Source organism: Streptomyces sp. NPDC059785, assembly GCF_042732375.1.
Classification (GTDB): domain Bacteria; phylum Actinomycetota; class Actinomycetes; order Streptomycetales; family Streptomycetaceae; genus Streptomyces.
The window spans coordinates 65,017-122,687 of the sequence record NZ_JBHWHV010000013.1 but is presented as its reverse complement, the minus strand read 5'-3'; the positions used below and the strand labels follow the sequence as shown (position 1 = coordinate 122,687).

44 protein-coding genes and 1 pseudogene (1 of these 45 running past the window's edge) are annotated in these 57,671 nt (G+C 72.4%); 20 read left to right on the top strand and 25 right to left on the bottom strand.

Translation table 11 applies throughout. The features are described from left to right. The 3 genes in view from ACFV6E_RS13015 to ACFV6E_RS13005 are tightly spaced (at most 38 nt apart) and all read left to right on the top strand, a layout consistent with a single transcriptional unit that may run on beyond the window. Positions 1 to 1,107, top strand: partial view of a Gfo/Idh/MocA family protein gene (locus ACFV6E_RS13015; protein WP_385168532.1) — the 3' portion only. Its footprint begins 45 nt before the window's first position; 1,107 of the gene's 1,152 nt are visible here — the last part of the coding sequence; its start codon lies off the left edge, out of view; its stop codon occupies positions 1,105 to 1,107. After that, the gene (locus ACFV6E_RS13010; RefSeq protein WP_385168535.1) at positions 1,104 to 2,255 is read left to right on the top strand and encodes a dihydrodipicolinate synthase family protein; all 1,152 of its coding nucleotides are present in this window, start codon (positions 1,104 to 1,106) and stop codon (positions 2,253 to 2,255) included. The genes ACFV6E_RS13015 and ACFV6E_RS13010 overlap by 4 nt, the downstream gene beginning before the upstream one ends. A 38-nt stretch (positions 2,256 to 2,293) precedes the next feature. After that, positions 2,294 to 3,091, top strand: coding sequence for a sugar phosphate isomerase/epimerase family protein (locus ACFV6E_RS13005; protein WP_385461168.1), 798 nt, complete (start codon positions 2,294 to 2,296; stop codon positions 3,089 to 3,091). A 70-nt stretch (positions 3,092 to 3,161) separates the two neighbouring features. On the opposite strand, the gene ACFV6E_RS13000 is transcribed toward ACFV6E_RS13005, so the two are convergent. The 18 genes from ACFV6E_RS13000 to ACFV6E_RS12915 all read right to left on the bottom strand — a co-directional run bounded on the left by ACFV6E_RS13000 (position 3,162) and on the right by ACFV6E_RS12915 (position 23,634). Beyond that, positions 3,162 to 3,845: a contact-dependent growth inhibition system immunity protein gene (locus ACFV6E_RS13000; protein WP_385461165.1), complete on the bottom strand. Its 684-nt coding sequence runs from the start codon at positions 3,843 to 3,845 to the stop codon at positions 3,162 to 3,164. Between the two features lie 41 nt (positions 3,846 to 3,886). Further along, positions 3,887 to 4,186, bottom strand: coding sequence for an RNase A-like domain-containing protein (locus tag ACFV6E_RS12995; RefSeq protein WP_385168542.1), 300 nt, complete (start codon positions 4,184 to 4,186; stop codon positions 3,887 to 3,889). 12 nt (positions 4,187 to 4,198) lie between these two features. After that, positions 4,199 to 4,774, bottom strand: a complete 576-nt coding sequence (locus tag ACFV6E_RS12990; protein WP_385461162.1) for a hypothetical protein — start codon at positions 4,772 to 4,774, stop codon at positions 4,199 to 4,201. Positions 4,775 to 4,815: 41 nt separating this feature from the next. Further along, on the bottom strand, positions 4,816 to 6,495 hold the full coding sequence (locus ACFV6E_RS12985; RefSeq protein WP_385168547.1) for an RNase A-like domain-containing protein: 1,680 nt from the start codon (positions 6,493 to 6,495) through the stop codon (positions 4,816 to 4,818). Further along, complete coding sequence (locus ACFV6E_RS12980; protein ID WP_385168550.1) at positions 6,495 to 6,806, bottom strand: WXG100 family type VII secretion target; 312 nt, start codon at positions 6,804 to 6,806, stop codon at positions 6,495 to 6,497. Before ACFV6E_RS12980 ends, ACFV6E_RS12985 begins: the two co-directional genes overlap by 1 nt. 29 nt (positions 6,807 to 6,835) lie before the next feature. Beyond that, entirely contained in the window at positions 6,836 to 7,264 is a 429-nt protein-coding gene (locus ACFV6E_RS12975) for a WXG100 family type VII secretion target (protein ID WP_385168552.1), read from the bottom strand. A 79-nt stretch (positions 7,265 to 7,343) separates the two neighbouring features. Further along, on the bottom strand, positions 7,344 to 9,221 hold the full coding sequence (locus ACFV6E_RS12970) for a DUF6177 family protein (protein WP_385461159.1): 1,878 nt from the start codon (positions 9,219 to 9,221) through the stop codon (positions 7,344 to 7,346). Next, positions 9,218 to 13,264 carry a type VII secretion protein EccCa gene (gene eccCa, locus ACFV6E_RS12965; RefSeq protein WP_385461156.1) on the bottom strand — a complete coding sequence of 1,349 codons (4,047 nt, stop codon included), beginning with the start codon at positions 13,262 to 13,264 and terminating at the stop codon, positions 9,218 to 9,220. The genes ACFV6E_RS12970 and eccCa overlap by 4 nt, the downstream gene beginning before the upstream one ends. A 49-nt stretch (positions 13,265 to 13,313) precedes the next feature. Next, on the bottom strand, positions 13,314 to 14,693 hold the full coding sequence (locus ACFV6E_RS12960; protein ID WP_385461153.1) for a hypothetical protein: 1,380 nt from the start codon (positions 14,691 to 14,693) through the stop codon (positions 13,314 to 13,316). Between the two features lie 8 nt (positions 14,694 to 14,701). Further along, entirely contained in the window at positions 14,702 to 16,087 is a 1,386-nt protein-coding gene (gene eccD, locus ACFV6E_RS12955; RefSeq protein ID WP_385461150.1) for a type VII secretion integral membrane protein EccD, read from the bottom strand. 27 nt (positions 16,088 to 16,114) lie between these two features. After that, positions 16,115 to 16,408 carry a hypothetical protein gene (locus ACFV6E_RS12950; RefSeq protein WP_385160683.1) on the bottom strand — a complete coding sequence of 98 codons (294 nt, stop codon included), beginning with the start codon at positions 16,406 to 16,408 and terminating at the stop codon, positions 16,115 to 16,117. Positions 16,409 to 16,556: 148 nt separating this feature from the next. Then, positions 16,557 to 16,865, bottom strand: coding sequence for a pore-forming ESAT-6 family protein (locus tag ACFV6E_RS12945; RefSeq protein ID WP_385160681.1), 309 nt, complete (start codon positions 16,863 to 16,865; stop codon positions 16,557 to 16,559). A gap of 19 nt (positions 16,866 to 16,884) precedes the next feature. Then, entirely contained in the window at positions 16,885 to 17,217 is a 333-nt protein-coding gene (locus tag ACFV6E_RS12940; protein ID WP_385160679.1) for a hypothetical protein, read from the bottom strand. Positions 17,218 to 17,571: 354 nt separating this feature from the next. Beyond that, on the bottom strand, positions 17,572 to 17,961 hold the full coding sequence (gene rbsD, locus ACFV6E_RS12935; protein ID WP_385160677.1) for a D-ribose pyranase: 390 nt from the start codon (positions 17,959 to 17,961) through the stop codon (positions 17,572 to 17,574). Further along, on the bottom strand, positions 17,958 to 18,857 hold the full coding sequence (locus ACFV6E_RS12930; RefSeq protein ID WP_385461304.1) for a ribokinase: 900 nt from the start codon (positions 18,855 to 18,857) through the stop codon (positions 17,958 to 17,960). Before ACFV6E_RS12930 ends, rbsD begins: the two co-directional genes overlap by 4 nt. 103 nt (positions 18,858 to 18,960) lie before the next feature. Continuing rightward, positions 18,961 to 20,913, bottom strand: a complete 1,953-nt coding sequence (locus ACFV6E_RS12925; RefSeq protein ID WP_385160675.1) for a substrate-binding domain-containing protein — start codon at positions 20,911 to 20,913, stop codon at positions 18,961 to 18,963. Beyond that, positions 20,903 to 22,549 (bottom strand): sugar ABC transporter ATP-binding protein, encoded by a 1,647-nt coding sequence (locus tag ACFV6E_RS12920; protein WP_385461147.1) that lies wholly within the window; start codon positions 22,547 to 22,549, stop codon positions 20,903 to 20,905. The genes ACFV6E_RS12925 and ACFV6E_RS12920 overlap by 11 nt, the downstream gene beginning before the upstream one ends. Then, positions 22,546 to 23,634, bottom strand: coding sequence for a LacI family DNA-binding transcriptional regulator (locus ACFV6E_RS12915; protein WP_385461144.1), 1,089 nt, complete (start codon positions 23,632 to 23,634; stop codon positions 22,546 to 22,548). Before ACFV6E_RS12915 ends, ACFV6E_RS12920 begins: the two co-directional genes overlap by 4 nt. A 586-nt stretch (positions 23,635 to 24,220) precedes the next feature. Between ACFV6E_RS12915 and ACFV6E_RS12910 the strand changes: the two genes are divergently transcribed. Both ACFV6E_RS12910 and ACFV6E_RS12905 read left to right on the top strand, forming a co-directional pair. Beyond that, positions 24,221 to 26,455: an ATP-dependent RecD-like DNA helicase gene (locus tag ACFV6E_RS12910; protein ID WP_385461141.1), complete on the top strand. Its 2,235-nt coding sequence runs from the start codon at positions 24,221 to 24,223 to the stop codon at positions 26,453 to 26,455. Between the two features lie 216 nt (positions 26,456 to 26,671). After that, positions 26,672 to 27,961 (top strand): citrate synthase, encoded by a 1,290-nt coding sequence (locus ACFV6E_RS12905; RefSeq protein ID WP_385461138.1) that lies wholly within the window; start codon positions 26,672 to 26,674, stop codon positions 27,959 to 27,961. Positions 27,962 to 28,529: 568 nt separating this feature from the next. Here the strand turns inward: ACFV6E_RS12905 and ACFV6E_RS12900 are convergent. From ACFV6E_RS12900 to ACFV6E_RS12890, 3 genes are all read right to left on the bottom strand, one after another. Next, complete coding sequence (locus ACFV6E_RS12900) at positions 28,530 to 30,875, bottom strand: heavy metal translocating P-type ATPase (protein ID WP_385461134.1); 2,346 nt, start codon at positions 30,873 to 30,875, stop codon at positions 28,530 to 28,532. A gap of 138 nt (positions 30,876 to 31,013) precedes the next feature. Beyond that, positions 31,014 to 31,253, bottom strand: coding sequence for a heavy-metal-associated domain-containing protein (locus ACFV6E_RS12895; protein WP_385160664.1), 240 nt, complete (start codon positions 31,251 to 31,253; stop codon positions 31,014 to 31,016). A 148-nt stretch (positions 31,254 to 31,401) separates the two neighbouring features. Continuing rightward, positions 31,402 to 32,151, bottom strand: a complete 750-nt coding sequence (locus ACFV6E_RS12890; protein WP_385160662.1) for a TetR family transcriptional regulator — start codon at positions 32,149 to 32,151, stop codon at positions 31,402 to 31,404. 158 nt (positions 32,152 to 32,309) lie between these two features. Between ACFV6E_RS12890 and ACFV6E_RS12885 the strand changes: the two genes are divergently transcribed. Then, positions 32,310 to 34,583, top strand: coding sequence for an MMPL family transporter (locus tag ACFV6E_RS12885; RefSeq protein WP_385461131.1), 2,274 nt, complete (start codon positions 32,310 to 32,312; stop codon positions 34,581 to 34,583). Positions 34,584 to 34,652: 69 nt separating this feature from the next. Further along, complete coding sequence (locus ACFV6E_RS12880) at positions 34,653 to 35,696, top strand: zinc-dependent alcohol dehydrogenase family protein (protein WP_385461128.1); 1,044 nt, start codon at positions 34,653 to 34,655, stop codon at positions 35,694 to 35,696. A 187-nt stretch (positions 35,697 to 35,883) separates the two neighbouring features. On the opposite strand, the gene ACFV6E_RS12875 is transcribed toward ACFV6E_RS12880, so the two are convergent. The 3 genes and pseudogenes from ACFV6E_RS12875 to ACFV6E_RS12865 form a co-directional block, all read right to left on the bottom strand. After that, positions 35,884 to 36,084, bottom strand: a complete 201-nt coding sequence (locus ACFV6E_RS12875; protein ID WP_385461125.1) for a helix-turn-helix transcriptional regulator — start codon at positions 36,082 to 36,084, stop codon at positions 35,884 to 35,886. A gap of 685 nt (positions 36,085 to 36,769) precedes the next feature. Beyond that, positions 36,770 to 37,645 (bottom strand): annotated as a pseudogene (locus ACFV6E_RS12870) (helix-turn-helix domain-containing protein); the annotation flags it as partial. Between the two features lie 111 nt (positions 37,646 to 37,756). Next, positions 37,757 to 38,758: a sugar phosphate isomerase/epimerase family protein gene (locus tag ACFV6E_RS12865; RefSeq protein WP_385461122.1), complete on the bottom strand. Its 1,002-nt coding sequence runs from the start codon at positions 38,756 to 38,758 to the stop codon at positions 37,757 to 37,759. Between the two features lie 176 nt (positions 38,759 to 38,934). Between ACFV6E_RS12865 and iolC the strand changes: the two genes are divergently transcribed. The 10 genes from iolC (at position 38,935) to ACFV6E_RS12815 (ending at position 54,252) form a co-directional block, all read left to right on the top strand. Beyond that, on the top strand, positions 38,935 to 39,885 hold the full coding sequence (gene iolC / locus ACFV6E_RS12860; protein ID WP_385461301.1) for a 5-dehydro-2-deoxygluconokinase: 951 nt from the start codon (positions 38,935 to 38,937) through the stop codon (positions 39,883 to 39,885). Continuing rightward, positions 39,882 to 40,793 (top strand): deoxyribose-phosphate aldolase, encoded by a 912-nt coding sequence (locus ACFV6E_RS12855; RefSeq protein WP_385461119.1) that lies wholly within the window; start codon positions 39,882 to 39,884, stop codon positions 40,791 to 40,793. The genes iolC and ACFV6E_RS12855 overlap by 4 nt, the downstream gene beginning before the upstream one ends. Positions 40,794 to 40,803: 10 nt before the next feature. After that, positions 40,804 to 41,628 carry a 5-deoxy-glucuronate isomerase gene (gene iolB / locus ACFV6E_RS12850; protein WP_385160650.1) on the top strand — a complete coding sequence of 275 codons (825 nt, stop codon included), beginning with the start codon at positions 40,804 to 40,806 and terminating at the stop codon, positions 41,626 to 41,628. After that, positions 41,625 to 43,556, top strand: coding sequence for a 3D-(3,5/4)-trihydroxycyclohexane-1,2-dione acylhydrolase (decyclizing) (iolD, locus tag ACFV6E_RS12845; RefSeq protein WP_385461116.1), 1,932 nt, complete (start codon positions 41,625 to 41,627; stop codon positions 43,554 to 43,556). Before iolB ends, iolD begins: the two co-directional genes overlap by 4 nt. 13 nt (positions 43,557 to 43,569) lie before the next feature. Beyond that, positions 43,570 to 45,093 carry a CoA-acylating methylmalonate-semialdehyde dehydrogenase gene (gene mmsA, locus ACFV6E_RS12840; RefSeq protein WP_385461113.1) on the top strand — a complete coding sequence of 508 codons (1,524 nt, stop codon included), beginning with the start codon at positions 43,570 to 43,572 and terminating at the stop codon, positions 45,091 to 45,093. 324 nt (positions 45,094 to 45,417) lie between these two features. Next, on the top strand, positions 45,418 to 46,866 hold the full coding sequence (locus tag ACFV6E_RS12835; protein ID WP_385461110.1) for an APC family permease: 1,449 nt from the start codon (positions 45,418 to 45,420) through the stop codon (positions 46,864 to 46,866). Between the two features lie 107 nt (positions 46,867 to 46,973). Next, the gene (locus ACFV6E_RS12830) at positions 46,974 to 49,625 is read left to right on the top strand and encodes an alpha/beta fold hydrolase (RefSeq protein WP_385461107.1); all 2,652 of its coding nucleotides are present in this window, start codon (positions 46,974 to 46,976) and stop codon (positions 49,623 to 49,625) included. Further along, positions 49,622 to 50,521 (top strand): ABC transporter permease, encoded by a 900-nt coding sequence (locus ACFV6E_RS12825; RefSeq protein WP_385461105.1) that lies wholly within the window; start codon positions 49,622 to 49,624, stop codon positions 50,519 to 50,521. The genes ACFV6E_RS12830 and ACFV6E_RS12825 overlap by 4 nt, the downstream gene beginning before the upstream one ends. 151 nt (positions 50,522 to 50,672) lie before the next feature. Further along, positions 50,673 to 52,262: a von Willebrand factor type A domain-containing protein gene (locus ACFV6E_RS12820; protein WP_385461102.1), complete on the top strand. Its 1,590-nt coding sequence runs from the start codon at positions 50,673 to 50,675 to the stop codon at positions 52,260 to 52,262. Positions 52,263 to 52,332: 70 nt separating this feature from the next. Beyond that, entirely contained in the window at positions 52,333 to 54,252 is a 1,920-nt protein-coding gene (locus ACFV6E_RS12815) for an AMP-dependent synthetase/ligase (RefSeq protein WP_385461099.1), read from the top strand. 98 nt (positions 54,253 to 54,350) lie between these two features. On the opposite strand, the gene ACFV6E_RS12810 is transcribed toward ACFV6E_RS12815, so the two are convergent. Next, positions 54,351 to 54,752: a rodlin gene (locus ACFV6E_RS12810; RefSeq protein WP_385160634.1), complete on the bottom strand. Its 402-nt coding sequence runs from the start codon at positions 54,750 to 54,752 to the stop codon at positions 54,351 to 54,353. A gap of 293 nt (positions 54,753 to 55,045) precedes the next feature. Between ACFV6E_RS12810 and ACFV6E_RS12805 the strand changes: the two genes are divergently transcribed. The 3 genes from ACFV6E_RS12805 (at position 55,046) to ACFV6E_RS12795 (ending at position 57,549) form a co-directional block, all read left to right on the top strand. Further along, complete coding sequence (locus ACFV6E_RS12805; RefSeq protein WP_385160632.1) at positions 55,046 to 55,447, top strand: rodlin; 402 nt, start codon at positions 55,046 to 55,048, stop codon at positions 55,445 to 55,447. A 295-nt stretch (positions 55,448 to 55,742) separates the two neighbouring features. Continuing rightward, a complete protein-coding gene (locus ACFV6E_RS12800) occupies positions 55,743 to 56,000 on the top strand; it encodes a chaplin (protein ID WP_385160630.1) in 258 nt (85 codons plus the stop codon). Positions 56,001 to 56,127: 127 nt separating this feature from the next. Further along, positions 56,128 to 57,549, top strand: coding sequence for a chaplin (locus ACFV6E_RS12795; protein WP_385461298.1), 1,422 nt, complete (start codon positions 56,128 to 56,130; stop codon positions 57,547 to 57,549). The last annotated feature ends 122 nt before the right edge of the window (positions 57,550 to 57,671 follow it).

The window sequence follows — 57,671 nt, the reverse complement described above, 5'->3', positions numbered from 1 at the left end:
CGCATGGGCTACCGCCAGCACCTCGTCCGGTCGATACTCGCGCTGCGGGAGCAGGGCGGGCTCGACCTCGGCGACGGGACCGTGCTGTGGCCCGAGCCGGTGCTCGTCGGGCGGCGCGAGCACGCCCTGCGGGCGCTCGCCGAGCGGCACGGGCTGGAGCACTGGTCGACGGATGTGGACGCGGTGCTCGGCGATGGGGACATCGACATCTACTTCGACGCTCAGGTCACCTCGGCCCGGGAAGAGGCCATCAAGGCGGCGATCGCCGCCGGGAAGCACATCTACACCGAGAAGCCCACCGCCACGGGGCTCGACGGGGCTCTTGAGCTCGCCCGGCTGGCGGACAGAAAAGGGGTCAAGCACGGGGTGGTGCAGGACAAGTTGTTCCTGCCTGGGTTGCGCAAGCTCAAGCGGCTGCTCGACGGGGGGTTCTTCGGGCGGGTTCTTTCCGTGCGGGGGGAGTTCGGGTACTGGGTCTTCGAGGGGGACTGGCAGGACGCCCAGCGGCCGTCGTGGAACTACCGTGCCGAGGACGGCGGCGGCATCGTCGTCGACATGTTCCCGCACTGGGAGTACGTGCTCCACGAGCTGTTCGGGCGGGTCACCTCCGTGCAGGCGCTCGCCGCCACCCACATCGAGCAGCGCTGGGACGAGCAGGGCAAGCCCTACAGCGCCACCGCCGACGACGCCGCGTACGGGGTCTTCGAGCTGGAGGGCGGTGCCGTCGCGCAGATCAACTCCTCCTGGGCCGTGCGCGTCAACCGGGACGAGCTGGTCGAGTTCCAGGTCGACGGCACCGAGGGGTCGGCCGTCGCGGGGCTGCGGAACTGCCGGGTGCAGCATCGGAGCGCTACGCCGAAGCCTGTGTGGAACCCCGATATTCCGGCTTCCTATTCGTTCCGGGAGCAGTGGCAGGAAGTACCGGACAACGACGAGTTCGACAACGGGTTCAAGGCCCAGTGGGAGCTTTTCCTGCGGCACGTCTACGCCGATGCTCCCTATCGCTGGGATCTGCTGGCCGGGGCCCGTGGGGTGCAACTTGCCGAGCTGGGGCTGAAGTCCTCGGCGGAAGGCCGTCGGCTCGACGTACCGGAGATCTCGCTGTGACGCTGCTGCTGCCGGGTGCGGGGGGTGAGCTGCGGTCCTACGTGCCGCGTGCCGAACCGCTGCGGCTCTCCGCCGGGGCGCCGTTCCGCTCCCGTACCGTCTTCTCCGCCGCGCACGTCGTCGCCGATCCGTACGCGGACACCACGCCCGACTCGCCCGCCGCCGTCGACTGGGACGCCACCCTCGCCTTCCGCCGCCATCTGTGGGCGCACGGGCTCGGGGTCGCCGAGGCGATGGACACCGCTCAGCGGGGGATGGGGCTCGACTGGGGTGGTGCGGCCGAGCTCATTCGCCGGTCCGCGGCCGAAGCCCGGTCCGTGGGCGGGCTCATTGCTTGTGGGGTCGGGGCCGATCAGCTTGCCGCGGGGGCGGTGGCCGAGGTCCGGGGCGCCTACGAGGAGCAGCTCGCGCTCGTGGAGGGGACGGGCGCGCGGGCCATCGTCATGGCGTCCCGGGCGCTGTGCGCCGCCGCCACCAGTGCCGAGGACTACCTCGACGTGTACGGGCATCTGCTGCGGCAGGCCGCCGAGCCGGTCATCCTGCACTGGCTCGGCCCGATGTTCGACCCGGCCCTGGAGGGCTACTGGGGGTCCGCCGACCTCGACGTCGCCACGGAGACGTTCCTCGAAGTCATCGCGGCGCACCCCGACAAGGTCGACGGGATCAAGGTCTCGCTGCTCGACGCCCGGCGCGAGGTCGAGCTGCGGCGCCGGCTGCCGCGCGGCGTGCGCTGCTACACGGGCGACGACTTCAACTATCCCGAGCTGATCGCCGGGGACGAGCGGGGGTTCAGCCACGCCCTGCTCGGCATCTTCGACCCCCTGGGACCGCTGGCCGCGGAGGCGGTACGGGTGCTCGACACGGGCGATGTGAAGGGGTTCCGGGAACTGCTCGACCCGACGGTGGAGCTGTCCCGGCACCTCTTCCAGGCGCCGACCCGGTTCTACAAGACCGGTGTCGTGTTCCTGGCCTGGCTCGCGGGGCACCAGGCCCACTTCACGATGGTGGGCGGCCTGCAATCGGCGCGCTCGCTGCCCCATCTGGCACGGGCCTACGAACTCGCGGACGGGCTGGGTCTCTTCCCGGACCCGGCACTCGCGGAGGAGCGCATGAAGAATCTGCTGTCCCTGTACGGAGTGGTTCAGTGAGTCAGACGGTAGGTCTTTCGCGGTTTTCTATCAATCAGATGACCGTCAAGCAGCTTTCGCTGCCCGAACTCGTGCGAGGGTGCCTTGAGTTGGGGATCTCCGGTGTCGGGCTGTGGCGCGAACCCGTTCAGGGCTACGGGGTCGAGGCGGCGGCCAAGCTGGTGAGCGGTGCCGGGCTCACGGTCACCACGCTGTGCCGGGGCGGGTTCCTCACGGCCGTCGATTCCGGCGAGCGCAGGCGGGCGCTGGACGACAACCGGCAGGCGGTCGACGAGGCCGCGGTGCTCGGGACGGACACTCTGGTGCTGGTCTCCGGGGGGCTGCCGGAGGGGTCCAAGGATCTTTACGGGGCGCGGGAGCGGATCGCGGACGCGCTGGCCGAGCTGGGGCCCTACGCGGCCTCGCACGGGGTGCGCCTGGCGATCGAGCCGCTGCACCCGATGTTCGCCTCCGACCGCTGCGTGGTGTCCACCCTCGCCCAGGCCCTGGACATCGCGGAGCGCTTCCCGGCGGAGCAGGTGGGCGTGACCGTGGACACGTACCACATCTGGTGGGACGACCACGCGCCCGCGGGGATCGCCCGCGCGGGCGCCTCGGGGCGCATCCACACCTTCCAGCTCGCCGACTGGATCACCCCGCTGCCCGCGGGCGTCCTCAACGGGCGCGGGCAGATCGGTGACGGCGCGGTGGACATGCGCGAGTGGAAGTCGTACGTGGAGGCGGCGGGCTACACCGGCTTCATCGAGGTCGAGCTCTTCAACGACGACCTGTGGGCCCGGGACGGGCTGGAGCTGCTGAGGCAGACGGCGGAGCGGTTCGCGGAGCACGCGGGGTAGAGCGACGGCGGGCGGCCCGCCGCGCGGCCACGGGGCGCGCGGCCGACCGCCCGCCGTGCGACACCGACGGTCACGTCGGGTCCGGGCCGTACTGGGCGCGGGGGACGGTGAGGCGGTCGGCGAGGTGGGTGAGCCAGCCGGTCGGGGCGTAGGGGGCCGGCGGGTCGACCTCCATGCCCAGTTCGGCCAGGGCCAGGGCGGTGCCGGGCTCGTCCAGGCCGAGGGCGAGCAGCTCGTGCAGTTCGCCGGTGAGGCGGGCGACGAGGTGGGGGTCCGTGCCCGAGACGTAGTCGGCCACGGCGGCGTCGTGGTCCTCGAACTCGTCCGGCATGTCCTGGGAGAACCAGCCGCCGAGGAACTGGCCGAGCTCGGGGAAGCGGGCGTGCCACTCCCAGTGGGTGGCGGGCGCCGCGGGTGGCGGGACCTCGCCCGCCTCGACGCTGTGCCGGATGTGGTCGGCGAGGCGGTGCAGCCACTGCTGGATCCCGTCCTCGGGCAGGCCGACGTCCGGGACCGGGTAGAACTCGCCGAGGCGGAGCCGGAGGCGGCCCGGCGGGTGCTCGGCGTACTCGCGCAGCTGCCGCTCGGCCGCCGCCAGGGCCCAGGGGCGGGTGTGCCAGGTGTGCCGCAGGTAGGCGGTCAGGGCCCGGCTCGGCTCGTCCGGGGTGTCGTCGGCCGGCTGTCCGGCGTAGGCGCGGATCACCTGGTCCAGCTCGCCGTAGCGGCGGTCGTGGTCGAGGGGGCTCAGGGGCACGGTGCTCAGCCTCTACGGAAGTCTGCGGATGGCGAACGGGTCTACAGGTAGACGGGGAACGTGGCGTGCACGGTGAAGCCGTGGGGGCGGCCGGCGTCCCGCTTCAGGACCACCCGGGCCGCCCGTACGTCGACGGGGTCGCGCCCGGCCAGCATCATCGCCTGGAGCAGCACGCGGCCGACCGGGTCGGACCGGGACGGCCAGGACGCCTCGATGGTGAGACGGGCGCGGGTGCCCTGGGCGAGCCAGCGGTGGATCACCTGCTCGTTGGCGGTGACCACGTGCTGGGTGGCCCACTGGGCGGTCTCGCGGTCGGGATAGGTGGCGGAACGGGTGCGCACCGTGAATTCCTCTCAGTCTTCCCAGAAAGCCCAGAAAACGCCGACTTCGGTGTCGGACACGGCGACCAGACCGCAGTCGGTGGTGTAGACGGAGAGGCATTCCCACTGGGTGTCGGGGTTCAGCAGGTCGGCGTCCGGATTTCCCTGCGCGTCCGAGGCGTTCGTGAAGAAGGAGGCGCCGGGGCCGAAACGGGACACGATCCGTGCGGCGCTTTCGAAGAGAGAGGTCCGGTGGCTTTCGAAGTCCGGGATCGAGGCGGCCTGGTAGTGCTCGCCCTTGAGGGCGACGAGGAGCTGGGTCGCCGGTCCGGAATTGACCGGGTGCAGCGACGCGTCGAGTTGTTCCGGGCTCCACGGCATGAACGAGGAACCCGTGCCGCTGCGGTTCTCGCCGACTTCCGGCGCGTAGTCGAGGGAGAGCCAGCGCCTCGGGTCGTCGGTCTTCAGCGCCATGACCGCCCGTACGTCACGGCGCCAGTCGTCGTCATTCCGCGGCCCCGTCCGTACGAAGGTCCAGCCGCCGCCGAAGAGGTCGAGTACGGCGGATTTCCAGCCGGCGGCGTCGACCGCGGGCTCCTGCTTCTCCACGGACTTCCTTCTTCTCGTCGCTGGGAATGCGGTACGGCGTGTCAATTCTGCGGAACTGTGTCGCTGGGCATGGCCGTGAGAACGACGTACGGCGGAGTGCCGCCCGGTCTGGGCCGGAGGGTGACCAGCACTTTATCGGAGTCGTGGGCCTGGGAGTCGCCCCGGGACCAGGAGCGGCCGACGGTCTGCCCGTTGAAGTCGAGGCCGATGTTCCGCGTCTGGTTGGGCTGGGTCGGATTGTTGTTCAGCCATCTCCTGATCTTCTCCTGGTTGTCCGGGTCGTCGAGGACGGCCTGGGTGTACCGCTGCGCGTCCGCGGCGTTGGTGAAGGTGGACACCGCGATCGGCCGCGTGACGCCGTCCGGATAGGTCCGTGCCTGGTCCCGCAGCCGCTGTGCGAGCTGTTCGTCGGTCTTTCCCACGTGTTTGTCGATGACGTGAGCGCCGGCCAGGCCCTCCTGATTGGCGAGGTCCACCGGGTATTTGTGCTGGGACTCGTCGTCGCCCGGCACGGTGTAGAGCGGATCGCCCTTGAATTCCGTCAGCGCGCGGGCGCCGAACGCCTCGGCGCGGGCCTCCTCCGCCTTGTAGGAGGGCGCGCTCTTGTGCGCCTCGTCCAGGGCGTCCCGCAGATTCTTTATCCGGCGCGTCTGGCGGTCGATCCGGTTGTTGTACGCCGTGACCGCGTCGTTCATCGCGTCCTCGTCGAGATTGAGGACCACGCCCTCCGCGAGGTCGCCGAGCAGGCCCTTGCCTATTTTCAGCAGGCCCTTGCCGAGGCTCTTCACGTCCTTGAGATCGACGCCGTCGCTCAGGTCGATCTGCGGGAGGGTGTCGATGACCGCCTTGCGGTAGATGCGGTGCAGGTCCTCGCGGACGTCCTCGGCCGCCTTGGCGAAGTGGTGGACGGCGTCGACCATCGTCTCGCAGGTGTCGAACAGCACCGCGAAGACCGGGTGGTTGGAGCCCCTGCCGGCGGCCGAGTCGTTCTTCCAGTTGTAGCCCTCCCGCTCCTTGCCCCAGGCGGAGGTGCCCCAGAGCGTGCTGCAAAAGGTGCGCATGGCGCTGTACCACTCGTTGTCGGTCTGGTCGGTGATGGAGCCGAGCAGACCCGTCAGCATGCCGTCGGCGGTCGACAGCGTGAGCTGCGGCATCCGCCAGGCCTCGGAGACCGACTGGACCCGGTGGTGGTTGGGCAGCGGCAGGATCTCGGCCGCCTTGCCCCAGCGGCAGGCGTCCTCGAGCAGCGGGCGCAGCACGGTCAGCACCACGGCCTCCACGCCCTCGAGCGCCTTCTGCACGAAGTCCTGGCCGTCGTCGAAGTCGCCCCACTTGAAGTCCGTGACGGGACCGTAGGAAGGCGCCGTGTCGATGACGACCGGTTCCGGCTGCCGCTGCGGCTGGGCGCCCGCGGACGGGTTGGTGGCGTGGTCGGCCGCCGCGTAGTTGTTCCCGGTGACCGTGAAGCCGACCGCGGCGCCGCCCACGCCGACCACCGACCTGGCCCACACCTCCAGGAACCGCTCGCTGATGTCCTTGTAGGCCGCGGTGAAGCCCGCGACGGCCGTGCCCCTGCCGCCGCCGTCCGGGTAGCGCGCCAGTTCGTCCAGGAAGGACTTGATGCCCCGGTCCAGGACGCCCTGCTGGTCGGCGACGCCCGAGGAGACCCCGTACAGCACCGACGGCGTGACGTCGATCGTGCCGCTCTGGCCGCCGCTCATCAGGCGGCTCCCCAGCCGCGCAGCACGGCCCGGTGCGCACTGGCGTAGTTGATCTGGCCGGTGGTCACGATCTCGTGCAGCCACTTCTGGGCCGCCTGGAGGTCCTGGGCCGAGTGGTCCCACTCGTCGAGCTTGTCGACGAAGACCTCGCGGGCCTCGCCCTCCCAGGACAGCACGACCGGTACGGCACGGTCGTACAGGTCGTCCAGGCGCCCGTTCAGCTTCTTGAGGATGTCCTCCAGCTCGGCCGCGAGGTCGCGCAGGCCGGAGAAGGAGACGGTGATGTGGTCGTCGGCGGGGCCGCTCGACATGGTTCCCCCTGGGTGTGGTCCGGTGGCGGTCAGAAGGTGTCGAGGCTGCTGCGGGGCGGGCTGCCGGCCGCCGGCGCCGCGTCGGGATTCGGGGTGGACAGCCGGTCCACCTCGCTGTCCACGTCCACCCGGATCTGCCGCATCCGCGCCAGGACGTCGAGTTCCTGCTCGGTGAACCCGTCCCGGCTCAGCCGCACGGCCTGCTCCAGGTGCTTCATCACGTCACGGATGCGTACGGCGTCCGCGGCCGCCGCCCGGTGGAACTCGCGGTACGCCGTGGCCGCCGGGCCGCGCCAGCCCGCCTCGATCCGGTCCACGATCGCGTCCATGCGTCTGACCTGGCTGTCCAGGTGGTCCTGCATGTCGTCGAGGTCGTCCGCGAGCTTCGTCAGGTCCTCGGCCGAGGCCCGCAGGTCCGCCTGCTCGCCGCCGCCCGGCCGCGCTCCGGAAACTCCCATGTGCCGCTCCCCGTGTGTGCTGTCCCGGGTGTCCCCTCCGGTACGTCCCTTGATCGCAAAAACATCCTAATCGAGGCGGTCAGCCGGTCGCCGGGGACGACTTGAGGTGGGCCGTGAGGTCGCGCAGGCGGTCGTAGTTCCGCGTGTCGTCCGGCTCGCCCAGCGGGTAGTGCAGGGCCGGGCGGGACGCGGGGCCCAGGGTGGCGGGGCGGAGGGCCACGGGCGGGCGGCGGGCGTGGTCGAGGCCGATCTCACCGACGTCCCGCGGGCCGAGCGTCAGGGCGTACGGGACCGGCAGCGCCTCCAGGTGCGGGGGAGCCGTCAGATCGCGGCGGGCGTGCCGTACCGAGACGAGCATGGTCGCCAGCGCGTGGTCGCTCACCAGCGTCCCGGCCAGCTCCCGTACCGCGTCCAGCGGCAGCGTCTCGTGCGCGCCGTGCCCCAGGGCCAGGTGCATCTCCTCCTGCACGCCGGCCGCCGTGCGGGTCACGCGGACACTGCCGAACGCGGGGCGGTCCGGGCCGCCCACGGCGAGCAGATGGGTGGGCTCGGGGGCCCGGCCGCGGGCGAGGTCGGTGAGCTGGCGCGGCGACCACGGCAGGTTGACCGGCTCGGCGGTGCCCCAGCCGGCCGGGGCGTCCCCGGTCAGCACCCGCCACGCCGTCTCCAGCGCGCCCCCGAGCACCAGGTGCTCGTCGGCCGGGCGCAGGGTGCGCAGGGCGACGAGCAGTTGGCGTTCGGCGGTCGGTCCGGCCGGGGCGAACGCCTTCGCCACGGCCGACTTCCCCTCCGCCGTGAGCGCGGGCGTGAACGTGCCGTCCTGCCAGCGCAGTACGGCGCCGGACAGGCCGTCGTAGTAACCGCACTCCGGGTCCTGCACGATCCAGCGGTTGGGAGCCTGGGCCAGCGTGGCACGGGCGGCGGGGCTGAGCCGTACGTGCGGCGGGGTGACGATCTGGAGGGCACGCCGGGACCCGGACACCGCACGCAGCACGTCCGACAGCCAGGAGGTCAGGGCGACCACGGGCCGGTCGATCAGGACGACGGCGGTACTGCCGGTGAGCACGTCGACGGCGGGCAGACCGGCGGAGGACGGGGTGGCGGAGGACGGAGCGGATACGGATGGGGCGGTGTTCCCGGTGCCTGGCCGACCGCCTGTGGAGGCGGCGGCAGCCGGCCGGTGGTCGGTGGTGGTCGTGGTGGTCGGTTCGCCCGGTTGTGCGTCCGTGGGGGCGGCGGCGGCCGGCCGGTGGTCGGTGGTGGTCGTGGTGGTCGGTTCGCCCGGTTGTGCGTCCGTGGGGGCGGCGGCGGCCGGCCGGTGGTCGGTGGTGGTCGTGGTGGTCGGTTCGCCCGGTTGTGCGTCCGTGGGGGCGGCGGCGGCCGGCCGGTCGTCGGTGGTGGTCGCGGCGCCAGGTTCGCCCGGCCGCCCGCCCGCGGGAGTTCCGCCGCCGGGCACGGCCTCCGGCGCGGTTCCCTCGGGGTCCGCTTCGGGCGCGGGGGCCGACTTCTCGGGGTCCGCTTCCGGTGCAGGGGCGGGCTCCTCGGTACTCGGGTCCGGCGCGGGGCCCGGTACCGCCGACGTGTCCACCACCTCCGTCGTCGCCGCCCCGGGCGGCCACGTGACGCCGCCCAGCAGCGCGTTGAGCCGGCCGCACACCGAACCGGCCAGCCGCTCCGCCTCCGGGACCGCCGTCGAGGCGCGCGCCTCCGTCCACCAGAACGGCACCGGCACGCGGTCGCCCACCGGGCCCAGGAGCCGCCGGGCCTCGCCCGGTACCTGGACCAGGACCGGCGCCTCGACCGAGACCAGCGGGCGCCCGCTGGGAGCGAGGAGCTGGACGACCGCGCCGTCCGCCGCCGCGGTCACGCCCAGTTCGGGCCCGCCCGCGTACAGGCCGGCCAGCAGGGTCCAGGTGTCGGGCATCTTCGGGGTGAGGGCGATGACGTCCTTGGTCACGGGTGCGGGGTCTCCTCGGTGTCGGTCCCGCACAGGGCGGTCTGGACGAGCTGGTGGCGGCGGCCCCGGCGGACCAGCGTGCCCCGGCCCGGGGGCTGCGCGGAGGCGTACAGGCCGGGGAAGAGCTGGCCCTCGGTGCGGTCGCCCGCCATCAGCAGGGCCGCCGTACCGGTCTCGCGCACCGTGGTCAGCAGCGGTTCGTACAGGGCGCGGGAGGAGCCGGCCACCCGGCGCGCGATGACGAAGTGCAGGCCGATGTCCTGCCCGGAGGACACGTACGGCAGGAAGGGGGCCAGGGGCTGCTGGCCCGCGGTGGTCAGGATGTCGTAGTCGTCGACCAGGATCACGATCCGGGGGCCGGTGAAGGCCGGTCCGTCGGTGAGCGTGTCCGGGTCGGCGCTCTCCGGCAGCCGCTTCTCCAGCTCGCCCGCGATGCCGGAGGCGAGGCCCGCGGCGACCTTGGCGTTGTGCGCGTAGCCGCCGCGGTACGGCTCCGGGATCACCCCGCGCAGGCCCCGGCGCGGGTCGAAGACGCCGAAGACCAGCTCGTCGTCGGAGTACCGCTCGATGAGCCGCGTCGCGATCAGCTTCAGCAGATTGGTCTTGCCGCACTCGTTGTCGCCGAGGACCAGCAGGTGCTGGTCGCCGCCGAACAGGTCGAGGAGCGCGGGCGCCAGCGCGTCCTGGTCCACGCCGAGCGGCACCCGGTGCGGCTCGGCGACGACCGAGGGCAGCCGCTCGGCGGGCAGCCGGGTGGGCAGCACGCGGACCGGCGGCGCCAGTTCGCCGTGCCAGGTCGCGCGGATGGTCCGCGCGGCGTCCTCCAGGGCGGGCCCGAGATCCTCCGTGGCCGCCGAGCCGTCGATACGGGGCAGCGCCACGTGTGCGAACAGCTTCCCGTCGGTGAGGACCCGGCCCGGCGTCTCGGCGGAGAGCGTCTCCGACAGCTTGCGGTCGACGGACGAGTCCGACGGGTCGTTGAGGCGGAGTTCGACCCGGGTGCCGAACATCGACTGGGTGGCGATCCTGACGTCGTTCCAACGCAGCATGCCCGCGACGACGTGGATGCCGTAGCCGCCGCCGCGCTTGAGCAGTTCGGTGACCGTGTCGTCCAGCTCGGCGAACTCGTCGCGCAGCGCGCCGAAACCGTCCACCAGCAGCACGATGTCGGTCGCGCCCAGCTCCGGCAGCCCGCCGCCCGCCCGCAGCCGCCGCAGCTGGTCCACCGAGTCGATGCCGTGCTCGCGGAACAGCTCCTCGCGTTCCGCGAGCATCGTGCGTACTTCGGCGACCGTGCGGGCGGCGCGTTCGTGGTCGGCGCGGCCCGCGACCCCGCCGACGTGCGGCAGCCCGGCCAGCGCGGACAGCCCGCCGCCGACCAGGTCGAGACCGTAGACGGCGACGCCGTAGGGGGTGTGGCTGGTCGCCAGGGACAGGGCGAGGGTGCGCAGCAGGGTGGTCTTGCCGGACTGCGGGCCGCCGATGACGGCGGCGTGCCCGCCGGCCACGGTCAGGTCGAGCAGCCACTGCCCCTGCCACTGGCTGGTCGGGTCGTCGAGCACCCCGAGCGGCACCCGCATCGCGCCGCCCTTGCCGCCCCTGTCGCCCTTGTCCTCCTTGCTGCCCTTGCCGTCCTTGCCGGACGCCAGGTGCAGTCCGCGCTCGGTCACCCGGACCGGGCCGACCGCCGTGTCCAGCGCGATCGCGTCCGGCAGCGGCGGCAGCCAGATCCGGCGCACCGGCGGCGCGGCCCCGGCCAACTGGCCGACCATCACCGACAGCACCGTGGGCCCCGTCTCCCGCTTGGTGGCGACGGGCCCCCGCGGCGTCTCCTCCTGCGGCGCGTGCAGCGTGTTGAAGGCCGGGTACGCCCAGGCCAGCGGTGTGTCGTCGGTCTCCTCGGCGAGCGCGGGACCCCGGTACGCGCCGGACACGTAACCCGCCTTGAACCGCTCGTACAGGGACGTGTCGACCTTCAGATAGCCGAAGCCCGGCAGCGGCGGCAGGTGGAAGGCGTCGGTGGTGTCGAGCACCGTGCGCGACTCGTCGGCGGAGAAGGTGCGCAGACCGAGGCGGTACGACAGGTAGGTGTCCAGGCCCTTCAGCTTGCCGCCCTCGATGCGCTGGCTGGACAGCAGCAGGTGCACGCCGATGGACCGGCCGATGCGGCCGATGGAGAGGAACAGGTCGATGAAGTCCGGTTTGGCTTGCAGCAGTTCGCCGAACTCGTCGATGACGACGAAGAGGTGGGGGAGTGGTTCGAGGTCGGGGCGCTTCGTGGCGCGCAGGGCCGCGTAGTGGCCGATGTCGGCGACGTTGCCCGCTTCCTTCAGCACCCGCTGGCGGCGCTTGACCTCGCCGGCCAGGCTGGTGTGGACGCGCTCGACCAGCCCGGCCTGGTTCTCCAGGTTGGTGATCACCCCGGCCACGTGCGGGAGTTCGGTGAACGGCGCGAACGTGGCGCCGCCCTTGTAGTCGACCAGGACCAGCGCCAGGTCCTCCGGCGAGTGGGTGGCCGTCAGCGCCAGGACCAGCGTGCGCAGCAGCTCGCTCTTGCCGGAACCGGTGGCGCCCACGCACAGCCCGTGCGGGCCCATGCCCAGCTCGGACGACTCCTTCAGGTCGAGGAGCACTGGCTGGTGGCGGTCGGTCAGGCCGATCGGTACGCGCAGGAACTCGCGCTCGCCGCGCGGCGCCCACAGGTCCGCCAGGTCAAGGGCGGCCGGGTCCGTGATGCCCAGCAGGCCGGGGAAGTCGACCGGGCCCGACACCGGCGTGCCCTCGGCCGCCGACTCCGCCGACAGGCGCAGCGGCGCCAGCAGCCGCGCGAGACCCTCCGCGCCCGCCGCGCTCACCAGGTCCGACGTGCCCTCGGCGGCCACCGGCGCGGCGGCGTCCCGCAGGTCCTCCACGGTGATCACGTCGCCCGCGACCCGGATCCGGACGCTGACCAGGTCCGGCTCGTGCACCTGCTGTTCGAGGAGGTGCAGCACGGTCACGCCCATGTCGGCCAGGTCCACCGCCGAGTCCGGGCGCGGCAGTTCGGCGGCCGTCTCCCCGTACTCGTCGCTCACCACAAGCAGTCGGCCGGTCAGCCGCAGCGCGTCACGGCCGGACAGCCCGCGCCGCACCTCCGCCGCGTACGAGGCGCGCTGCCCCAGGTCGACCCGGCACAGCGCGGCGAGCTGCGGCAGGCTCGGCGCGATCCGCCGGGCGGCCACCGGACCGTCGTGCTCCTGCGGATCGAGGACGTGGGGCAACCACTTGGCCCACTCCCAGTCATCGAGGCGGTCGCCGGGGACGCCGAGCGCCAGGGCCACGTCGTCCGGCGCATGCGTCACGGCGGTCTGGATCAGCAGCGCGCGGGCGACCCGCAGCACGCCCTCGCGGTCGCCGACGACGCTCACGTTGCCCGCCCGGTCCAGCGGCACCGTCAGCGGGCAGTCGGCGGCCACCGAGTAGCGCGCGAGCAGCGCCCGCGCCTCGTTGAGCATGAACGGGTCCGGCGGCGTCAGCACCCCGCCGGACGCCGACTCGATCGACAGGTCCTGCACCGGCACGTCCCCCGTACCGACCCGCACCCGCAGGAAGTCGGCGTCCTGCCGCCGCCGCTCCCACAGCCGCGCGGGATCGCGTACGAGGTCGTAGAGGGCCTCGGGCGGCGGGTTCAGGACCCGGGCGAGCTGCCGCCGCTCCCGCTCCGCCGCGCCGAACTCCTCGCGCAGCTCCTCCAGATACTCCAGGTAACGCTCGCGCTGGGCCCGCCGGGTGCGCTGCGCCCTGCCCCGCTGGGACAGGAACAGCGCCACCGCGCCGAGCAGCGCGAAGACCAGCACGATCGCGCCGAGCGCCGCGAACTGGCTGTTGCGGATGACGGTCATCATGATGACCGAGCCCATGACACCGGCCATCGGCAGCAGCGCCGTCGCCGCGTTGCCCGCCTTGCCCTCGGGCAGGTTCGGCGGCGGCTCGACCGTCTGCGGCCGGGCGGGCTCCGGCGGGCGGGTGGACCGCGCGGGCCGGTGGATCAGACGCTGGGTCACGGGCGGGCCCCTCTCCGTACGGTCGGTGCGGGTGTTCCGGCCACGGCGGTCATCGCATCCTCGTCGCGCGCTGCATGGCCTCGGCGGCGAGCCGGACCGTGGCCTCCCGGGTGGCCTGCCCGAGCAGCGCGGTGCGGATCGGGCCGCCGCCGGCCAGATGACGGTCGTAGGGGATCGGTACGACGGTGACGCCCGTCTCCCGCAGGTGCGAGACGGCCGTCTTCACGTCGAGCACCAGGTCGGGCGAGCCCGCGGTGAGCGCGACCACCGTCGAGGTGAGGGCCGCGTGCGGCAACTGGCCGAGCCAGTCCAGGACCTGGCGGGTGCCGTTGACGCCCTCCGCGGTCGTCGGGGCGACGACCACGCGCGCGTGCGAGGTGTCCATCGCCGTCCGCGCCACCTCGCCGGGCAGCGACTCGCAGTCCACCACCGTCACCGCGAAGTAGCGGCGCAGCGCCAGCGTCACCGTGCGGTACGTGGGGATGTCCAGCGGTACGCCGACCCGCCCCAGGCTCGCGGGCAGCAGCCAGCCGCCGTCCGCCACGGGTACGAGGTAGCCGGTGACGTCCGTGAGCTGCATCGCCGGGTGCAGCACCCGCGCCAGGTCGGCGCAGGCCCAGCGCACCGACTCCGCGCCCATCCGGACGGGCAGCGTGCCGAGCGCAGAGTCGGCCTCCAGGGTGAGCACCGGGTCGTGCCGGTAGTGGTTGAACGTACGGCCGAGCAGCGCGGACACCGTGGACTTGCCGACGCCGCCGCGGATCGACGTCACCGCGATGATCCGGCCGGTGGTGACCGGCTGCTGCAACTCCTTCGCGAGCCGCGTCTCCTCGGCCACCTCCTGCGCGGCCGACGCGGTCAGCCTGCGCAGCGAACGCCCGGTGCGCCGGGTCAGCGAGTCCCCGTGCTGCGGCCGCCCGAGCGCCCGCGCGAGCCGCGGGTCGACGGTGGGCACGGAGTCGGGCGACCCGGCGGGCAGCCGGGGGTCCCGGGGTCCGGGCTCGGGAGGTGCGGGCGCGGGTGCCGGTGCGGGGGTGTACGGGGGGGTGTCGGGGATATCCGACGGGACCGGGACCGGGGGCGGGGTCGGGCCCGGCTCCGGTGCGGGGTGGACGAGACGGAGCGCCGGTTCGGCCCGGCGGAGCTGCCCGCCGGACTGTCCGCCGGTCTGCCCGTCGGCCTGGGGCTGTCCGTCGGTACGGGGCTGTCCGGCGGTACGGGGCTGTCCGGCGGGCCCGGGAGCGTCCGCCGCCGCCGCGTCGGCGGACCGTGCCAGGGCGTCGTGCTGTCCCAGCTGGCGCAGCACGTCCCGCTGCCAGTCGGCTCCGCCGCCCGCCGGTCCCGGCCCCTGAGCCGGGCCCTGTCCCGGAGTAGGTCCTTGCCCCTGCCCCTGCCCCTGTCCCTGTCCCTGTCCCTGTCCGTGCGCCATGTCAGTCCCTACGCGAAGGTGTCGAGCAGTCGCCCGTACACGCCGAAGACGCCGAGGACCAGCGGGAAGAGCGCGATCACACCGACGGACTCCAGCATGTCGCCCGCGCGCCGCAGCCTCACCCGCACGTGTTCGGCGGGCTGGACCGCGAGGACGAGCAGCGGGAGCGCCGCCAGGACCACGAGGACCGCGAGCGGGCCCGCCGCGCCGGACCGGTCCAGCCACACCCCGGTCAGCCGCACCGCCAGTACCGCCGCGGCGGCCAGCAGCACCACCACCTCGGCGACCAGCGGGAAGGCCCGTGCCCGCAGCGCCAGGACCGCCGTCGTCACGGCGGCGAGCGGCACCGTCCACTGGGTCGGCTCACGCAGCGCGAGCACCCCGGCGGCCGTCGCCGAGACCGCCACGGTCACCGTCGCGAGCGCGAGCCCGCGGTGGGTGGCCGTCAGCGCCGCCGACACCTGGTACCTGCTGACCGAGGCGCCGCCGGAGCGCCGGTCGTCCAGCGAGGAGAGCCCCGACGTCATCAGGGCGAGCCGGGGCAGCAGTCCGAGGACGAGCACCGAGCCGACCGCGAGCACCGCGCCCGCGCGAGCCTGCCCCGCCGCGCTGCCCGCGTCCGACTGGAGCGCCACGGCGGCCTCCCAGCAGACGCCCGCCGCGCCCACCGCGGCCGCGCCGACCAGCCCGCCGCGCCCCAGCGGGGTGAACCGGCCGAGCAGCGCCAGCGTCACCAGCAGGGCACCGCCCGCACCGGCCGCCCGTACCGCGTGCGACCAGTCCTGCGCGTCGGCCAGCGTCCACGCGCCGAGGACGCCGAGCGCACCTGCGGTGGTGACCAGGGTGGCGGCGAGCCCGCGCCGTCCCGCCCGCCCGAGCAGGGCACCGGCCAGGGCGGCCACCGCGGCGACGGCGAGCAGTCCGCCAGCGACGGCCGCGTGACCGTAAGCGGAACGTGCCGTGAAGCCGGCGACGAGCGCCCAGCCGGCCGTCGCGAACCCCGCGACGGCGCGCCGGGACGCGGGCCGCCAGCGCCACGCGCGGATGTCCAGGTCCTCGGCCGTCTCGTCGCTGACGTCGTGCACCACCGGCGCCGACGGGGCGTCCTCGGCCCGTACGAGGCGCAGTACCGCGCCGTCGGCCACGCCGGCCGACTCCAGCGTGCTGTCGTGGGCGAGCGCTGAGCCGTCCGCGGTGACCAGGTGGCGCAGTTCCGGGCGGCCCGCCACGCGGTCGCCGAGCAGTCGCAGTACCTCGGGCAGGAGCAGGCCGACCGGCTCCCGCGAGGGCAGGACGAGGTCCACCCGCCGCTGTTCACCGACGAGGGTGACCCGGCTGAGCGCCGTGCGCCCGCCGCCCGTCCCCTCGGCCGGCCTGTCGCTCGTCCGACTCAACGCCCCCGCAGTCATCATTCGAACCTATCACCGAGAAGTAGGAGAAACGGAAGGTGCGGAGGGCGGCGCCGAGACGCCCGCGGAGGGGGTCACGGAACTCCCGTACGGACTCTTGCCGATGATCCGGTGGGACACGAACGACCAGCCCACGCACCCCGCGCAGAGCACCGCCGCGATCACCACTCCGGCGAAGGCCTTGCCCAGCCGCTCGTCCACCGAGCGGCGCTGCCGCTGCGTCCCGAACAGCAGGGCGTCGCGCAGCCGACGGCGTCGTACCGACACCGACTCCAGCAGTTGGCTGTCGTACTCCTGAGCCGTCATGCGGCGACCTCTTCGGGATGAGCGGGGCGAGCGGGATGGGCGGGACAGGCGATATGGGCGGGACGTCGGGGATGAGGGATGAGGGAAGGGGCGGGACGCCGCGGTCCCGGGCCGTCGCTCGGTCGTCGCGGCCCGGGATCCGCGCCGGTCAGCCGATGTTGTCGACCGCGGCCTTCGCCTTGGCGAGGGTGGACTGCGCGGTGCCGTCGTTCTGCTCCAGCGTGTTGCGGACCAGGCGGATGATGTCGCGCACCTCGTTGGCCGCCTTGTTCCAGCGGGCTTCCTTGCCGTGGTACTCGTCGGAGACGCCGTCGGCCTGGAACTCGGACATCGCGGCCTTCACCGCGCGGTCACGGTCGCCGAGGACGCGCTCGAGCTGGCCGATGATCCCCTGGAGGCTGCCCTGCACCTCGCCGGACGCGCCGGTGTCGTACGAGCGCCGGTCCTGGTTACCCATGTCGTCTGTCCCCCAGTCTCTATCGGGCGCCGAAGCGGGCCGCGTCGAAGTTCGCCTGGCCCATGTTCTGCTGGGCGTTGTCCTGCTGCTCGACGTCACCGGTGCCGAACGCGTTGTCCATACCGCCCTGGCCGCCCAGGATCGCGCTCAGCGAGCCGTTCAGCGCGTCGGTGATTTCGTCCGCGCGCAGCTTGAACGAGTCGAAGGACGCCTTGCCCTGGCCGTTGAACTTGCCCTCCAGCGGCTCGGCGGCCTGCACCAGCCACTTGATGAGCGTGCCGAGGTCGTCACTCGACCCGGTCGTGCTCTTGCCGAGGTCCGCCAGGGTCGTCGACCCCATGTCGAACTTCACGAATGCACCCCCGTGTATCACGATTGTCACCAGTAGTAGGAACATCGTGACTCACCACGCGTGACACGGGCAACGCAGTTGGGCGTGAAGTGACACGATCCGGACGCAACACGGACGTGTCGAGGACGCCGGAAAAAATTTGCGGAGCGCGTGCAACCCTTTCGCCGGACCGCGGGTCTCACTTGGCGTCAGGGCCTCCGGAGGGGGATCCGGGGGGATCTCGGAGGCTCTGCTGGAGGGGGAAGCACCACCAGGGGGAAGCGCCGAAGGGGCCCGGTCGTCGACCGGGCCCCTTCGAGTCCTATGGCGGAAATCTTCAGGAAGAGTCCCTCAGCCCCTCAGCCCCTCAGTCCCTCAGAAGAAGACTCCGCATCGCAGCAGCACGTTGGCGTACGGGCGTGCCTCACCGGTGCGGACGATCAGCTTCACGCCCGCCGACCGGGACTTCAGCTCCTCGTGCGGGACGAGGGCCAGGGCGGGGAAGTGCCCGCGCAGATGGGCCGCCGCGGCCGGGTTGGCGCTCTCGATCTCGCGGGCGGCCGTGGCGCCCTCGACCACCAGCTCCGCCAGCAGCCCGTCGACCACCTCGGCGAACGACGGCACCCCGGCCCGGAAGGCCAGGTCCACCACGCGCGGTCCCGCCGGGACCGGCAGCCCGGCGTCGCACACCAGCACCCCGTCCGTGTGCCCCAGCTCGGCCAGCGCGCCCGCCAGGTGGCGGTTCAGTATTCCGGACCTCTTCACAGCGCCTCGACCTCCTCGGCGGTGGGGTACGACGCCTGCGCGCCCTCCTTGGTGACGGCGGCGGCGCCCACCCGGGCCGCGTACGCCGCCGCGTCGGCCAGGGCCGCACCGCTCCCGAGCCGCCAGGCCAGCGCCGCGGTGAAGGCGTCGCCCGCGCCCGTCGTGTCCACGGCCTCGACCTTCACCGACGGCACGAGCGTCGTGCCGTGCGCGTCCGCCGCAAGCGCGCCGCGCGCGCCGAGCGTGACGACCACCGAGCGCGGACCCAGGGCGAGCAGCGCGCGCGCCCAGTCCTCGGGCTCCGTGCCCGCCGTCTCGCCGAGCACCACCCGGGCCTCGTGCTCGTTCACGATCAGCGGGTCGCAGGCCGCGAGGATCTCGGCGGGCAGCGGCACCGGCGGCGAGGGGTTCAGTACGAGACGGCTGCCGGGAGCCATGGTCCGTACGGTCTCCGCGACCGTCTCCAGCGGGATCTCCAGCTGCGCCGAGACGACCCGCGAGGCGCGGAACAGGTCACCGGCGGCCCGTACGTCCGCCGGTGTCAGGCGGGCGTTGGCGCCGGGCGAGACCACGATGCTGTTGTCCCCGGACGGGTCCACCGTGATCAGCGCGACCCCGGTGGGCGCCCCGCCGACCAGCACCCCGGCGGTGTCGACCCCGGCCGCGCGCTGCGCGTCGAGCAGCAGCCGGCCGTGCGCGTCGTCGCCGACCCGCGCCAGCAGGGCCGTACGGGCCCCGAGGCGGGCCGCGGCCACGGCCTGGTTGCCGCCCTTGCCGCCCGGGTGCACGGCGAGGTCGGAGCCGAGCACCGTCTCCCCGGCGGCGGGCCGCCGCTCGACCCCGATCACCAGATCGGCGTTGGCCGAGCCCACGACCAGCAGGTCGTAGTCGTACATCAGCACACTCACACTCTTTCCGTACGTCGACGGGGGCGCACCCCTGTGGGTCGGGTCGGGACGGCGGGGGCCGCCTTTCGGGCGGCCCCCGCCTATCGGGACGTCAGCCGTCGAAGCCGGCCACGTTCTCCGACGTGACCACCTTGACCGGCACCTTCACCGTCTCGTCGACCTTCTTGCCCTCGGCGGCCCTGACCGCGTTCCGTACGGCGATCCGGCCGAGTTCCTTGGGCTGCTGGGCCACGGAGGCGTACAGGGTGCCCGCCTCGACGGCCTTGAGACCGTCGGGGGTGCCGTCGAAGCCGACGACGGCGACGGACTTGCCGGCCTTGGCGCCGAGCGCCTTGATCGCGCCGAGGGCCATCTCGTCGTTCTCGGCGAAGACGCCCTGGACGTCCGGGTGGGCCTGGAGCATGTTCGTCATCACGTCGAGGCCCTTGGTGCGGTCGAAGTCCGCGGGCTGCTTGGCGACGACCTTGATGCCGGGGTAGTCCTTCAGGCCCGCCGCGAAACCGGCGCCGCGCTCCCGGCTGGCGGAGGTGCCCGCCTGGCCCTGGAGGATCACGATGGTGCCCTTGCCGCCGAGCTTGTCGGCCAGCGTCTTCGCGGCCAGCTTGCCGCCCGCGACGTTGTCGGAGGCGACCAGCGCGGCCGTGTCCGCCTTGTTGACGCCGCGGTCGACGCCGATCACCGGGATGCCGTCCTTGTTGGCGCCGCGCACCGCCGGGCCCGCCGCGTCCGAGTCCACCGGGTTGACGATGATCGAGCCGAGGCCCGAACTGGTGAAGTTCTGGAGCTGGTTGGCCTGCTGCGAGGCGTCGTTCTGGGCGTCGGTGACGGTCAGGTCGGCGCCCAGCTTCTTCGCCTCCTCCTGCGCGCCCGCCTTGATCTGCACGAAGAAGGGGTTGTTCAGGGTGGACAGGGACAGGCCGAGCTTCTGTGTGGTCGTCGTGGAGGAACCGTTGTGCAGGAAGGACATCGCGCCCACGATCGCCGCCGCGACCACGGCCGCGATGACGTAGGTGGCCGCCTGCTTCTTCCGGCCGCCGGGTGTGCCGGTACCGGCGGCGGCCGGTGCGGCCCCGGCCTTGCGGCGCGCCGTGTCCAGCAGGACCGCCAGCGCGATCACCACACCGATGACGACCTGCTGCCAGAACGCCGACACGGACAGCAGGTTGAGCCCGTTGCGCAGCACTGCCAGGATCAGCGCGCCGATCAGGGTGCCGGACGCCTTGCCCGTGCCGCCCGCCAGCGAGGCGCCGCCGATGACGACCGCGGCGATCGCGTCGAGTTCGTAGCCCTGCGCGGCCTGCGGCTGCGCGGAGGAGAGCCGGGAGGCGAGGACGACGCCCGCGGCGGCGGCGAACAGGCCCGACAGCGCGTAGATCGCGAGCTTCTGCTTCTTCACCCGCAGCCCCGACAGGCGCGCGGCCTCCTCGTTGCCGCCGATGGCGTACATGGAGCGGCCGAGGTACGTACGGCCCAGGACCAGCGCGGCGACCAGGCCCATCACGACCATCACCAGGACGGGTACCGGCAGCCGGCCGCCGAGGGTGTCACCGAGGTGCGAGACCGAGTCCGGGAACGGGATCGGCGTGCCCTGCGAGATCACCAGCGACAGACCGCGGCCCACCGACAGCATGGCGAGCGTCGCGATGAACGGCGGCAGCTTCCCGTACGCGATCAGCACGCCGTTGACCAGGCCGCACGCGATGCCCGTCGCGATCGCGAGTATCACCGCGATCCACACCGGGACGCCGTGGGAGGTCGCCGTCCAGCCGAGGACGGTGGCCGACAGCGCGGCGACCGAGCCGACCGACAGATCGATGCCCGCGGAGACGATCACGAAGGTGACGCCGAAGGCGAGGATTGCGGTGACGGCCGCCTGGACGCCGACGTTCAGCAGGTTCTGCGTGGTCAGGAAGTCCCCGGACAGCGCCGACATGGCGACGACCAGGACGATCAGGGCGCTCAGCGCGCCGTTGTCGAGCAGCAGGCGGCGGACCGCCGAGGCGCCACTGGCGCCCGATGTGCTCTTGAGCGTGTCAGTGGCCACGGGAGCCCTCCACAGCGGTATCGGGGGTTTCGGGGGAGTCTGGGGTGGTGTTGGGGGAGTCGGGGGGCGTGGGGGTGCTGACGGCCAGGGCCATCACCGCGTCCTGGGTCGCCTCGCCGGCCGCCAGTTCGCCCGCGATCCGGCCCTGGGCCATCACCAGGACGCGGTCGCTCATGCCGAGCACCTCCGGCAGATCGCTGGAGATCATCACGACGGCGGCGCCCGCGGCGGTCAGCTCGTTGATGAGCTGGTAGATCTCGACCTTGGCGCCGACGTCGATACCGCGCGTCGGCTCGTCGAGGATGAGGATCCTGGTGTCGGCGAGCAGCCACTTGCCGATGACGACCTTCTGCTGGTTGCCGCCGGACAGGGTGCGCACGTGCTGGCCGAGCCCGGCCATCCGGACGCCGAGCTGCTCGGCGATCCGGGCCGCCGCGGCCTGCTGGCCCTTGAGGTCGACGAGTCCGCCGCGGGTCGCCGAGCGCAGGGTGACCAGGCCGAGGTTCTCCGCGACGGAGGCGTCCAGGAGCAGCCCCTGGCCCTTGCGGTCCTCGGGGACCAGCCCGACGCCCGCGGCCATGGCGGCGACCACGTCGTGGCGCGGCAGCGCGGTGCCGGACACCTTCACCGAGCCCTTGTCGTACGGGTCCGCGCCGAAGACGGCCCGGACGACCTCCGTACGGCCCGCGCCCACGAGGCCCGCGATGCCGACGACCTCACCGGCCCGCACCTCGAAGCTGACGTCCTGGAAGACGCCGTCGCGGGTCAGGCCCTCTACGGAGAGCAGCGCGGTGCTGGTGCTGGTGCTGGTGCTGGTGTCGGTACCGGTGCTGGTGTCGGTACCGGCGCGTTCGCGTGGGTACTGCTGCTCGATCGAGCGGCCCACCATGAGGCGTACGAGTTCGTCCTCGGGGGTGGTGGCGGGCACCTGGCCGACGCTCTTCCCGTCCCGGATGACGGTGACCCGGTCGCCCAGGGCGGCGATCTCCTCCAGGTGGTGGGTGATGAAGACGATGCCGACGCCGTCCTCGCGCAGTCTTCGCACGATCGCGAAGAGCTTGTCGACCTCCTCGGAGGTGAGCACCGCGGTCGGCTCGTCCATGATCAGCACACGGGCGTTCAGGCTCAGCGCCTTGGCGATCTCGACCATCTGGAGGCGGGCGATGCCCAGTTCGCGTACCCGCGCGCGCGGGGACACGTTCACGCCGACCCGGGCGAGCAGTTCCGCCGCGTCCGCTTCCATGGTCTTGCGGTCGATCAGGCCGAAGCGGCGGGGCTGCCGGCCCAGGAAGATGTTCTCGGCGACCGTCAGGTCGGGGACGAGGTTGAACTCCTGGTAGATCGTGGCGATCCCGAGGCGCTCGGCGTCCTGCGCCTCGTGGATCCGTGTCTCCCGGCCGTCCACGAGGATGCGGCCCGCGTCGGGGCGGTAGGCGCCGGAGAGCATCTTGATGAGCGTGCTCTTGCCCGCGCCGTTCTCGCCCAGCAGGACGTGCACTTCGCCGCGGCGGAGCTTGAAGTCCACGCCGTCCAGCGCGACGACTCCGGGGAAGGTCTTGCGGATGCCCTCTATGCGGAGCAGTTCGGCGGTGCCGCTGCCGCTGCGGGGGGAGGGGGACTTGTCGGGGCGGCTCACGTGGTGCTCCTCGTGTCCTTCGGGTCCTCGGGGGGAGCGGCGGGATCGGTGGGATCGGTGGGATCGGTGGGATCGGTGGTGGGTGCGGGGGGCGGCGGCTCGCCGCACGAGCGGCGTACGACCAGACGAGCGGGCAGGGTGACGGACTGCGGGGGCCGGCCCTCGATGCGGTCGACCAGGGCGCGTACGGCGGCCCGGCCCAGTTCGCCCGTCGGCTGCGCGATCGCCGTGACGGGCGGGTCGGTGTGCACGAACCAGGGGATGTCGTCGAAGGCGGCCAGCGCGATGTCCTCGGGAACGCGCATCCCGCGCGCGCGGATCGCGTCCAGCGCGCCCAGCGCCATCAGGTTGTCGGCGGCGAAGACCACCTCGGGCGGCTCCGGCAGCGCGAGGAACGCCTCCGTCGCCCGGCGTCCGCTCTCCGCCTGGAAGTCGCCCTGGCCTATGTAGGCGTCGGGCAGCGCGACGCCGTACTCGGCGAGCGCCTCCCGGAACGCCTCCACGCGCTCGCTGCCGGTGGTGGTCGCCGCCGGGCCCGCGATGATGGCGAGCCTGCGGTGGCCGAGGCCGTGCAGGTGGGCGACGAGCGCGCGGACCGCCGCCCGTCCGTCGGACCTGACCACCGGGACGTCGACGCCCGGGATCCAGCGGTCCACGAAGACCATCGGGGTGCCCGCGCGCGCGGCGTCCAGCATCAGCGGTGAACCGCCGTCGGTCGGGGAGACCAGGAGGCCGTCGATGCGGCGGTCGAGGAGCGTGCGGACGTGGTGGTCCTGGAGATCGGGGCGTTCGTCGGCGTTGCCGATGATCACGCTGTAGCCGAGGGCCCTGGCCTCCTCCTCGACGGAGCGGGCCAGTTCGGTGAAGTACGGGTTCAGTACGTCGCTGATGACCAGGCCGAGGGTGCGGGTCTGGTCGGTGCGCAGGGAGCGGGCGACGGCGTTGGGCCGGTAGTCCAGGGCCGCCACGGCGGCCAGGACGCGCTCGCGTGCGGCGGGGCTTACCGCCGGGTGCTCGTTGAGCACGCGGGACACCGTGGCGACGGAGACGCCCGCTTCGGCGGCCACGTCCTTGATGCTCGCCATCGTCGTTCCACCTCCTTGTGGAATCGATTACACGGAGGATTGGAATCGATTACACGGGTTCTTGGCAAGACCCCGGGGGTGCGGTGAGATCGGATCGTGACCGTTGTCGGTGGGTGCGCCCGCCCGGCCGTCCGGTGGGTGCGCCCGCCCGTCCGGTGGGTGGGTCCGGCCGTCCGGTGGGTGCGTCCGAACCGTCCGGTGGGTGGGTCCGGCCGTCCGGTGGGTGCGCCCGCCCGACCGTCCGGTGGGTGGGTCGGGGCCCTGCCGGTACATCCGCCCGTCGCTCCCGCGGTCACTGAAGGGGTTCCAAGGGTTCTGTGGGTGTGCGACCGCGTGATCGACGGGCATTTGATGTACCGGCACGGCCCCTTCCGTGCGATGGCGGGTGCGGCGCCGTCCGGGTGCGGGTCACATACGGGTGCGGCCACATTCGGGTGCGGGGCATGTCCGGGTGCGGGGCGCGTCCGGGCGCGGAGCATGTCCGGGTGCGGGGCGCGTCCGGGTGCGGGTGTCATGTGGTCGCGGGCGCTCGTCGCTGTACTGCGTACCGGAGTCGACTGTCGGACCTGCGCGGTAGCGTCGGATCATGTCTCAGATGGCGGTCCTCGAAGGCGTGCTGGAGCGGATCACGTACGCCAATGAGGAGAACGGGTACACGGTCGCCCGGGTGGACACCGGACGCGGTGCCGGTGATCTGCTCACGGTCGTGGGCTCGCTCCTCGGTGCCCAGGTCGGTGAGTCCCTGCGCATGGAGGGACGCTGGGGCTCCCACCCGCAGTACGGCAAGCAGTTCACGGTGGAGAACTACACGACGGTCCTGCCCGCCACGGTCCAGGGCATCCGCCGCTATCTCGGATCCGGGCTGGTCAAGGGCATCGGGCCGGTCTTCGCCGACCGCATCACCCAGCACTTCGGGATCGACACCTTGAAGATCATCGAGGAGGAGCCCAAGCGGCTCGTCGAGGTACCGGGGCTCGGCCCCAAGCGCACCAGGAAGATCGCCGACGCCTGGGAGGAGCAGAAGGCGATCAAAGAGGTCATGCTCTTCCTCCAGAGCGTCGAGGTCTCGACCTCCATCGCCGTCCGCATCTACAAGAAGTACGGCGACGCGTCGATCTCCGTCGTGAAGAACCAGCCGTACCGGCTCGCGGCCGACGTCTGGGGCATCGGCTTCCTCACCGCCGACCGGATCGCCCAGTCGGTGGGCATTCCGCACGACAGCCCGGAGCGCGTCAAGGCCGGTATCCAGTACGCCCTTTCGCAGTCCACCGACCAGGGGCACTGCTATCTCCCCGAGGAGCAGCTGATCTCCGACGCGGTCAAGCTCCTTCAGGTGGACACCGGCCTTGTCATCGAGTGCCTCGGTGATCTGGCCGTCCCCGACGAGGAGGGCGGTGACCCCGGAGTGGTTCGCGAGAAGGTTCCGGGGGCGGACGGCGGCGATCCCGTCACCGCCGTCTATCTGGTGCCCTTCCATCGTGCCGAGCTTTCCCTGGCTGCTCAGGTGTTGCGTCTGTTGCGGGGCGGTGAGGACCGGATGCCCGGGTTCCACGATGTCGACTGGGGCAAGGCGCTCGGCTGGCTCAAGGGGCGTACGGGCGCGGAGCTCGCGCCGGAGCAGGAGGCGGCCGTCCGGCTCGCGCTCACCGAGAAGGTCGCGGTGCTCACCGGCGGCCCCGGCTGCGGCAAGTCGTTCACCGTCCGCTCGATCGTGGAGCTGGCCCGCGCGAAGCGGGCCAAGATCGTGCTGGCGGCGCCCACCGGGCGGGCGGCCAAGCGGCTCGCCGAGCTGACCGGCGCCGAGGCGTCCACCGTGCACCGGCTCCTCGAGCTGAAGCCCGGCGGCGATGCGGCGTACGACAAGGACCGGCCGCTCGACGCCGATCTCGTGGTCGTGGACGAGGCGTCCATGCTCGATCTGCTGCTCGCCAACAAGCTCGTCAAGGCGGTGGCACCGGGTGCCCATCTGCTCTTCGTCGGGGACGTCGACCAGCTCCCCAGCGTCGGCGCGGGCGAGGTGCTGCGCGATCTGCTCGCCGACGGCGGTCCCGTTCCGGCCGTCCGGCTCACCCGGGTCTTCCGCCAGGCCCAGCAGTCAGGCGTGGTCACCAACGCCCACCGGATCAACGCCGGGCAGCAGCCCGTCACCCAGGGGCTGAAGGACTTCTTCCTCTTCGTCGAGGACGACACCGAGGAGGCGGGCCGGCTCACGGTTGATGTGGTGGCGCGGCGCATCCCCGCCAAGTTCGGTCTTGATCCGCGTCGCGACGTGCAGGTCCTCGCGCCCATGCACCGGGGGCCGGCCGGCGCGGGCACCCTGAACGGTCTGCTCCAGCAGGCCGTCACACCCGGCCGCCCCGACGTACCGGAGAAGCGCTTCGGCGGCCGGGTCTTCCGCGTCGGCGACAAGGTCACCCAGATTCGCAACAACTACGACAAGGGGCAGAACGGCGTCTTCAACGGCACGGTCGGCGTCGTCACCGCCCTCGACCCGGTCGAGCAGCGCCTGACGGTGCGAACCGACGAGGACGAGGAGGTGGGGTACGAGTTCGACGAGCTCGACGAGCTGGCGCACGCGTACGCGGTGACCATCCACCGTTCCCAGGGCAGCGAGTATCCGGCGGTGGTGATTCCCGTCACCACCAGCGCCTGGATGATGCTGCAACGCAATCTGCTCTACACGGCCGTGACCCGGGCCAAGAAGCTGGTCGTCCTCGTCGGCTCCCGCAAGGCGATCGGCCAGGCGGTGCGCACGGTGTCCGCGGGCCGGCGCTGCACCGCCCTCGCCCACCGTCTGGCGGGTCATCGCTTCGCGAGCTGAGGGGCACCGTAAAAAATGATCGATCAAACGAGTCACAAAGGTCACACACCACTTCCGCAGCGCGCCCGGGGGAGGCAGGATGAGCAGGTTGGCGGCACTGAGTGCCGCCAATAGGCCCAATGGTCGACCCCGAGTGCACTCTCCTGCGCCAAATGGGGGATGGTAGAGACAGTCAGGGCACCTCGAAGAAGAGGCACAACGTCGGTGAGGGATGACGTGAGCGACAACTCTGTAGTACTGCGGTACGGCGATGGCGAGTACACCTACCCGGTGATCGACAGCACCGTCGGCGACAAGGGCTTCGACATCGGGAAGCTCCGCGCTCAGACCGGTCTGGTGACTCTCGACAGCGGTTACGGAAACACGGCCGCCTATAAATCCGCTATTACCTACCTCGACGGCGAGGAGGGCATCCTCCGCTACCGCGGCTACCCGATCGAGCAGCTCGCCGAGCGTTCCACCTTCGTCGAGGTGGCCTACCTGCTGATCAACGGTGAGCTGCCGACCGTCGACGAGCTCTCCGCCTTCAAGGACGAGATCACGCAGCACACGATGCTGCACGAGGACGTCAAGAATTTCTTCCGCGGCTTCCCGCGTGACGCCCACCCGATGGCCATGCTGTCGTCCGTGGTCAGCGCGCTGTCCACCTTCTACCAGGACAGCCACAACCCGTTCGACGAGAAGCAGCGTCACCTCTCGACGATCCGTCTGCTCGCCAAGCTCCCGACCATCGCCGCGTACGCGTACAAGAAGTCGGTCGGCCACCCGTTCGTCTACCCGCGCAACGACCTCGGCTACGTCGAGAACTTCCTGCGGATGACCTTCTCCGTGCCGGCCCAGGAGTACGAGCTCGACCCGGTCGTCGTCTCCGCGCTGGACAAGCTGCTCATCCTGCACGCGGACCACGAGCAGAACTGTTCGACCTCCACGGTGCGTCTGGTCGGCTCCTCGCAGGCCAACATGTTCGCCTCGATCTCCGCCGGCATCTCCGCCCTGTGGGGCCCGCTGCACGGCGGCGCCAACCAGTCGGTCCTGGAGATGCTCGAGGGCATCCAGGCCTCCGGCGGCGACGTCGACACCTTCATCCGCAAGGTGAAGAACAAGGAAGACGGCGTGAAGCTCATGGGCTTCGGGCACCGCGTCTACAAGAACTTCGACCCCCGGGCGAAGATCATCAAGGCGGCGGCGCACGACGTCCTCTCGGCCCTCGGCAAGTCCGACGAGCTGCTGGACATCGCCCTCAAGCTCGAAGAGCACGCGCTGGCCGACGACTACTTCGTCGAGCGCAAGCTCTACCCGAACGTCGACTTCTACACCGGTCTGATCTACCGGGCCATGGGCTTCCCGACCGAGATGTTCACGGTCCTCTTCGCCCTCGGCCGCCTTCCGGGCTGGATCGCCCAGTGGCACGAGATGATCAAGGAGCCGGGTTCCCGCATCGGCCGCCCGCGCCAGATCTACACGGGCGTCGTCGAGCGCGACTTCGTTCCGGTCGAGGGTCGTTGATCCGGTCCCTCCGGGCGTAGAAAAGCGGAAAGCGCCCCGTCACCAGTCCCCCCACGGGCTGGCAGTCGGGGCGCTTTCCTGTGTCCCGGTGCGGATTCCCCCCACGGGATCCGGCCGGGCGTCTGGATCAGCGCCTGAAACCGCTGTGAACTCAACGAGCAAAACAAGCAGAACTACGTGCGCCACGGCGAACCGCGGTGCGGTCTGCCGGTACCCGTACGGATCGGGAGGGCCGCTCAAAGCTCCCCGGTGTACGGGTCCGGCAACGCTCTCCCGGGCTCTCGCCTGCGCTCGAGCCGGGAGGTTATCCCCATGGGAACGTCCCCCAAGACATTCCCTGATGCCAGTCACGCCCCCCAAGACGTCACTGACATCGCCAACTTAGACTCACGAACCCCTTCGTTGGTTAGGTTCACTCCACTGTGACCTGCGTCTCTTGCATATGTCCTGAAGGTGCGCAAGAGCCCCGATATGGCGATCGGAGGCCAAGCGTAAGGAAGATGCGCGAGCCTTGTGAAGAGCTTATGTGAGGCTTCCGCCGGACTCCAGAGGGACTTCCGTCCCGGCCTCAGGAGAATGACCTGAGCCGGAGACTGTTCGTCACCACGAACACGGAGGAGAAGGCCATCGCCGCGCCCGCGATCATGGGGTTCAGCAGGCCCGCCGCGGCCAGCGGGAGCGCGGCGACGTTGTAGCCGAAGGCCCACACCAGATTTCCCTTGATCGTGGCGAGCGTTCTGCGCGACAGCCGGATCGCGTCCGCGGCCACCCGCAGATCCCCGCGGACCAGCGTCAGATCACCGGCCTCGATCGCCGCGTCCGTGCCGGTGCCCATCGCCAGGCCCAGGTCGGCGGTGGCGAGCGCGGCGGCGTCGTTGACCCCGTCGCCCACCATCGCGACCGTCCGGCCCTCCCGCCGCAGCCGCTCGACCACCTCGACCTTGTCCTCGGGCAGCACCTCGGCGATCACCTCGTCGATGCCGACCGCGCGGGCGACCGACTCCGCGACCGCCCGGTTGTCCCCGGTCAGCAGCACCGGCGTGAGCCCCAGACCGCGCAGCGCGCGGACCGCCTCGGCGCTGGTCTCCTTGATCGCGTCGGCGACGGTCATAACGCCGATCGGCGCCCCGTCCCGGACGACCACGACGGCCGTACGGCCCGCCGCCTCGGCCGCCTCCTTGGCGCGCGCCAGGCGCTGCGGGAGCGACGTACCGGCGTCGGTGCCGGGAGCGGTGCCGAGGCCGAGGCGGCCCACCAGGATCTCGCGTCCGTCCACCCGGCCGCGTACGCCCAGTCCGGGCACGTTCTCGAAGTGTTCCGGTACTTGGAGCGCCCCCGTGCGCTCCTGTGCGCCCGCGGCGACCGCGCGGGCGATCGGGTGCTCGGAGGCGTTCTCCAGGGCGCCGGCGAGGCGCAGTAGCTCGTCCTCGCCCACGCCGTCGGCCGGGTGGACCTCGTGCAGGGTCATCCGGCCGGTGGTCACCGTGCCCGTCTTGTCGAGGACGACGGTGTCGACGCGACGCGTGGACTCCAGTACCTCGGGGCCCTTGATGAGGATGCCGAGCTGGGCGCCGCGTCCGGTGCCGACCATGAGCGCGGTCGGGGTGGCGAGACCCAGGGCGCACGGACAGGCGATGATCAGCACCGCGACGGCGGCGGTGAAGGCGGCGACCGTGTCACCGGTCGCGCCGAGCCAGCCGGCGAACGTCGCCACCGCGATCAGCAGCACCACCGGCACGAAGATCCCGGAGATCCGGTCGGCGAGGCGCTGCACCTCCGCCTTGCCGTTCTGCGCGTCCTCGACCAGCCGGGCCATCCGGGCGAGCTGGGTGTCGGCGCCGACCCGGGTCGCCGCCACGACGAGCCGGCCTCCCGCGTTCACGGTCGCGCCCGTCACGGTGTCCCCCGCGGTCACGTCCACCGGTACCGACTCGCCGGTCAGCATGGAGGCGTCGACCGCCGAGGTGCCCTCGACGACGGTGCCGTCCGTGGCGATCTTCTCGCCCGGTCGGACGACGAAGCGGTCGCCCGCGGCCAGTTCGGCCACGGGGACGCGGACCTCGCGGCCGTCGCGCAGTACGGAGACGTCCTTCGCGCCCAGCTCCATCAGCGCCCTCAGGGCCGCGCCCGCGCGCCGCTTGGAGCGGGCCTCGAGATAGCGGCCGAGCAGGATGAAGGCTATGACGCCCGCGGCGACCTCCAGATAGATCGCCGACCGTCCCTCCGTACGCGAGACGGTCAGGCTGAAGCCCTCGCGCATGCCCTCCATGCCGGCGTCCCCGAGGAACAGCGCCCACAGGGACCAGCCGAACGCGGCGAGCGTGCCGACCGAGACCAGGGTGTCCATGGTGGCCGCGCCGTGCCGCGCGTTGGTGAACGCGGCCCGGTGGAAGGGCAGCCCGCCCCAGACGACGACGGGGGCCGCGAGCGTGAGCGCGAGCCACTGCCAGTTGTCGAACTGGAGCGGCGTGATCATCGACAGCAGCACCACGGGTACGGCCAGTACGGCGGAGACGACGAGCCGCTCGCGCAGGGCGGCCAGTTCCGGGTCGGCGGCGGGCGCCGTCGCCCCGTCCGGGTCCGCCGGCGCTGCCGGGGGTGCGGGCGGCGGCGGTTCCTCGGCCGTGTAGCCCGTCTTCACCACGGTCGCGATCAGATCGGCCACCTGTACGTCTTCCGGGTACGAGACCTTCGCCCGCTCCGTCGCGTAGTTCACCGTGGCGGTGACGCCGTCCAGCCGGTTGAGCTTCTTCTCGATGCGGGCCGCACAGGAGGCGCAGGTCATGCCGCCGATGGTCAGCTCGACCTCGGAGGCCGGGCGGTCCGGGGCGTCCGGTGGGTGCGGGGCGTCCGGTGGGCGCGGGGTGGTCGGTGCGGTGCCCGCCGCCGGGGTTCCGGTCGGTGCGCTGGTCATGTCCGGCTCCAGTCGGTCAGCCGGGCCGTACGGAGCCAGTATGAGCTGGTCGGTACGGCCCGGTGGGAGGAGAGAGAACGGGTGGCGCGAGGTGCTGCGCGAGACAGAGGTGGGGGTGTCCGGAGACGGGAAGGGCGGTCAGGCCCGGCCGGCGAGCTCGAAGCCCGCCTCGTCCACCGCGGCGCGCACGGCCTCGTCGTCGAGCGGCGCGGCCGATACGACGGTGACCTCGCCGGTGGAGGCCACGGCCTTCACCGAGCTGACGCCGGCGAGCTCGGAGATCTCGCCGGAGACGGCGCCTTCGCAGTGCCCGCAGCTCATTCCGCTCACCTTGAAGACGGTGGTGACGGAGTCCGGGGTGTCGGTCTGAGCGGTCATGGCGTTACTCCTCATTGAGGCGTGTGGGGCAGATGTGACGGGTGGGGAACCCCGTACATGCAGGGTCCTCTCCCGGCGCACTCCCCATCATACCCCTAGGGGGTATCGAACAACGAGGAGGATCCGGTGTCCGTGCCGGTGGGCGTCGTCAGGCTGTCGTGGTCCGTCCCGGGGAGGTCTCGCCGAGCATGGGCGCCAGGTAGCGGACCAGGGCGGCCTTGAGTTCTTGGACGTAGGCGTCCCGCTCCTCGCCCTCGTGCGCGAGGACCAGCTCCAGGCCGGCCTTGTACAGGCCGAACGACATCTGCGCGGTGCGCGTGACCTCCGCCCGGGGCGCGGCGGGCAGGAACGAGGAGATCAGCTCCTCGACCCGGGTCTGGAGGGCCGTGTGCAGGGCGTCGTGCTCCTCGGTCATCCGGCCGGGGATGTCCGGGCCGTGCATCAGCGCGAAGAACACCGGGTGCTGGCAGTTGAAGGAGATGAAGCGGTCGACTATGCCGCCGACGGTCTCCTCCAGCGGGGCCGTGACGTCGACGGGCGCGAAGGCCTCGCTGTAGGTCTCCCGCATCTCGTGGATGAGGCGGCCGCTCAGCTCGATCGCGATGGCCTCCTTGTTCGGGAAGAACTGGTACAGCGTGCCCGGTGAGACGCCGGCCTCGCGGGCGATGGCGTTGGTGCCGGCCGCGGTGTAGCCCGAGGCGCAGAAGACGGTGGCGGCCGCCTCCAGCAACTGGGCGATGCGGCGCTCGCCGCGGGCCTGCCGGCGGCGCGGCCTGTCCTGCTGGGCGGGCGCTTCCCGGTCGGCCGTCTCCCGGTCGGCCGTCTCCTGGCCGGGCGTCTGCTGGTCGGCCGCCTCGTGGCGGGGCGCTCCCTGGCCGGGTGCTTCTTGATCGGGCACGAGTTATCCCCAACTTCCCGGGACTTGATTGACAAACACGAGCGCCCGCTCGCATTCTTTGGAGAACGCGAGCGACCTCTCGTGTTTTTCAGTCTATGGCAATGGGCGACCCATGCCGCTTGTCCGGCCATGGGTCCAGGTGAAGGGGACACCGCACGATGACCGATGTCAACGGGACACCGCCGCAGGGCGGCTGGACCCGCTTCGTGACCGCACGCCCCAGGTTGTCGCTGCTCGTCGCCCTGTTGCTCACCGCCCTCGCGGTGGTCGCCGGCAGCGGGGTCGCCGACCGGATGGGCAGCGGCGGCTGGGAGGATCCGGACGCCCAGTCCACGTATGCGACCAAGGCGCTGGAGCGGGAGTTCCCCGCCTCGCAGCCCAACCTGCTCCTCCTCGTCGACTCGGGCGGCGCCTCGGTCGACGATCCGTCCGTCGCCGCCGAGGCGAAGCGGCTGGCGGCGCGCCTCGCCGACGAGCGCGGCGTCACGGGCGTGGGTTCGTACTGGCAGTCGGGCGCGGCCACGCTGAAGGCGCGCGACGGCCACCAGGCGCTGATAGCCGCCCGGCTCACGGGGGACGAGACCGCCGTGGGCGAGACGCTCGACCGCCTCGCCCCCTCCTTCCGCGGCACGCACGGCCCGGTCGAGGTCGAGATTGGCGGACCCGTCGCCGTGCGGCACGAGATGCAGAGCATCATCCAGGAGGACCTGACCCGTGCCGAGCTGATCGCCCTGCCCGTGACCCTCGTGCTGCTGGTGATGGTTTTCGGCAGCGCGGTCGCGGCCCTGCTGCCGCTCGGCGTCGGCATCGTCGCCATCCTGGGCACGAACGCGGTGCTGCGCGGGCTCACGGAGCTGACGGACGTCTCCGTCTTCGCCATGAACCTCACCACCGCCCTCGGCCTGGGCCTGGCCATCGACTACGCCCTGTTCATCGTCCGCAGGTACCGCGAGGAGCTGGCCACCGGCGCCGAGCCCCTGGCGGCGGTCGGCGCGACCCTGCGGACCGCCGGGCGCACCGTGCTCTTCTCCGCGCTCACGGTCGCGGTGTCACTGGCGGCGATGCTGCTCTTCCCGCAGTACTTCCTGCGCTCCTTCGCCTACGCCGGCATCGCCGTGGTCCTGCTCGCGGCGGCGGCCGCCCTGATCCTGCTCCCGGCGGCGCTGGTGCTCCTCGGCCACCGGGTCAACGCCCTGGACCTGCGGCGGCTGTTCCGCCGGGGTGCCGCCGAGCCGTCGAGGGAGGGCGCGGGCTGGGGGCGGCTGGCCGCGCTCGTCATGCGCCGGGCGCCCGTCTTCGCGGTGGCCACCGCCGTCGGGCTCGTCGTGCTCGGACTGCCCTTCCTGGGCGTGAAGTTCGGCACGGCCGACGACCGCCAGCTGCCGTCGAGCGCCGAGTCCCACGTCGTGCAGCAGCACATCAGGGACGGGTTCCCCGGCAGTCCGGGCGGCGGTCTCGAGGTGCTCGCCGAGGGCCGGGCGAGCGCCGCGCAGTACGCCGCGTACAAGGAGCGGATAGCCGCGCTGCCTGAGGTGACGCGGGTGGAGGGACCGCTGGTGAACGGCGACTCGGCGTACTTCACGGTGCTGCCCGAGGGCGAGGCGGTGGACGAGCCGGCCCAGCGGCTGGTGGACGATCTGCGGGCCGTGGACGCCCCGTTCGACACCAAGGTGACCGGCACGGCGGCGGTCCTCGTCGACTCCAAGCAGGCGATAGCCGACCGGCTGCCCTGGGCGGCGGGCTTCATCGCGGTCGTCACCCTGTTCCTGGTCTTCCTGCTGACCGGCAGCGTGCTGATACCGGTGCAGGCGGTGCTGCTCAACGCCCTGAGTCTGACGGCGATGTTCGGCGCGGTGGTGTGGGTCTTCCAGGACGGCCATCTGTCCGGCCTGCTCGGCTTCACCAGCCCGGGGTCCATCGAGACGACCCTTCCGGTCCTGATGTTCTGCGTCGCCTTCGGACTGTCCATGGACTACGGCGTGTTCCTGCTCTCCCGCATCAAGGAGGAGTACGACCGGACGGGCCGGCACCAGGAAGCGGTCCGCTTCGGGCTCCAGCGCACCGGCGGTCTGATCACGGCGGCCGCGGTCATCCTCGCGGTGGTGATGGTCGCCATCGGCACCTCGCGGGTGACCAACACCAAGATGCTCGGCCTGGGCATCGCGCTGGCGGTGCTGATGGACGCCATGGTCGTGCGCAGTCTCCTGGTGCCCGCCGTCATGCGGCTCACGGGCCGGGCCACGTGGTGGGCGCCCGCTCCGCTGCGGCGCTTCCACGAACGGTTCGGACTCAGCGAGGAGGACACGGCCCGCCCGGCCACCACGACGGACGGCCGACCGGACCTGGACCCGGACGACCCGGACGGTCATCCCGACCCCGACCCCGACCCCGACTCGGACCTCGGGCGGGACAAGGTGGAGGCGCGCGGTTAGCGTCCCTCCTGCAAGGGGCCTCCGGGCGAGGCGCGCGCAGCGGGAAGTGGGAAACGAAGGGCGGGGCGGATGAGGGCAGTGGTGTTCGAGCGGTACGGCGAGCCGGCCGAGGTGCGCGAGGTGGCGGACCCGGAGCCCGCGGAGCACGGGGTGGTGGTGCGCGTCGAGGCCACCGGGCTGTGCCGCAGCGACTGGCACGGCTGGATGGGGCACGACCCGGACATCACGCTGCCGCATGTCCCGGGGCACGAACTCGCCGGGGTCGTCGAGTCGGCGGGCGCCCGGGTGACCCGCTGGCGCCCCGGCGACCGGGTCACCGTGCCTTTCGTCTGCGCCTGCGGAAGCTGCGCCGCCTGCGCGGCCGGGGACCAGCAGGTGTGCGAGCGCCAGACGCAGCCGGGTTTCACGCACTGGGGCTCCTTCGCCCAGTACGTGGCGCTGGAGCACGCGGACGTGAACCTGGTCGCGGTGCCGGACGGCTTGTCCTCCGGGACGGCGGCGTCGCTGGGGTGCCGGTTCGCGACGGCGTTCCGTGCGGTGGTCGCGCAGGGGAGGGTGGCGCCGGGGGAGTGGGTCGCCGTGCACGGCTGCGGGGGCGTCGGGCTGTCGGCGGTGATGATCGCGGCGGCCTCCGGCGCCCGGGTCGTCGCGGTCGACGTCTCGTCCGGGGCGCTGGAGCTGGCGCGGAGGTTCGGGGCGGCCGAGTGCGTGGACGCTGCCGGCGTCGCGGACCCGGCGGAGGCGGTGCGCGACCTCACCGGCGGTGGCGCCCATCTCTCCCTGGACGCCCTGGGCTCGCCCGCCACCTGCGCGGCCTCGGTGAACGGGCTGCGCAGGCGCGGGCGTCATGTCCAGGTCGGCCTGCTGCCGTCGGAGACCGGGACGACCCCGGTCCCGATGTCCCGGGTGATCGGCCTGGAGCTCGAAGTGCTCGGCAGCCACGGTATGGCGGCGCACGCGTACCCGGCCATGCTGGAGCTGGTACGGACGGGGGTGCTCCGTCCCGACCTCCTGGTCACCTCCGCGATACCGCTGGACGCCGCGCCGGCCGCGCTCGCGTCGATGGCGACGGCGCCCGGCCCGGGCGTGACGGTCATCGAGCCCTGGCACTGACCGGACCGCTGACCGGACCGCCGACCGGACCGCCGGCCGGACCGCCGGCCGGGCTGCTGACCGGACCGCTGACCGGACCGCCGACCGAACCGCCGACCGGGCCGCCGGCCGGGCTGCTGACCGGACCGCCGGACCGGACGGCTCCGGCCCGGCGGTCAGGTTCGGTCAGTGATTTCTCAGTGGTCTGTCAGCGGTCTCTGCGGCCGCGGTTGCTGGGCCGTGAGGCGACCCAGGTCCGTACGGTGTCCGCGTACCAATAGGGTTTTCCGCCCTCTACGTGATCCGGTGACGGCAGCAGTCCGTGCTTGCGGTACGACCTCACGGTGTCCGGCTGGACCCTGATGTGCGCGGCGATCTCTTTGTAGCCCCAGAGCTTCCGGTCGGTCATCTGCGTTCTACCTCCCTGCGCGCGCCGCGGTGGCGGCCGGGGTGTGGCCGTCGGGGGGACCGGGCGCTGCGCTGGCGATCACGAAGCCAGTGCCCGGTGAACGACGCCGCGGAAACGGGAGGCGAGGGCTGTGGCCCGGGTGTGACCCAAGACCCGCGTACACGCGACAAGTGTGACGAGAAGAGGTCTTTTGTTACAGGAGTGACGCATCGACGCATCGTCCGTCAGGCCGGGGCGGAAAGCGCAAGGTGGGTCGGACCCGCTGCGCCGGGCCCGACCCACCAGCTCCCCGCTCCCCCCTGGTCCGGCCGGAACGCGTCGGTTCCCCCGATTCCCCCGATCACCGGCCGGAGGCTTCAGGTTGCCGTCCGGCACGCCTCGCGGTCTTGGAAAAATCCGCACTCCGGCCGGGCGGGAGCAGCAGACTCGTGGCCTCGCCCGCCAGCCGGTCCGCGTCCGGCAGCGCGGAGAGATGCCCGATGTCCGCGGGCCCCGGACGCGCCGGTGCGAGTGCGTCCGAGCCGGTGCCCGAGCCGCCCGGGCGGCCGGAAACCGCCCCACGCGCCGCACCGTCCCCCACCGCACCCGCCGGCACCGCCGTGACCCCCGCCCCCATCGACCTGGCTCCCGCACCCGCGCCCGTCCCCGCAGCACCCGCCCCCACTCCCGTCCCGGTCGCCGCAGCCCGTGCCGCAGTGAACTCGCGGGGTGTGCACCCCGTCATCGCGCGGAACTCGCCGCTCAGATGGGCCTGGTCGTAGTAGCCGCAGGCCGCCGCCGTCTCGGCCTGGGAGCGGCCCGCCGCGAGCAGCCGTCTGGCGCGCTGGAGGCGCAGGACGCGGGCCGCGGCCTTGGGGCCGAGTCCGATCTGTTCCCGGAATCGGTTCTCCAACTGCCGTACGCTCCAGCCGACTTCCTCGGCCAGGCGGGGAACCGGCAGGGCGCCCCCGGTGCGCTCCAGGCGCGACCAGGCCCGTACCAGCCGTGCGGAACTCGGCGGGCCCGACTCGGTCCAGCGGGTGAGCGCGTCGTCGAGCAGCGCGAACCGTTCGGTCCAGCCGGGTAACGCGGCGAGCGCGGCGCAGAGTTCACCGGCGCCGTGCCAGCGGGCGGAGGCGGCGCGGGCGCCCGGCGGGCGGGGCAGGTCGTCCGGATCCACGGTCCGGTTGGCCAGCTCGTACTGCGGGGTGCCGAAGAGGGTGAAGACCGCCCAGGGGGCGAGGAGGATCTCGATGCCGGCGAGCCGGCCGTCGTGTTCGCCGACGACCGGGGTGGTGGACAGCCCGGAGCAGACGGACACCAGGGTGGCCGGGGCGCGCCCCTCGGCCGAGATGCGGACCGGTTCCCCGAAGCCGAGCAGCAGCGTCGCCGCGCCGATCGGCGCCTCCAGGCGGACACGCGGCCGGTCGAAGGCGAGCCTTATCCCGCGGTAGCTGAGCACCCCGGGCCGCAGCCGCGGGTGCGGCGGGCCGGACACGGTCTCCCAGGAGCCACCGGGGCCGTGCCCCGCCCGCCGGACGATGCCCGTCGCCGCCCGCCCCTCCCGCCGGACGTTCCTCATCGTCATCCGCCCCTCCCGCCGCCTCGCGCGCACCCGGACACCCATCGTGCTACGCCCGGCGGAGCCCCCGGAAGAGCTTCCGGGAGCACCGGAAGAGTCCTGGAGGGCCGGCTACGCCCCGCAGGAGCGCAGGAACGCGCGGGTCCGCCGGGCGATGGGCAGCGGCTGGTCCGGCGGGCACGGGTACATGTCCTGCTCGACGATGGCGAAGAGGTCCACGTCGAGCTTCTGGGCGGCGGCGAGTACGGGCTCGAGGGCCGGTACGCCGGCCGGGGGTTCGCACATGACGCCGCGTGCCACGGCAGGCCCGAACGGCACCCCGTCCGCCCTGACCCCGGCGAGGATCTCCGGGTCGACCTGCTTGAGGTGCAGGTATCCGATGCGCTCGCCGTACGTCTCGATCAGCTCGACGCTGTCGCCGCCGCAGTACGCGTAGTGCCCGGTGTCCAGGCACAGCGACACCAGCGAGGAGTCGGTCGCGTCGAGGAAGCGGGTGACGTTCTCCTCGCTGTCGATGTGGGTGTCGGCGTGCGGGTGGACGACGATCCGCAGGCCGTAGCGCTCGCGGACCTCGTGGGCGAGGCGCTCGGTCTGCGTGGTCAGATCGCGCCACTGCGCCGGCGTCAGCGTGCTGTCCTCGAGCACGGTGCCGGTCTTGTCGTCGCGCCAGAACGCGGGGATCACGACGAGGTATTCCGCGCCCATCGCACGGGTGAGGGCCGCGATGTCGCAGACGTGCGCCCAGGTGGCGTCCCACACGCCGGGGCCGCGGTGCAGCCCGGTGAACACCGTCCCGGCCGACACCGTGAGCCCGCGCCGCGCGGTCTCGTCCTTGAGGACGGCCGGATCGGTGGGCAGATAGCCGTAGGGGCCCAGCTCGATCCACTCGTAGCCGGACCCGGAGACCTCGTCGAGGAAGCGCTGCCAGGGGACTTGCCGGGGATCGTCGGGGAACCAGACGCCCCAGGAGTCGGGCGCCGAACCGACACGGATACGGGTGAGCGGGGAATTCGACGATGACTGCGGCGACGAGGGCTGCGGCGACGGTGACGGTGACTGCGGCGACGACGGCTGCGGCGACGGTGACGGTGACTGCGGTGACAACGACGTCATGGGCGTCAGCTTCCGGCGGCCCCGAAAGGGTGTCAAGGGCTGGTCCGAATGTCCGGACAAAACGTTGACAGGGCTGACCGGGCAGGGCTAGACCTGGGGACAGCCGAAGCGAAGGGGACCCGATGGCGTACGACGGCGGTGCGGGCTCGATGGCGTTGGACGGCGGTGCGGGCCCGATGGCGTACGACCTGATCACCATGGGGCGGATCGGCGTGGACCTCTACCCGTTGCAGACGGGTGTGCCGCTGGCGCGGGTGTCGTCGTTCGGGAAGTTCCTCGGCGGGTCGGCGACCAACGTGGCGGTGGCCGCCGCCCGGCTCGGCAGACGGACGGCGGTGATCACTCGTACGGGTGCGGACGCCTTCGGCGATTACGTCCGCGAGGCGCTGCGCGGCTTCGGGGTGGACGACCGCTGGGTCACGCCGGTCGCCGGACTGCCGACCCCGGTCACCTTCTGCGAGATCTTCCCGCCGGACGACTTCCCGCTCTACTTCTACCGGCAGCCCAAGGCCCCGGACCTGGAGATCGACGCGCACGAACTGGACCTGGACGCCGTACGGGCGGCCCGCGTCTTCTGGGTCACCGGCACGGGCCTGAGCGAGGAGCCCAGCCGTACGGCGACGCTCGCGGCGCTGGCGCACCGCGCGAAGGCCGGGACGACGGTCTTCGACCTCGACTGGCGGCCGATGTTCTGGACGGACCCCGAAGCGGCCCGCCCGTTCTACGCCGAGGCCCTGCGCCACACCACGGTCGCGGTCGGCAACGTGGACGAGGCCGAGATCGCCACCGGCGAGCGCGAACCGCACGCCGCCGCCCGCGCGTTGCTGGCGGCGGGCGTCGAACTCGCCGTCGTCAAGCAGGGGCCCAAGGGCGTGCTCGCCGTCCACCGCGACGGCATGTCCGCCGAGGTCCCGCCGCTCCCGGTCACGGTCCTCAACGGCCTCGGCGCGGGCGACGCGTTCGGCGGCGCCCTCGTCCACGGCCTGCTGGGCTCCTGGGACGTGGAGCGCGTCATGCGGTACGCCAACGCGGCGGGCGCCATCGTCGCCTCCCGCCTGGAGTGCTCCTCCGCGATGCCGGACCCGGACGAGATCGAGGCCGCGCTCACGGCGGGAGCGGTCCGGTGAGCGCCCCCGCTCCCGCTCCCCCTCCCGCCGCCATCGACGTGTCCGCCCTGGTCCGCACCCGTACCCGCACTCCCGAAGCGATCGCCGAAGCCGCCGCCCGCCGCCCCCGGCGTCCGCTCGTCGCGGGCAACGGTCGGCTGATGATCGTCGCCGCGGACCACCCGGCGCGCGGCTCGCTGGCCGTCGGCGACCGCGCGCTGGCCATGGCCAACCGCGCCGGTCTGCTGGAGCGCCTGTGCCTCGCGCTGTCGAGACCCGGCGTCGACGGCGTCCTCGCCAGCGCCGACGTCCTCGACGACCTGCTGCTGCTCGGCGCCCTCGACCACAAGGTCGTCCTCGGCTCGATGAACCGCGGCGGTCTGGCCGGCGCCTCCTTCGAACTGGACGACCGCTTCACCGGGTTCCGCCCCCGGGACCTCGACCGGCTCGGCTTCGACGCGGGCAAACTGCTGCTGCGCATCGACTACGACGACCCGGGCTCGCTGCGCACCCTGGAGGCCGCCGCACGCGCCGTGGACGAGATGGCGGAACGCCGACTTCCGGTGTTCGTCGAACCGTTCCTGTGCCGCCGCCGGGCGGACGGCACCCTGCGCAACGATCTCAGCGCCGAGGCCGTGACCAAGTCCATCGCCATCGCGAGCGGCCTCGGCGGCAGTTCGGCGTACACCTGGCTGAAGGTCCCCGTCACCGAGAACCCCGACGACATGGCGCGGGTGATGGAGACCTCCACCCTGCCCGCCGTGCTGCTCGGCGGCGAAGTCGGCGACGACCAGGAGGGCGCGTACGAGAAGTGGCGGGGTGCCCTCCAACTGCCCACCGTGCAGGGCCTGGTCGTCGGCCGTTCGCTGCTCTACCCGGCCGACGGTGACGTGAGGGCGGCGGTGGACACCGCCGTAGGACTCCTGTGAGGAACGCCGCATGACCGACGAAGACCTCTACGTCCCCCGGGGCGCCGCCGCGAGCACCGGCTACGCCCTCGACATCGGTCCCGGCCGGGCCGGCTGGCGCCACAGCGCCCTGCGGATCCTGGAGCTGGCCCCCGGCGGCACGCACAGCTTCGACGCGGGTGACAGCGAGTGGATCCTGATTCCCCTGAGCGGCGGCTGTACGGTGCGCACGGGGGACGAGAAGTTCCAGATCCTGGGCCGGGAGAGCGTGTTCGCCGGAGTCAGCGACTTCGCGTACGTGCCCCGCGACGCCCGGGCCCAGATCGCCTCCGGTGCGGGAGGCCGCTTCGCCCTGGCAGGAGCGAAGTGCGAGCGCCGACTCCCCGCCCGCTACGGCCCCGCGCCGGAGGTTCCCGTCGAAGAGCGCGGCAGCGGCACCTGCGCCCGCCGGGTGCGCAACTTCGCCTCGGCCGACGCCTTCGACTGCGACCGGCTCATCGCCGTCGAGGTCGTCACCCCGGGCGGCAACTGGTCCTCGTACCCGCCGCACAAGCACGACGAGCACCGGCCGGGCGAGGAGAGCGAGCTGGAGGAGATCTACTACTTCGAGATCGAGGGGCCGAACGGTTTCGGCTATCAGCGCGTATTCCCCTCACGGGACGGGGGTGCTGACGTGCTGGCCGAGGTCAGGAGCGGTGACGCCGTCCTCGTACCCGACGGCTGGCACGGGCCGTCCGTCGCGGCGCCGGGGCACGACATGTACTACCTGAACGTGATGGCGGGGCCGGGTCCTGAGCGGGAGTGGCGCATCCGCTTCCACCCGGAACACGTAGCGAGCGCGGAGGGCTATCGATGACAGAGCCGGTGTCGCAGCGGACCGACCGGACGACGGCGGAGGCGGCGCGGGGGACCGTCAGACTGACCGTCGCGCAGGCGCTGGTGCGGTTCCTCGCCGTCCAGTTCACCGAGCGGGACGGCGAGCGGCAGCGGCTGATCGGCGCCACCTGGGGCATCTTCGGGCACGGCAACGTCGCCGGGATCGGCCAGGCGCTCGTGGAGTACGCGGACGCGATGCCGTACCACCAGGGGCGCAACGAGCAGGCGATGGTGCACGCGGCGGTCGGCTACGCGCGCCAGCGCGACCGGCTCTCCACCCACGCCGTCACCACCTCCATCGGACCCGGCGCCACCAACCTCGTCACCGGCGCCGCCCTGGCGACGGTCAACCACCTCCCGGTCCTGCTGCTGCCCGGCGACGTCTTCGCCGCCCGCCCCGCCGACCCGGTGCTCCAGCAGCTCGAAGTCCCGTACGCGGGCGACGTGTCCGTCAACGACTGTCTGCGCCCGGTGTCGAAGTACTTCGACCGGATCACCCGCCCCGAGGTGCTGATCCCGGCCGCCCTCCAGGCGATGCGGGTGCTCACCGACCCCGTGGACACCGGCGCGGTCACCCTCGCGCTGCCGCAGGACGTGCAGGCGGAGGCGTACGACTGGCCGGAGGAGTTCTTCGGTGAGCGGGTCTGGGCGGTACGGCGGCCCGCGCCCGATGCGACGGAACTCACCGACGCCGTACGGGCCGTGCGCGAGGCGCGCCGCCCGCTGATCGTGGCCGGCGGCGGGGTCCACCACAGCCGGGCCGAGACCGCGCTCGCCGAACTCGCCGGGGCCACCGGCATTCCGGTCGCGTCCACCCAGGCGGGCAAGGGCGCGCTGCGCTTCGACCACCCGCAGGACGTCGGCGGCATCGGCCACACCGGCACCGCGACCGCCGACGAACTCGCCCGCACCGCCGACCTGGTGATCGGCGTCGGCACCCGCTGGACCGACTTCACCACCGCCTCGAACACCCTCTTCGCCGCCTCCGGCGTCCGCTTCCTCAACCTGAACATCGCCCCCTACGACGGGCACAAGCTGGCCGGGCGGACGCTGATCGCCGACGCCCGCGCGGGCCTGGAGGCGCTCACCGAGGCCCTGACCCTGCACGGCCACCGCGCGGAACCGGCGTACGTCACCGAGTACACGGACGACAAGGAGCGCTGGGAGTACCGGGTCGACGCCGCGTACGAGACGGAGGACCCGGACATAAGGCCCACCCAGCCGCAGGTCCTCGGCCTGCTCGACGCGCTGGTGGACGAGGACGACATCCTCATCAACGCCGCCGGGTCGCTCCCCGGCGATCTGCACAAGCTGTGGCGGGCGCGCTCGCGCGACCAGTACCACGTCGAGTACGGCTACTCCTGCATGGGCTACGAGATCCCGGCCGCGATCGGCGTGGGCATGGCGGCCCCCGACCGGCCGGTCTGGGCGCTGGTCGGCGACGGCACCTACCTGATGAACCCCACGGAGCTCGTCACGGCCGTCCAGGAGAACGTGCCCGTCAAGATCGTGATCCTCCAGAACCACGGGTACGCCTCCATCGGCGGCCTCTCGGAGTCGGTGGGCGGCGAGCGCTTCGCGACCGCCTACCGCCACCGGGCGGCCGACGGTACGTACACGGGGGAGCCGCTGCCCGTGGACCTCGCCGCCAACGCGGCCTCCCTCGGGCTGCGCGTCCTGCGCGCGCGGACCGTGCGCGAGCTGCGGGCGGCGCTCGCGGAGGCTCGCGGCGCGGACACTCCCACATGTGTCTACGTGGAGACCGAAACGGCAGACACAGTGTCGGGCGCGCCTCCCGCGCAGGCCTGGTGGGATGTACCCGTGGCCGAGACCGCGACGCGGCCGTCGGCGGTCAAGGCGCGCGAAGAGTACGACCGGCACGTCTCCACCCGGCGCCGCCATCTGTGAGGGAGTTTCTGGCATGACGTCTGGCACGACGAAGATCGTCAACCACTGGATCGGCGGCAGGCCCGTTGAGAACGCCGCGGGCGCCTCGGGTACGTACGGCCCGGTGACCGACCCGGCGACCGGCGCCGTCACCACGCGGGTCGCCTTCGCCACCGCGGCCGAGGTGGACACCGCGGTCGCCGCCGCCAAGGAGGCGTACGCGACCTGGGGGCAGTCCTCGCTCGCCCAGCGCTCGGCGATCCTGTTCAAGTTCCGGGCGCTGCTCGACGCCAACCGTGACGGGATCGCCGAACTGATCACCGCCGAGCACGGCAAGGTGCACTCCGACGCGCTCGGCGAGGTCGCCCGCGGCCTGGAGATCGTCGACCTGGCCTGCGGGATCACCGTGCAGCTCAAGGGCGAGCTGTCCACCCAGGTGGCCAGCCGGGTGGACGTCGCCTCCATCCGCCAGCCGCTGGGCGTGGTCGCCGGCATCACGCCGTTCAACTTCCCGGCCATGGTGCCGATGTGGATGTTCCCCATCGCCATCGCCTGCGGCAACACCTTCGTCCTCAAGCCGAGCGAGAAGGACCCGTCGGCGTCGGTGAAGCTCGCCGAACTGCTGGCGGAGGCGGGGCTGCCGGACGGCGTCTTCAACGTCGTGCACGGCGACCGCGTCGCCGTCGACCGCCTCCTGGAACACCCGGACGTGGCCGCCGTCTCCTTCGTCGGCTCCACCCCGATCGCCCGCCACATCCACACCACCGCCGCCGCGAACGGCAAGCGCGTCCAGGCGCTCGGCGGCGCCAAGAACCACATGCTGGTGCTGCCCGACGCCGACCTGGACGCGGCGGCCGACGCCGCCGTCTCGGCCGCGTACGGCTCGGCGGGCGAGCGCTGCATGGCGATCTCCGCGGTCGTCGCCGTGGGCGCGATCGGCGACGAGCTGGTGGCGAAGATCCGCGAGCGCGCCGAGAAGATCAAGATCGGTCCCGGCACCGACCCGTCCTCCGAGATGGGCCCGCTGATCACGGCGGCCCACCGCGACAAGGTCGCCTCGTACGTGACGGGCGCGGCGGCCCAGGGCGCCGAGGTGGTCCTCGACGGCACCGGCTACACCGTCGAGGGGTACGAGGACGGGCACTGGATCGGCCTGTCGCTGCTCGACCGCGTCCCGGTGACGGCCGACGCCTACCAGGACGAGATCTTCGGCCCGGTGCTGTGCGTCCTGCGCGCGGAGACGTACGAGGAGGGGCTCGCGCTGATCAACGCCTCGCCGTTCGGCAACGGCACGGCGATCTTCACCCGGGACGGCGGCGCCGCCCGCCGCTTCCAACTGGAGGTGGAGGCGGGCATGGTCGGCGTGAACGTGCCGATCCCGGTGCCCGTCGGCTACCACTCCTTCGGCGGCTGGAAGGACTCCCTCTTCGGGGACCACCACATCTACGGCAACGACGGCACGCACTTCTACACCCGCGGCAAGGTCGTCACCACCCGCTGGCCGGACCCGTCCGAGGCCCCGGCGGGCGTGGACCTGGGCTTCCCGCGCAACCACTGACCGCCTGCCCGAGCCCTCTGGCTTCCTGCAAAGCCCTCGGTGCGGCCGTCCGCGATGCGGGCGGCCGCATTTTTTTGCCCGCGCGCGCTGCGGTTCCCGTACGGCCGCAAGCGGGTACGGCGCTTGCCCAGTTGTGGCCTGATGCGCATTCACAGGGTCTTTCATCTGCGAATTCCGTAGGCGAACAGTCATTGACGTAACGGTTTCCGTCGGATTCCATTCACGGCAACCGGGAGCGGAACGAGGTACGCACGACACGATCCGCCGGAGGCGATAGCGCTCCCGGCAGATCACCCTCACGCACGAGTCGATCGGAACCGCTCCATGACCGACACGCTCCGCCCTGTCGAGACAGCCGCCGGGACTGCCGCTCCCGGTGCGGACGCCGTCCCCGCGGCGTCCGGGGGCTCCTCCGGCAGTCCCCAGAAGCTCAAGCGCTCCATCGGCGTCGTCGGCGGCACCCTGCTGACGCTCTCCTGCGTGACCCCCGCCTCCACCCTCTTCGTGGTCGTGCCCGACCTCTTCTCCACCCTGGGCACGGCCACCGCGCTCACCATCGCCATCGGCTCGCTGCTCTGTATCGCCGTGGCGTTCTGCTACGCGGAGCTGGGCACCCTCGTCCCCAGCGCGGGCGGCGAGTACGCCATGGTCTCCACGATGGCCGGGCGGCTGGCGGGCTGGCTGGTCTTCGTCCTGTCGCTGCTCGTCGTCGTGATCGTGCCGCCTGTGATCGCGATGGGCACCGCCGACTACCTCGAACCGCTCGTGCACCTCGACCCCGCCTACGGCGGCGCCGCCGTCATGCTGCTCGCCACCCTGGCCGGACTGCTCGACCTGCGGGCCAACGCCTGGATCACCGGCGTCTTCCTGGTCCTGGAGGTCATCGCGGCGGCCGTCGTCGCCGTCCTCGGCTTCGCGCACAGTGAGCGCGGCGCGGGCAGCCTGGTGTCGATGGAGGTGGCCGGGGCCGGCGGGCACGCGGACACCGTCACGGCGATGCTGGTCGTCTCCGGGCTCGCCATCGCCCTGTTCATCACCCAGGGCTTCTCGACCGCCGTCTACCTCTCCGAGGAACTGGAGAACCCGCGGCGCAACGTGGCCCGTACCGTCCTCGCCACCCTCGCCATCTCCACCGTGATCATCCTGGTCCCGGTGGCCGCGATCACGCTCGGCGCCCCCGACCTGGCCGCGCTGACCGGCGGCGACATCGGCACCATGGTCACCGCCTGGTCCAGCTCCGCCGTCGGCACCTTCGTCAGCCTCTGCGTGGCCCTCGCGATCGTCAACGCGGGCATCGTCATGGTCATCCAGAACTCCCGGGTGCTGTTCGCCTCCGCCCGCGACAAGGCGTGGCCCCGGCCGGTCAACGAGGGGCTGTCCCGCCTCGGCCGGTTCGGCTCCCCGTGGGTGGCCACCCTGGTGGTCGGCGTCCCCGGCGCGGCCCTGTGCTTCGTCGACCTGGACACCCTGTACGGCGTCACCGGCGTCTCCGTCACCGGCATGTACCTGCTCGTCGCGGTCGCCGCCCTGCTCGCCCGGCGCGGCCCGCACGCCCGCACCGCCGCCTGGCGCATGCCGCTGTGGCCCGCCGTGCCGGTGCTCCTGATCGCCGTGCTCGCGTACATCCTGAGTCAGCAGGAGGTCGGTTACCTGCTGTGGACCGGCGGCATCACGGCCGTCGCCACCCTCTACTGGGCGTTCTACCTGCGCCCGCGCACCGCCACCCGCTGGCTGGTGTCGATCCCCGAGGACGCGGCGGACCGGGCCGCCTGAGTACCGCGCCCGCGGTACGGCGGGCGCGGACCGTACGCCTCTGGGAGGTCCCGGGGTTCAGACCGGCGGCTGCATCGGTTGTCGGCGGCGGCCCGTACCGTGGACGCATGGATCTTCGACTGCCCCGACTGCGCGGCCCCGCACGGTGGCGGCCGCGGCGGCTGGCGGCCGCTGCCGCCGCCGTCGTCGTGCTCGCCGGCGCCGGCACCTGGACGGCCGCCGCCTCGGACGAGGCCCCCGCCGTGCACCGCACGGACAGAGTGCTGGCCACCGACGGCGCGAGGATCGACACCTCGTACTTCACGGCCGGTTCGGGCCGCCGCCCGGCCGTCCTGCTGACCCACGGCTTCGGCGGCAGCAAGGAGGACGTGCGGGAGCAGGCCGAGGACCTCGCCCGCGACGGGTACGCGGTGCTGACCTGGTCGGCCCGCGGCTTCGGCGCCTCCACCGGCTCGATCGGGCTCAACGACCCGAAGGGCGAGGTCGCGGACGTCTCCGCGCTCGTCGACTGGCTGGCGAAGCGGCCCGAGGTGCAGCTCGACGGCAAGGGCGACCCGCGCGTGGGCATGAGCGGCGCCTCCTACGGCGGTGCCGTCTCCCTGCTCGCCGCCGGGTACGACCAGCGCGTCGACGCCATCGCCCCGGAGATCACGTACTGGAACCTGGCGGACGCCCTGTTCCCGAACGGGGTGTTCAAGAAGCTCTGGGCGGGCCTGTTCATCAACACCGGCGGCGGCTGCCGGAAGTTCGAGCCGAAGCTGTGCGCGATGTACAACCGGGTCGCCGAGTCGGGGAAGCCGGACGCCGCGGCCCGTGCGCTGCTCGACGCCCGTTCCCCGTCCGCCGTCGGCGACCGCGTCAAGGTGCCCACGCTGCTGGTCCAGGGCCAGACCGACTCGCTCTTCCCGCTCGGCCAGGCGGACGCGGCGGCCAAGGCGATCCGCGCCAACGGCGCGCCCGTGGACGTCGACTGGATCGCGGGCGGGCACGACGGCGGCGAGATGGAGGCCGACCGCGTCCACGCGCGCGTGGAGACCTGGTTCGACCGCTATCTGAAGGACGACAAGAAGGCGGACACGGGACCCGCCTTCCGCGTCACCCGCACCGGAGGCGTCGACTCCACGGACGGCGCGGCCCGGCTGCGCGGCGCGAGCGCGGACACCTACCCCGGTCTGGAGAGCGGCCCGCGCGGCGTCGCGCTCGCCGGACGCGAGCAGCGCTTCGCCAACCCGGCGGGCGCGAACCCGCCCGCCATATCGAACCTGCCGGGCCTCGGCGACGAGGGCGGCGGCCTGTCCCAGCTCTCCTCGCTCGGCGTCGGCCTGTCGATCGACTTCCCTGGGCAGTTCGCCAAGTTCGACTCCGCACCCCTCGGCAAGGACCTGCGGATCACCGGCTCCCCGACGGCCACCGTGCACGTGAAGTCGACCGGCGACGACGCGGTGCTCTTCGCCAAGGTGTACGACGTCGGCCCGGACGGCACCAGCCAGGTGCTGCCCTCGGGGCTCGTGACGCCGGTGCGCGTCGAGGGCGCGAAGGCGGGCAAGGACGTGGAGCTGACCCTGCCCGCGATCGACCGCGAGTTCAGGAAGGGACACCGGCTGCGCCTCGTCCTCGCCTCCACGGACCTCGGATACGCCTCGCCGGTGACCCCGGCGACGTACACGGTGTCCCTGGAGAGCGACCTGAAGGTGCCGGTCGTGCCCGGCGTGCAGACCGCGGACACGGCGCTGCCCTCCTGGGTGTGGTGGCTGCCCGTGGCCGGCGCGCTGATCGCGCTCGCGGTGCTGCTCACAGGGGGCCGCCGCACCGCCGACGCGGAGCCCGACCCCGCCCTCGCCGACGTCCCGCTCCAGATCACCGGCCTGAGCAAGCGCTACGCGAGGTCGGCGGACCGGTACGCGGTCAGGGAACTGTCCTTCCGGGTGGAGAAGGGCCAGGTCCTCGGCCTGCTCGGGCCGAACGGCGCGGGCAAGACCACCACCCTGCGCATGCTGATGGGCCTCATCACGCCCGACGGCGGCGAGATCCGCGTCTTCGGGCACGCCATCCGCCCCGGCGCACCGGTCCTGTCCCGGGTCGGCGCCTTCGTGGAGGGCGCGGGCTTCCTGCCGCACCTGTCGGGCCGGGAGAACCTGGAGCTGTACTGGCGCGCCACCGGACGCCCGCCCGGGGACGCGCACCTGGACGAGGCGCTGGAGATCGCCGGGCTCGGCGACGCCCTGGCCCGCGCCGTGCGCACGTACTCGCAGGGCATGCGCCAGCGGCTCGCCATCGCCCAGGCCATGCTCGGCCTGCCCGACCTGCTCATCCTCGACGAGCCGACCAACGGCCTGGACCCGCCGCAGATCCGCGAGATGCGCGAGGTCATGATCCGCTACGCGGCGGCGGGCCGCACGGTCATCGTCTCCAGCCATCTGCTCGCCGAGGTGGAGCAGTCCTGCACCCATCTGGTGGTCATGGACCGGGGACGGCTGGTGCAGGCGGGCCCGGTGCGCGACATCGTCGGCTCCGGCGACACCCTCCTCGTCGGCACCGCCGTGCCCGTGACCGAGCCGGTCGCCGACAAGGTCGGCGCGCTGCCCGGCGTGGTCTCGGCCGCCGTCACCGAGGACGGGCTGCTGGTCCGCCTCGGCCCCGAGGGCAGCCCGCAGCGCCTGGTCGCCGACCTCGTACGGCTCGACGTACCGGTGGCGTCGGTCGGCCCCAACCGGCGCCTCGAAGACGCCTTCCTCACGCTGATCGGAGGCTCCGCATGAGCACGCTCACCGAGCGCACCGAGAACGGGACCGGGACCGGCACCGGGCCGGGGGCCGAGACGGCCGACGGCTACCGTCCGGGGCGCACGCTCCCCCTCAGGGTGGAGCTGGCCCGGCAGGTCAAGCGGCGCCGCACCCTGGTCATGGCGGCGGTGCTCGGCCTGCTGCCCTTCGTCCTCGTCGTCGCCTTCGCGGTCGGCGGCGAACCGGGCTCGCGCAGCGGCCGGGTCACGCTGATGGACACGGCCACCGCGTCGGGCGCGAACTTCGCGGCGGTCAGCCTCTTCGTCTCGGCGGGCTTCCTGCTGGTGATCCCGGTGGCCCTGTTCTGCGGGGACACCGTCGCCTCCGAGGCGAGCTGGTCCAGCCTGCGCTATCTGCTGGCGGCGCCCGTGCCCAGAGCCCGGCTGCTGCTGTCCAAGCTCACCGTGGCGCTCGGCCTCAGCCTGGCCGCGATCGTGCTGCTGCCGGTCGTCGCCCTGGCCGTGGGCTCGGTCGCCTACGGCTGGGGACCGCTCCAGATCCCCACCGGCGGCTCCCTGGCCACGGGCACCGCGACCGGACGCCTGCTGATCGTGGTGGCGTACGTCTTCGTGTCCCAACTGGTCACCGCCGGGCTCGCGTTCTGGCTGTCGACCCGGACGGACGCCCCGCTCGGCGCGGTCGGCGGCGCGGTGGGACTGACCATCGTCGGCAACGTCCTGGACGCGGTGACCGCGCTCGGCGACTGGCGGCACTTCCTGCCCGCGCACTGGCAGTTCGCCTGGGCCGACGCCGTGCAGCCCACTATGGAGTGGGGCGGCATGCTCCAGGGCGCCTCGGTCTCCATAACGTACGCGCTGGTGCTGTTCGCCCTGGCCTTCAGGGGTTTCAGGCGCAAGGACATCGTCTCCTAGGTCTCCGGAGGATCACCTACCGGCCACGGCGGGCCCCCGCCGTGGCCGCTTCGCAACTCATCCGCAACGCCCCGTGGCGCACGACCGCGCCCCCTCGGACGTCACAGTCACAGACGTCGGTCACCACAGGCCGCTCACCGAGGGGGCACGGATGGCGAAGGACCGAACCCACCGCGCACGGCGCCTGCGCGGCACCCTGCTCGCCGGGGCACTGGCGGGCGCCGTGCTGCTCACCGGCTGCGGCGGGGGCGACAGCGACGACCACGGCTACACGTCGGACGGCAGAAGCCGCTCCAGCGGCGGCACGCTCCCGCTGCCCGCCCCGGACGGCACCACGGGCGAACAGGGGCAGAAGGACCGCGAGTTCGCCCCGTCCCCCGATCACCTCTCCACCTTCGCCCTGGACGTCGACACCGCCTCGTACGGCTACGCCCGCCGCGCCCTCGACGACGGGCGGCTGCCCGACCCCGCCACCGTGCGCCCCGAGGAATTCGTCAACAGCTTCCCGCAGGACTACCGGCGCCCCGCAGGCAACGGCTTCTCGGTCACCGTGGACGGCGCCCGCACCGGCACCGTCGACGGCGACCGCACCGGCGGGAGCGACTGGTCGCTCCTCCGAGTCGGCCTCGCCACCCGCGCGGCCGAGACGGACCGCGAACGCCCGCCCGCCGCCCTCACCTTCGTCATCGACATCTCCGGCTCCATGGGCGAGCCGGGCCGCCTCGACCTCGTCAAGGAATCCCTCGACGTCATGACGGACCGGCTGCGCGACGACGACTCGGTCGCCCTGGTCACCTTCAGCGACGAGGCGGAGCGGGTGCTGCCGATGACCCGCCTCGGCGGCCACCGCGGCAGCGTGCACCGGGCCGTCGGGCGCCTGGAGCCCACCGACTCGACCAACCTCGGCGCCGGCGTGCGCACCGGCTACGCCACCGCCGTCGACGGTCTGCGCGAGGGCGCGACCAACCGGGTCGTGCTGCTCTCCGACGCCCTCGCCAACACCGGCGACACCGACGCGGACTCCATCCTGGAGCGGATCGCGGACGCCCGCCGCGCCCACGGCATCACCCTGTTCGGCGTCGGCGTGGGCAGCGAGTACGGCGACGCCCTGATGGAGCGCCTCGCCGACCGGGGCGACGGCCACACCGTGTACGTCTCCGGCACCGAAGAGGCCCGTACGGTCTTCTGCGACCAACTGCCGCGCAACGTCGGCCTCACCGCCCGCGACGCCAAGGCCCAGGTCGCCTTCGACCCGGGGACGGTCGAGGACTTCCGGCTGATCGGCTACGACGACCGGCAGGTCGCCGACGACGACTTCCGCGACGACCGGGTGGACGGCGGCGAGGTCGGCCCGGGCCACACGGTCACCGCGCTCTACGCCGTCCGCACCCGGCCCGGCGCCTCGGGCCACCTGGCGACCGCGACCGTCCGCTGGCTGGACCCGCGCACCCGCGCCCCGCACGAGACGTCGGGCGAGCTGGAGACCGCCGCCCTCGGCGACGACCTGTGGTCCTCCGGCAGCACCGGCCTGCGCGTCAGCGCCGTGGCGGCGTACTTCGCCGACGCCCTGCGCGGGGGCGACACCCGCTGGGAGCCGCTGCCGGGGGCGCCCTCCCTCTCCGAACTGGTCGGCCCGGCCCGCGAGGTGGCGGACGCGGCGGGCAGCAGCGCGGTCGACGGCCTCGCCCAGGCGGTCTCCCGCGCGAACGAGCTGCGGTACCGGTCCGGCACGACCCATTGAATTTTTCTTACGCATGAGTAAGTTTACTCGGGAGTAAGGACCAGGGCATCAGCCGGATCCGGGAGCCGCCATGGGCGTACGCACGGAATTGAAACGGGCCAAGCAACGCACCGACCTCGCGGCCCGCACCAGGATCGAACTCGTCAGGGACGGCACGGGCACGGTCCGCGAGGCCCGCGCCGAACCCCTCGTACCGCACGCCACCACCGGCAGCACCGCCGACCTGCCCTTCACCAACGCGGCCGAGGCACCCGACGCCGTGGTGCTGCGCCGCGAGCGTGACGGCGCCTGGCACCCGGTCACCGCCGCCGCCTTCGCCCGCGAAGTCACCGACACCGCCAAGGGGTTGATCGCCGCCGGGCTCGAACCGGGCGGCCGGGTCGCCGTGATGTCCCGCACCCGCTACGAGTGGACCGTCCTCGACTTCGCCGTCTGGGCGGCCGGCGGCCAGACCGTCCCGGTCTACGCCACCTCGTCCCCCGACCAGATCGAGTGGATCGTCCGGGACTCGGGCGCCCGCTTCGTCGTCACCGAGACCCGCGCCAACACCGACGCCGTGACCACCGCCACCGCCGGGCACGCCGAACCGCCGCGCGGGTGGCAGGTCGACGCCGGTGCCCTCGCCGAACTCGCCGCGCTGGGCCGGGACATCACCGACGAGGACGTCACCAAGCGCCGCGCCGCCCTCACCCCCGACACCGTCGCCACCCTCTGCTACACCTCCGGCACCACGGGCCGCCCCAAGGGCTGCGTCCTCACGCACGCCAATCTGCACGCCGAGGCGGCGAACACGGTCGAGCTGCTGCACCCCCTGTTCAAGGAGGTCACCGGCCAGGTCGCCTCGACCCTGCTCTTCCTCCCGCTCGCCCACATCCTGGGCCGCTCGATCCAGATCGCCTGCCTCATGGCCCGCATCGAGCTGGGCCACTGCCCGAGCCTCAAACCCGACGAACTCCGGCCCGCACTACGGGCGTTCCGCCCCACCTTCGTCGTCGGCGTGCCCTACCTCTTCGAGAAGATCCACGACACCGGCCGCGCCACCGCCGAGAAGATGGGCCGCGGCTCGTCCTTCGACCGCGCGGACCGCATCGCCGTCCGCTTCGCCGAGGCGCACCTGAACCGCCTCCTCGGCCGCGGCAAGGGCCCCGGGCCCGGCCTGCGCGCCGCCTGGGCCCTGTACGACCTGCTGGTCTACCGCCGCGTCCGCAAGGAGCTCGGCGGCCGGCTGCGCTACGCCATCAGCGGCGGCTCCCCGCTCGACCGCAACCTCAACCTCTTCTTCTACGCCGCCGGAATCATGATCTACGAGGGCTACGGCCTGACCGAGACCACCGCCGCCGCGGCCGTCGTACCCCCGCTCGGCCCCCGCCCCGGCACCGTCGGCCTCCCGGTCCCCGGCACCGCGATCCGCATAGCCGACGACGGCGAGGTGCTGGTCAAGGGCGGTGTCGTCTTCGGCGCCTACTGGAACAACCCGGCGGCCACGGGTGCCGCGCTGACCGACGGCTGGTTCGCCACCGGCGACCTCGGCGCCCTCGACGCCGACGGCTACCTCACCATCACCGGCCGCAAGAAGGACATCCTCGTCACCTCCGGCGGCAAGAACGTCTCGCCCGCCGTCCTGGAGGACCGTCTGCGCAGCCGTCCCCCGGTCGGCCAGTGCATGGTCGTCGGCGACAACCGCCCGTTCGTCGCGGCCCTGATCACCCTGGAGCCCGAGTCGGTCGCCCACTGGCTCGCCGTACGCAAGCTCCCGCCCGACACCCCGCTCTCCGAGGTCGTACGGGACCCCCGGATGATCGCCGCCGTGCAGAAGGCGGTCGACTACGCGAACGAGGCCGTCTCCCGCGCCGAGTCCATCCGCAAATTCACGCTGGTCGAGGGCGAGTTCACGGAGGACAACGGACTGCTGACACCGTCGCTGAAGGTCAAGCGGCACGCGGTGACGACGCGCTACACGGACGCCGTGGAGGCGCTGTACGGGGGTTGACGAGGCGTCGTACGAGCCGTTGACGCCCGGGTGGGCCCGGAACGCACACGACAGCGGGCCGCCGGAGAACCGGCGGCCCGCTGCACAGCCCGTGGGGATCAGTCCCGCTCGTGGGCGTACGACAGGACCGACACGTCCTCCAGCAGGTGCGCCAGCGCGCCGTCCCGCTTGGTCTGGGTGGAGTTCTCGGCGCACTGCTGGTTCATGTCGTCGGCCAGGACGTTGAGGTCCTGGATCGGGACGGCGATGACGTTCACCACGGGGACGTTGATGTCCTTCAGGGCGATGCACGGCTTGTTGAAGGAGCCCTGGATGAGGGCCATCTGCGGGCTCATGTTGCCGTACGTGGCCGAGTTTCCGTAACTCTGCCAGGCGCCATTGCCGCTGGCCGCGGCAGGGCCCTCGTCGTTGCCGTTCGCCAGCGCCTGCGGAGCCGCCATGGCGGAGGCTCCGACGACGGAAGCGGCGAGAGCCGCGGTGGCAATAACCTTCTTGATCACTGGCCAGTCCTTTCTGAGGAAACCCCGTCACCGGAGCCCTCTGGTCAACTCCGTGAGGACTAGGCGGTTTCGTGCCTTCACCCGGTCGGCCCACATTCCACTTCTTGTCCTACCGGTCGGGCGGCGAACGCGTGTCGCCTGCGGTTTCCGGCGGTTCCTCCGCCGTTTCCCGGCTGCTTTCCGGTGTTTCGCGGTTTCATGCGAGCCAATCGGGTGAACGGCCGCAACCAATCCCGATGGGTCGTGTTGATGAGGCCGTAGAGCATGCGTCGCTACGAGGAAAGGAACTTGAAGTGCTCAAGAAGGCTATGGTCACCGCAGCAGCCGCCGCTTCCGTCATCGGTATGTCAGTGGCGGCTGCGCCCCAGGCGCTTGCCATCGGCGACGACTCCGGCCCGGGCTCGGCCAGCGGCAACGGTGCCTCGACGTCGTTCGGCAACTCGGTGACCAAGGGCAACATGAGCCCCGCGCTGTCCCTGGTTCAGGGCACGCTGAACAAGCCGTGCGTCGGTCTGAAGGACATCAACCTTCCGATCGTGAACGTCATCGCCATCCCGATCCAGGACATCAACGTCCTGGCCGACGACATCAACCAGCAGTGCACCGAGAACTCCACGGAGTCCAAGCGGGACGGCGCTCTGTCGCACGTTCTGGAGGACGTCTCGGCCCTGTCGGCGGTCACCGAGGCCGACTGACCCCTCCGGGCGTCCGGGCTGTTCGCGATTCCACTCGCGGGCGGCCCGGGCTTCTTTGTCAGGTGTGTTCCCACTGCTTACGGAACACGGCGGGAAATATCGCGCTGTGTGTGAGCGGAGAGTTTCTTTCACGTGAATCCGAGCGCCGCGTGGGTTCCGTACGGAGCATCTGAGTGAAAAGCCGAACGGGGTTCGTCCCGCAGTTTCTTCGGGTCTCCGTTCTTCGTTTACAGCGCGCAGGTCGTGCTGCGAGCCGGTCAAGTCGTGCTCGCTCGGTCCAGGCCGCCACAGGGGCATGACCGCAGAGAAGGGAAAGCACGTGAAGCACAAGAAGAGCGCAGCCGTCGTCGCCGGCGTGATCATGGCCCTGGGAATGGCCGCTCCCGCGTTCGCCGACGCCGGGGGCCAGGCCGCGGCCGTCGGTTCGCCGGGTGTCGTCTCGGGCAACGCCATCCAGGTTCCCGTGCACGTTCCCGTCAATGTGTGCGGCAACTCGATCAACGTCATCGGCCTGCTGAACCCGGCGTTCGGCAACACCTGCGTCAACGACTGACGCCGATAACGCCCAGCCGCCCGGCTGAGCCCCGCCGGCCCTGGACTGATCCCTCGGTTCCAGGGCCGGCTTTCCCACTCTCAGATGCAGAAGGACAACGACATTGCGACAGACCTTGAGCAGGGGAATGGTCATGGCCGCGGCCGCGACGGGCCTGCTGTCCGTGTACGGCAACCCCGCGTCGGCGGACTCCGGCGCGGACGCGGTCGCCGCGCAGTCTCCCGGCGTGGCGTCCGGCAACAGTGTGCAGGTGCCGGTCGATGTGCCGGTCAACGCGTGCGGCAACTCCGCCGACGTGGTCGGCGCGCTGAATCCGTCCTTCGGCAACTCCTGCGCCAACCACTCGCGCCCGCGTCACACCCACACCCAGCCCCACACCCACACCCAGCCCCAGCCCCATTCCAACCCCGTGCCCAACCCTGACTCCCACCCGCAGCACCATGAGTCGGACGGCACGCAGGAGCACGGGGCTCCGGGCGGTCCCGCCGGTCCTGGTCCCATCGGGGACGGTCCGTTCGGGCCGGGGTCCTCCGGGCACGACGACGCCGGGCAGAGTCTCGCCGGGAACGGTCCCTTCGGGCACGGTCACACCGGGCACGACGACGCGGGTCACGGTCCCGCTGGGCACCGTCCCGTCGGGCACGGCGACGCGGGCCACCGTCCCGCTGGGCACGGTCCCGTCGGGCACGGCGACGCGGGCCACACGCAGCGCCCGCAGCCGCCGCAGCATGTGGAGCACCCGCAGCACCCGCAGCATGTGCCGCAGCCGCAGCCGCAGCCGCAGCCGCAGCCGCAGCCGCAGCCCGAGCCGCAGCGTCCGCAGCACCCCCAGCACCCGCATCACTCAGAGCACGTGAACCACCCAACGCACTCGGATCACTCGGATCACTCGGGTCATTCGAGCCACCCGAGTCACGCAGAGCACGCAGAGCACGCAGAGCACGCAGAGCACGCGGACCGTCCGGAACACCACCCGCAGCACTCGAGCCGTCCTCAGCACACCCAGCACCCGCACCACCCCCAGCACTCAGGTCATCCGGGTGGTCACCGCGGCTCGCACGGCGGGGCGCACGCTGTGGCGGAGGGCTCGCCCGGGGTGGTGTCTGGGAACGCCGCCGAGGCGCCGATCGACCTGCCGGTGAACGTGTGCGGGCTCACGGCCGATGTGGTCGGCGTGGCGAACCCCGCCTTCGGCAACGACTGCGAGAGCGGTCCCGGCGGCTACGGCGACACCCCGCCGAACGAGCCCCCGCACTCGCCTCCGCACACGCCGCCCCACACCCCGCCCCACACGCCTCCGCACACCCCGCCCGGCGAGCCCGGCACCCCGCCCCAGAGCCCGCCGGTGCACACCCCGCCCGCGGCTCACCAGGAGGTTCCGCCCGCCCTGCCGTCGACGGTCGAGCACGGCGCGCCCGCCGAGGCCAGGGCCGCGCTGGCCGACACCGGTGCCGACGGCCTGTACGCGGCCTCGGCCGCCGGCGCGGCGCTGCTGCTCGGCGGGGCCGTGCTGTACCGGCGCAACCGGCCCGCGGCGCACCGCCGCTGACCCACGCGCCACCGACGACGTACGCCATCGAGCACGGCGCGCCCGCCGAGGCCAGGGCCGCGCTGGCCGACACCGGTGCCGACGGCCTGTACGCGGCCTCGGCCGCCGGCGCGGCGCTGCTG

Coding starts and splice junctions, on each gene's coding strand:
- ACFV6E_RS13005 (WP_385461168.1), top strand. CDS start 2,294: ATGACCGTCAAGCAGCTTTCGCTGCCCGAACTCGTGCGAGGGTGCCTT.
- ACFV6E_RS12985 (WP_385168547.1), bottom strand. CDS start 6,495: ATGAGCGGCGGCCAGAGCGGCACGATCGACGTCACGCCGTCGGTGCTG.
- ACFV6E_RS12980 (WP_385168550.1), bottom strand. CDS start 6,806: ATGTCGAGCGGCCCCGCCGACGACCACATCACCGTCTCCTTCTCCGGC.
- ACFV6E_RS12975 (WP_385168552.1), bottom strand. CDS start 7,264: ATGGGAGTTTCCGGAGCGCGGCCGGGCGGCGGCGAGCAGGCGGACCTG.
- ACFV6E_RS12960 (WP_385461153.1), bottom strand. CDS start 14,693: ATGGCGCACGGACAGGGACAGGGACAGGGACAGGGGCAGGGGCAGGGG.
- ACFV6E_RS12950 (WP_385160683.1), bottom strand. CDS start 16,408: ATGACGGCTCAGGAGTACGACAGCCAACTGCTGGAGTCGGTGTCGGTA.
- ACFV6E_RS12945 (WP_385160681.1), bottom strand. CDS start 16,865: ATGGGTAACCAGGACCGGCGCTCGTACGACACCGGCGCGTCCGGCGAG.
- ACFV6E_RS12930 (WP_385461304.1), bottom strand. CDS start 18,857: ATGTACGACTACGACCTGCTGGTCGTGGGCTCGGCCAACGCCGATCTG.
- ACFV6E_RS12915 (WP_385461144.1), bottom strand. CDS start 23,634: ATGGCGAGCATCAAGGACGTGGCCGCCGAAGCGGGCGTCTCCGTCGCC.
- ACFV6E_RS12910 (WP_385461141.1), top strand. CDS start 24,221: ATGTCTCAGATGGCGGTCCTCGAAGGCGTGCTGGAGCGGATCACGTAC.
- ACFV6E_RS12900 (WP_385461134.1), bottom strand. CDS start 30,875: ATGACCAGCGCACCGACCGGAACCCCGGCGGCGGGCACCGCACCGACC.
- ACFV6E_RS12895 (WP_385160664.1), bottom strand. CDS start 31,253: ATGACCGCTCAGACCGACACCCCGGACTCCGTCACCACCGTCTTCAAG.
- ACFV6E_RS12885 (WP_385461131.1), top strand. CDS start 32,310: ATGACCGATGTCAACGGGACACCGCCGCAGGGCGGCTGGACCCGCTTC.
- ACFV6E_RS12880 (WP_385461128.1), top strand. CDS start 34,653: ATGAGGGCAGTGGTGTTCGAGCGGTACGGCGAGCCGGCCGAGGTGCGC.
- ACFV6E_RS12875 (WP_385461125.1), bottom strand. CDS start 36,084: ATGACCGACCGGAAGCTCTGGGGCTACAAAGAGATCGCCGCGCACATC.
- ACFV6E_RS12865 (WP_385461122.1), bottom strand. CDS start 38,758: ATGACGTCGTTGTCACCGCAGTCACCGTCACCGTCGCCGCAGCCGTCG.
- iolC (WP_385461301.1), top strand. CDS start 38,935: ATGGCGTACGACCTGATCACCATGGGGCGGATCGGCGTGGACCTCTAC.
- iolB (WP_385160650.1), top strand. CDS start 40,804: ATGACCGACGAAGACCTCTACGTCCCCCGGGGCGCCGCCGCGAGCACC.
- iolD (WP_385461116.1), top strand. CDS start 41,625: ATGACAGAGCCGGTGTCGCAGCGGACCGACCGGACGACGGCGGAGGCG.
- mmsA (WP_385461113.1), top strand. CDS start 43,570: ATGACGTCTGGCACGACGAAGATCGTCAACCACTGGATCGGCGGCAGG.
- ACFV6E_RS12835 (WP_385461110.1), top strand. CDS start 45,418: ATGACCGACACGCTCCGCCCTGTCGAGACAGCCGCCGGGACTGCCGCT.
- ACFV6E_RS12830 (WP_385461107.1), top strand. CDS start 46,974: ATGGATCTTCGACTGCCCCGACTGCGCGGCCCCGCACGGTGGCGGCCG.
- ACFV6E_RS12825 (WP_385461105.1), top strand. CDS start 49,622: ATGAGCACGCTCACCGAGCGCACCGAGAACGGGACCGGGACCGGCACC.
- ACFV6E_RS12820 (WP_385461102.1), top strand. CDS start 50,673: ATGGCGAAGGACCGAACCCACCGCGCACGGCGCCTGCGCGGCACCCTG.
- ACFV6E_RS12815 (WP_385461099.1), top strand. CDS start 52,333: ATGGGCGTACGCACGGAATTGAAACGGGCCAAGCAACGCACCGACCTC.
- ACFV6E_RS12800 (WP_385160630.1), top strand. CDS start 55,743: ATGACCGCAGAGAAGGGAAAGCACGTGAAGCACAAGAAGAGCGCAGCC.
- ACFV6E_RS12795 (WP_385461298.1), top strand. CDS start 56,128: ATGGTCATGGCCGCGGCCGCGACGGGCCTGCTGTCCGTGTACGGCAAC.